The sequence below is a fragment of the Nostoc sp. LPT genome, from assembly GCF_017115165.1.
GTDB lineage: Bacteria > Cyanobacteriota > Cyanobacteriia > Cyanobacteriales > Nostocaceae > Nostoc.
On sequence record NZ_JABXKF010000176.1, the window covers coordinates 1 to 49,571 of the forward strand.

Below are 49,571 nucleotides of genomic sequence, written 5' to 3' on the forward strand. Positions count from 1 at the left end.
TTCTCGCTGTGCTTGAGTCTCAAGCTCTTAAATACTAATTAGATAGTCAGGGGGTTTAAGCCATTATCGGCGTTTAGCGAAGGAATGCCGCTATCCGGTTTTAGCAGAACTTTTTTCCAGTTTTTTACAATCTGAATCCCGTCATCACGCCACAGGAACCACCTTGTTTAATGAAATTCCAGTTTCAGCATTCAGTCAAACAACAATTCTCGATGTATTGGCACAGTTTTTGTTTATGGTACAAGTGGGGCCGCAAAGCGTATTAGCAGCAGTGGAACAAGTGAAAGGACATCTGACGCGATCGCAAAAAATCCAAATTTTAGAAGAACTAGATACAGAGACTCATAGCGGAATGCGATTACAAATATTGCGATCGCTCATGGGGATAAAATCAGCCCAGTCTATCCTGCAAACCTTAGAAGAACGCGGAGCCTTTAAACCACTCCCCGCCCATCAATGTGTGTAAGAAATATCAATCTTATCTCTGCGTGAAATAAAAACGAATATGGAAAAAACTATTCATCGCAAATTACAAATTAACCACACCCGCAACAAACAGCAAGACCATACTGCTTTAATGGATGAAGCAGTTAGCAATTTTCGCTATGAAGATTGTCAAAGCGAGTATTGGAACCCAGAGGAATTTTCCCTACTATATGGTACACCTTTATGGGAACAGTCCAGCCAACATCAGCGTATAATTTTGAACCAACTTTACTGGGTAGCTTACTACTCACAAATTGTTTCTGCTGAAATTGCAACTATCTTTTTCAATCAAACCAGTGCAGCCGGACTTTACGCTCAAGAGGATTTTCGCTTAATCTGCGATACATTAGATTTGGAATTTTCTCAAGAGCGATCGCACATTAACGCCTTTCGCACAATTGCCAAACAGGTTGAGCAAGCGTTGTTTGGGGAACTTATCTTTACTTACCCCATGCGCGGCCCGTTTACGGAAACAATGGTTTATGCTGACACCAATGCCTTAAAAAGTTGGTGGAAAAAAATTCAACTTCAATACTTTGGGCTGATTTCTGCGAATAATACTTTTTTAGCTTGTCAGTATTTCACAGTCCGGGGAGTGCGAACACTAAATGGCAAGTTAGTACAGCACAAACTCAGCAATTATTATCAAAAACATCCCCATCCTGAAGTTGCTCCCATTCCTGCTAAAGTCTCTTATTATCACTTTTTGGATGAAAGTTTTCACTTCAACAGTTCGACAATTATATCTCACGATGTTGTCACTTGCCTTAAGCCACCGACTGCTTTTGAGCGACTGGTTGCTAATTTAGGATTGCTGGGATGTCAGCACGATCATTTTCATTTTTCTGCTGCCATAAACGGTATTTTCTGGTACGATCCGGCGCTGTATGGCAAGATTTATCGGGTGTTGCGATCGCCTATTTTTGAGATGAGTGATAGAGATGCTAAAGAAATGATGCGGCGTTGTTTTACGGAGGAGTCGGAAGGATTGCAGTGCAGTTTTTTAACTCATCAAGAGGCGATGAAATCTTATCAAGTGTATGTTGAGAAACTCGATTATCTTTGGCAACGTAATCGGGATATGTCACTGATGGCTACTAATTCAATTTCTCGATATTTGGCGACTCAACAAAGGGGTTTTCAAGGTTTTGAACAGCGAGATGATTTGTTTTTAGCTCACGCAGAGACGCAGAGGCGCAAAGAAGAATGGGAGAGTGTTGTTTAGGTAAAATTGTTGTGGATTATGGCTGACTACTGTAAAATATCGTTTCCGGGAAGTGATTTTGTTACTATCACTCTGGAATGTCATCAAAATTTGTCTGAACATCTCACGATTCAGAATTCACCTGTTTTGTTTGGTTGTCGGACTGGTATTTGTGGCACTTGTTTAGTTGAGGTTATTGGTGATATTCCTCCTCCTCAACCTGATGAACAGGAAATGCTGGAGACATTAGCAGCTAATCATCCTCATGCGCGGTTAGCTTGTCAGGTTGATGTTACAGAGAATGTTGAAATTCGTAAGAGAAGTAAAGGGTAAGATTGAGTTATTCACCGAAAGAGAGCCATGTAATTCGTGTGAGTATGTCATTAAGCAGTTTAGGCAAACTTTCCTGAATATTCAGTTAAATATATATCACGGAAACATTGCGTAAAGGAATCGGTATAAATGTCAATTCGCAATTTACCCGAACCACTTCAGCTTATTTTTAACGAGAATCAGCTTTCACCATGTTCAGATTTGGAAATAATTCAATTTGAACGACAAAAGCGTATGTTTCATTTTGTTAAAAGTCATGATACGTTTAGTGACTTTCTAGCAGTGGAAATAGACCTTTATTTCAAGTCTTCAATGTCTCTATTCAGTTAGATATTTACAGTATCAAATTAACAATCAGCTTTTCTCCTACCCAATATCGCACTTGTCAGTTTTATGAAATTTTGGCTTTAGTAGAATTAAACTAACCTAATTCCTACGATATGATTGTTATCAGACTTGCTCATCAGCTTGTGGATCAATGTTTGTAATCTTAATTCTACTTCTATCTTCTGAACAAATTTCAGGTTGTTGTTGACAAACCGTTTTCACTAAATCAAAATAGTCCTCAGAACAAAAGACAAATCGATTACTGTTGTATATTTGTAATCTATTGTAATGTTCAACATCTTCTAGAGTAAGTGGTAAAAGTTTGTTGTCTTGATTAGTGAATTTATGAAAGTGTTGTTTTTCCCGCATAATCAAAACAGCTTTATTATTGATAGGAAAAGCAATTTCAATCCCCTGAGAAGCAATACCACTAGAAGATAGATAAGGATGTCGAACAACTGGATGATCTGAGGTAAATAAAGGTTGTCCTGTGTCATTTACTCCGATTATCCAAATGTGGCTGTTGAAGATTTGTGCAGCTTGTTTATAATAATCAAGGATAAACTTGGCATGTATGACAGCCAAGCCGTCATCGTACATTGAAGATACAATAGATGTACATTCATCAAAAAGAAGAGATTCTATTCTAGAAACTAATTCTTTATCAAGATCAACGGAAGCTAATTCCTCAAACTGTTTAATTTGCTCAAGAATTGTGTCTTCTAAAATATGGTTTGTCAGAGGCTCTGTTACTTGACGCATCTCGACTATAAATTTGCGAAACTCTTTTGTTCTGAGAAATTGAATAGCAACTACGCAAGCTAAGTCTTGCCTTTGATCTTCCGTTAAAACGTTTATTGAGTAAATTATTGTTGACTGATTAGGAGTGAGTCTTAAGCGATAAATTCCATCTATCTTTTTTTGAAGATGTTGGAATAATCTACTTTGTTTCGTTTCCAAGCCTGAAAATATTTCCTCAATAATCTGTATATTTTTTGGTTGCGTTGCACTTTGAGAAAAATCGTAGAAGGCTCGTTCACTTGCAATGTTTTTTACATGGGTTGGAAAACTGCGTTGATTAGGCTTGTCGAAGACAAAAATTTGAGACCTATCAGGGCTAAAGTTTTTCAGATATGACTGAGGGACGTAGTGCTGATTGATAACTTTCGGCATTTTATTCATAAAAAATAGATTTGAGTACAATTGCAGCTACATCACTATAATTAATGAAAACTTTTTCCGCTATATGCTTCCCTCGAAACTCCCCACCATGCAATTTGCAGATTTCTGGTATATTGTCGCACTCAGCGAACAGTTACAACCTAATAAGGTATTACCACGAACCGTTTTAGGAGAATGGTTAGCGATATTTCGTGGTGAAGATGGACAACCCGTAGCTTTGCGCGATCGCTGTTTACACCGCAATAGCCGTCTATCAGTAGGTAAAGTTTGTGACGGTGCTTTACAATGTCCCTATCATGGTTGGGTATATGACGGGGTTGGGAATGTTATTGCTGTTCCAGCTGAAGGAAATGACTTCAAACCTTCCTCACAGCGTCGAGCCAAGTGTTACGCTACCAAAGAACAAGATGGCTATGTTTATGTGCGGTTAGCTGATACCCCAAGTGTTGATCTTGAACCCTTTTCTATGCCTCACTACGGACAAACAGGATGGGAGACGGTGCGGGTAATTAACCGTTTTGCTAACAATGTTACTAATTGTGCGGAGAACTTTATTGATATTCCCCATACGGCTTTTGTTCATCCTGGTGTTTTCCGTACTTCCCGTCAACAAAAGTTAGAGATGACTGTTGAACGCTGGAATGGTTCGGTTTTGGTGGAGTATCGCAACGAAAACAGTAATTTAGGATGGTACAGCCGTTTTCTCAATTTGCAGGGTGCAGAGATTAAACATAGCGATCACTTTTATATGCCAAATATTACCTCTGTGGAATATAAAATGGCACGAAACCGCCATTTGTTCATTACCAGTCAATCTATTCCAGAAACTGATAATTCCACTCTGGTTTACACCGACGTCACCTACAACTATGGTATCTGGAATAAATTAGCACGTCCTTTTGTGCGGTGGACTGCTCAACACATTATCCGCCAAGACGTGGAAATTTTGGGTATTCAGGGGGAAGCGATCGCTAAATACGGGACACAATTTTATAATACGCCTGCGGACACAATTCATATATTTGTAGAGTCAATTATGACAGCTATATCTCGTGGAGAAGATCCGCGTTTATTGCCAAATCAATCAGTAAAAGTTACATTTTGGGTTTAAGAATAATTCGTAATTAATCAACAATATCATGTCCTGATAATTAGTTATGATTCCCACAGTCATTGCACGCCACCCCTTCAGACGGTTCAGTTAAGGAAATTTATCTGTTAAGGCAGGCAGGAGGGGCAGGGGGAGAGTTAACAATTCAAAATTCAAAATTCAAAATTCAAACATTTTAGACATTTTCAGACGGAGATTTAACGACTGAAACTGATACTACGTATAGACGTAGGGGTCTTAAACCCTTTAATTTACGATAAAAAGCTTAACTGAACGGTATTGCCCCTTAATATCATGTCCGCATAATTTAGTTATGATTCCCACAGTCTTGCACCCCACCGCTTAATCCCCTCCCCGCTTGCGGGGCTACGGTGTACACACAAGAGAAAAACCCTCCAGATGATTGAAATATCCAAAAATCTGAAGAGTTGGTGTTTGATTTTCGCAATTTTGGTAAATTTTATTCTTTCCAAGCGAAACTAACTACTTGTTTCCAATTTGAAAATATTCGCTGTCACTCCCAGACTTTCTTCAAAAAGTGACTCGCGACCCCAGCGTTGTACTTGCTGACTCAGCAATGCTTCCGCCTTTTGTTCTGAAAGTGAAGTCACCTGTTGAAACAGACCAGCAGATTGAGCGCCGCCGTGAGTTTCCATGCGCATACAACCACCAGTTTCCGAGCAAATTACTGTACCACAGTCTGCCTTCGGATTGGTCGAACTCAGGCGCAAAGCAATCAAGTCACCAGCAATTTCACCCACATCAGCAAGAGGAACACCCGCTAATTCAGCTTCTACTTGCCGTTGGTCTTGGGCAATAAAGTTAATACGAGTGATATCATAATCTCCGGTTTCCTTTTGATAGGAAACTGGCTGCCATGCTAGACGACTTGCCAGCCAACCCAAAAATAATAATGCTTGTGCAGGGTTGCCTTTTTCGTAATCAATAGTTACTCGGTCAACTTCCCTAAGGGCAGCCCGACGGTGAGGTGAGTCGTACGCTTCAGCTGTCAACTCCTGCCATGATGCAAGGCGACGCCAGTTTAAATCAGCTAGGGGAACACCACTTTCCACCAATTCTTGTAGACGGAGTAAGTCACTTTCTGGCTCGTTAAAGCGGCAAGAATCCACAATAACATTGTTAGATACTGCTGCCAGCCGCTTGAATAGATTGTTATTGGGGTCTGGTGTTGCTTTCCACCAAAGAAACTTTGGTAAGCCGCCAATCAACAATGCTGGAATCATGCCCCCTATGCGTTCCAAGGCAGCAGCAGTTCCACTGAGAGTTATATACTCGCAGCAAATTAGTGTTCTTGACGATTGCTTTTGGATGGGGCAATAGGCAGAAACTTGAGCCTTGACCCCTTTATCTTCGCCAGTAATGGGAAACAGTGCAATAATGCGGCAGGGGTTGCGGAGGGCGATTTCATCGGCAATTCTGGGGCTTGGAGCATTTAAACTGGGAAGATCAACAGAACCATTATCCCCCGCAGCTCCGTTTCCTTGACGTTTGATGAATTCTTCTCTCAAGATAGCCAGGGTTTCAGGTGTTGCTATTCCAGTCTCTGGCAGTGCATATTTTATTTGCACTTGCCGCAGTGCAGCTTTCATCTGAGGCCCTAAAATCCCGTCAAGCGGACCGTTGTAAAATCCCAAAGTGGCCAAAAGATACTGGGTTTCTTCCGGTTCGTAAACCACTAAGGTAAATGTAGTGGCCCGAGTAGCAGCAGGAAGGCCACCGTTTTCGCCAGTAATGCCGTAGCTTTGCCAAATTTGATTCAGTTCCGCATCTAATTCGTCAAGTGAAATATCTTTTGGTGCCTGAAGTGAAAAAATTGTAGAAGCTTGGGGAGCCATAGGAAATTTTGGATTTTGGATTTTGGATTTTGGATTTTGTCATTTGTCATTTGTCATTTGTTTTTACTAGTGACTAATGAACGCCACTTGCTTCAACGGGGGGAACCCCCGCAACGCAGTGGCTCCTAATGACAAATGACTAATATTTACAGTCTGCGCCAGCGACGGCCATCCTGGTTAATTAAGAATTCTGCTTCTGCTGGTTCCCAAGTACCGGCTTCGTACTGGGGAATAGTAGTTGGGTCGGCGGGTGCATCCCAAACAGAAAGGGCTGGTGTTACTACTTGCCAAGCTGCTTCTACTTCGTCCGCCCTTGTGAACAATGTTTGATCGCCCATCATACAATCAAGAAATAGGCGATCGTAGGCATCGGATGTTGCTTGGATGCCAAAGGAACCATAACTAAAGTCCATGTCAACGGAACGGGTACGAAATTCTGCCCCCGGCATTTTGACATCAAAACGCACGGAAATTCCTTCATTTGGCTGAATCCGCATCGTCAAAATGTTGGCGTTTGTCTGTTGGGCGGCAGATTGAAACATCCGAGACGGAACTTCGCGGAAGTGGATGGAAATCTCACTGACTTTTTTCGGCATCCGCTTACCAGTACGCAGGTAGAAGGGAACACCTTGCCAGCGCCAATTGTCTACCAAAAACTTCATCGCTACATAGGTGGGCGTTGTCGAGTTGGTATTAACGCCTGGTTCTGCCCGATACCCTGGCACTGCTTGACCCTTCATCCAGCCAGCACTGTACTGACCACGCACTGCTGAACGTGATAGATTCTGCACATCCGCTAAACGAGTAGCTTGGAGTGCCTTCACTTTTTCTGTGCGGATGCTGTCGGCATCCATAGCGTTGGGTGCTTCCATAGCCGTTAGGCAGTAAAGTTGCATTAAGTGGTTTTGCAACATATCCCTTAATGCGCCGACGCTTTCATAGTAACCAGCCCGGTCTTCCACGCCTACGGTTTCTGCCACGGTAATTTGCACGTGGTCAACAAATTGACGATTCCACAACGGCTCAAAAATCGCATTGGCAAAGCGAAACACCAGCAAATTCTGGACTGTTTCTTTACCCAAGTAGTGGTCAATGCGGTAAACTTGGTTTTCTTTACAAAATTTCTGTACCACTTGGTTAAGACTCTGGGCAGAAGCCAAGTCGCGACCAAAGGGTTTTTCAATTACTAGACGATGTTTGTAGGGATCTTCTAGCATCCCGGCGCTTCCTAGCTGCTTAATCGCTTCAGGAAAGAATGAGGGGGCAACCGAGAGGTAAAACATTCGATTCCCTCGTGTGCCCCGTTTTTCGTCTAATTCACTCAATAAGTTTTTTAGTTTCTGGTAGCCTTCGGGGTTGTCTATATCCCCAGGACTGTAGAACAGACCTTGAGAGAAGTCTTGCCAGAGTTCTCCTAAATCGACATCAGCATGTGCTTCTTCCATGCCCTTTTGCATTTGTTCACGGAAGTACTCGTGGCTCCATTCTCTACGTGCTACACCGACAATGGTTGTTTCTGGTGGAATACGCCGTTCTCGCCGCAATTTGTAAAGTGCTGGCACTAGTTTGCGCCAAGTGAGATCGCCAGAAGCGCCAAAAATGACTATAATCTGGGGTTCGGGCATCCCTTGTTGTTGCAGACCAACGCGCAAGGGATTTTCTAGCAGACTAACCATAACAATTTTGGATTTTAGATTTTGGATTTTGGATTTTGAGATTGGGTATGGGGGATGGGGGATGGGGCATGAGTTATTTTCCTTGTCCCCCTTGTCCCCTTATCCCCAATACCCAGTCCCTACACTGGTGACAATACCTTGATCTTTTCTTCTAAAGAGTTCATCAAGGACTGGAAGGGCTGGATAAACTTGTCAATACCATCGGCTAACAGTTCATCCATTACGGTATCGAGATCGATGTTGATGTCGGGATCTTTGAGGTTTTCGATCAGCGTGTAAGCATTTTCTACATCCGTTTCTAAGCGATCGCCTACGTTACAATGATCGGCACAAGCTTTAATCGTCGCTGGTGGTACGGTGTTGACGGTATCACGGCCAACCAACTCTTCGATATACATTACGTCTCTGTAGTTGGGGTCTTTGGTGCTAGTGCTGGCCCAAAGTAGCCGCTGTACTGTGGCCCCTTTTTCTACCAAGGCTTTCCAACGATCGCTCTCGATAATTTTCTTGTATTCTTGGTACGCAATCTTAGCGTTAGCGATCGCTACTTTCCCTTTAACAGCCAAGAGCTTTGCTTCTACAGCAATATCATCGACGCCTTTTTTCAACTTAGCATCAATCTTGCCGTCAATGTTGCTATCAATCCGGCTGAGGAAGAAGCTAGCGACTGAAGCAATTTTACTGATGTCCTTACCTTCAGCTACCCGTTTTTCTAAGCCCCGAATATAAGCCCAAGCTGTGTTGATGTAGCTTTCTACACAAAACAGCAGCGTAACATTAACATTTATCCCTTCGGCTATTACCTGCTCCACTGCTGGCAAACCAGGTTCTGTACCAGGAATTTTAATCATCAAATTTTCCCGACCAACTTCTTGGAAATAGCGTCGGGCTTCGCTTATTGTTGCTTCAGTATCATGGGCAATGGTTGGTGGTACTTCAATACTCACATAACCATCTAGTCTATTCGAGGCTTCATAAACAGGGCGTAAAATATCACAAGCATTACGGATATCTGCAAAAACCAGGGATTCGTAAATTTTGTATATCGGTAGGCCAGCCCGAACTCCGGCTTCGATATCACCATCATAAATAGCGTTACCTGCGATCGCTTTTTCAAAGATGGCTGGGTTAGAAGTAATCCCAGAGATCCCTTGATTTTCCACCTGGTCTTTGAGTTCACCTGATTGAATAATGTCACGGGTCAAATTATCCATCCAGATACTTTGACCGTATTGGTTAATTTCTAGTAGATGATTGGTAGACATAGCTCTAATTTGTTTCACTCCTGTATAGTGATGTTTCTAAATAAGTTGGCAAAATCCATCAAAATTTGATGCTTACTTTGAATTGTGGCGTTGCCAATCACTTATTGCATCGGCCAGCTGAGATAATCTTTAATACATCTTCAAGAAGTGCTATTCTGCATTCCCAATCCTAAATCACCATGATTAACTTTTAATTAATGCCAGATGCTAGACGCATCCTCGATCCTTTTATTACCGTCTTCTAGTGCAGCATGGCAAAAATAACTATCCAGATGAAAAAGTTTAAAAAGCTTTATTTTGCTCCTGCATTGTGCCTTTTTACACTCATAAAGGTCAGCAGAAATAAACTTACCATTTCATTACAGCCAGAAAGCCGAAAATTAAAGCATGAGTGACTTTTGAACGCCAGTTGCTTCAAGTCGGGGAACCCGCCCAACGCACTGGCTCCTTTTGACTTTTGCCTTGCGGCACTAGTGTCCGTTTTGAATAAAAGACTCCACCTTTGCGACATCCTCTTTGCTACCAATAATTAAAGGCGTACGCTGATGCAATTTTTTTGGCACCACATCCAAGATATTTACCAGTCCTGTAGTAGCACGTCCACCAGCTTGCTCAATTAAAAAGGCCAGAGGAGCCGTTTCATAAAGTAAGCGCAATTTTCCTTCTGGGTTTTGAATTGTACCTGGGTAAAGAAACACGCCGCCTTGAACTAAAATTCTATGGATGTCGCTTACCATTGCGCCGCTATAACGAGCGCTGTAGCCTTCTGTGCGATGAACGTAACGAATGTATTCTCGAATCGATTCTTCCCACTGCCAGAAGTTACCCTCGTTCACGCTGTAAACAGAACCGTGCTTAGGAATGCGGATATTCTCTTCTGTGAGAATAAACTCTCCTAAGCTGGGATCAAGGACAAAGGAATGAACGCCCTTACCTATAGTATAAACCAACATTGTGCAGGGCCCATACAGGATGTATCCGGCAGCGAGTTGCTTGCGTCCGTTGGTGAGCAGGTCAGTTGCCTTACCATCGCTATCAGTTCCTTCTTGCTGGCGAATGGCGAAAATGGAACCTAAGCTGAGATTATTATCAGTGTTGGATGAGCCATCAATTGGGTCATACAGTAGGGTATAGCGGCCAATCGGGCAATTTTCCGGGATGTAGTAGGGATTTTCCATTTCCTCAGACGCGAGGCGACAGACTAAGCCGCTTTGCTTAAACACGGAGATAAATACATCATTGGCATAAACATCCATCTTTTTGACAGATTCGCCTTGGACATTCACTTCCCCAGTAAATCCCAGAACGCCTTCCATTAAACCAGCGCGACTCATGCGACGAGCAACCAGTTTCCCAGCCAGGGCGATGCGATTCATTAGCGCACTTAAATCCTGTGCATCTGGCGAAAAACTCTGAAGTTGTTGGAGGACATGACGGGATAAGGTTGTACAGTCACGATCTAAAGCTCTGTCTGTAACATCGTAGGTAGATAAGTCTAAAGATTCTGGCGCTTTAGCCATTTTTATGTTCTCCGCAGCCACTAGCTGTTAATTGGGTTTTAGTCATCTATAGCAACTTATAGTTGCTGCTTCTATCTTAGAAAGGTAATTTGATAACTTAGATGCGACTTTAGATAAACTAAAGAAATGAATCTTTTGTGACCCCTGCAACCAGAGCCTAGTACCGCAAGGCGGAAGTCAAAAGGAGCCAGTGCGCCCTTGCGGTTAAGAGACTTGTACCCCTTCTCCTTCGGAGACGCTAGCGCGAACGGGGAAGCAAGCTACGCGCAGCGTCTCTCCTGGGGAGAAGCAACTGGCTCTCAAAAATCAAAAGTTAAAAAGCTTTCATTTTGGGCTTTCTGCCTGTAATGAAATCGTAGGTTTATTTCTGCCGCGTTGTACTAGTTACTTTGACTTAACACGACTTTCTCAAGAGGACGGGTATGCCTACACATCCTATCAACAAACTAAAATCCCCACATTTGCGGCAGGGACTATAGGTTTACTCTGAAACATTAATACGAAACTACTATCAGATTTGCTTAAGGCAATCAATCTCCGTGGCTAACTAAGTACAATTTTGCGTAAAAGCGTAGCGTTTTTAATGCAAGGTAATGCATTAACATTGTATCGGGATGCAATGGCATTGCAGAGGGACGTATTGGCATTGCAGAGGGACGCATTAACATTGTATTGGGATGCAATGGCATTGCAGGGGCACGCATTGGCATTGCAGAGGGACGCATTAACATTGTATTGGGATGCAATGGCATTGCAGGGGCACGCATTGGCATTGCAGAGGGACGCATTAACATTGTATTGGGATGCAATGGCATTGCAGGGGCACGCATTGGCATTGCAAGGTATTGCCAAATTTAATTCGTTACAAATTAATGAAATGCTGTACTAAGATACTTTTGGTTGCTGCCATAGAATGAGTTTTAATTCAGAGCAGTAGTAAGCTTGATCGCTAATTTGGTGTTCGTGGTCAGCTATCCAATCATAAATTTGTGTAGCTTTTGCTAATGCCACTTTTTCTGAACGATAAAGCTGAGGAGTAGGACAGTAGGCTTGGCCATTGATGTGTATAGCTGCAATCTGCCAATAATCGCTCTCTGGGACAACTTCTAAAAACCCGTTACTGTAAGGCTGGATTATTCCTATATTCATCTACAACCATCAAACTTTCTAAGATTGGTCACAATAAAGCCGATCCAACCAATTCTTCTGAGTCAAAGCTGGAATCACCAGGGAATGCAGTCGCAACCCCTGCTAATGATTTTGGGTTCGTAGTCAATGGAAATCTGAATTATTGGTCACTTTTTTGGCTTGATTCCGTTATTGGCAGCAACAATAGCATAAGGGACTGGTCGGCGCGGGTGCATTGTGATTGCCCAAACTCAGAGTGTAGCTGCATAGATAATAATCTGTAGAGCGAATTGTTAACTCTCAGTACTCACTCGAAATAACTGAACAAAAGGAGTAAATTTATCATGTCCCGTCTGCTAAGAGTGTTCCGGCAGCGATTCTTGCGGAGTATCGCTTTTACAATACTCTTAACTTTGATTAGTAGTTTAATACTTCCTGGGGCTACTTGGGCGGCTTCTAGCTTGGGAGTTGATAATGGTCATCTTAGTTCTTGCCTGGCTTCAAACAACTGTGTTGTCAGTCAAAACGCAGATGAAAAACACGCCATCGACCCGATTCGTTATCATGTAGACCGCAATGCAGCTAGAGAAATCTTACTAAAAGTTCTCAGCGTTGTTCCCCGTACAGAAATTGTAGAACAAACAGATAATTACATCCACGCTCTTTCTAAAAGCCGCATCTTCAAATTTGTTGATGATGTAGAATTTTATTTACCTGCTAATGAGTCAGTAATTCATCTGCGATCGGCATCTCGCGTGGGAGAGTCGGATCTCGGTGTCAACCGCAGGCGAAGCGAGCAAATTCGTCTGGCTCTACGCGATTTAAACATCTGATGCCGCTACTTGTTCTCATTTAACTGATAGAGATGCGATGGTAATACCATTTAAAAATTTATACTTAGTGGAAAAATGTCAGACTATCTGCAATGATTGTGCTTTCCATACCTTAGTAGAAGAAGCGATAATGTGCATTCACCCTGACGAATCTGGGGTTAATTGTTCTACCGTCATTTTCTGCAATTCATTTGAGCCAGCACTCATAATTGACAGTCCTTGCGTGACATACGGCAATGATGAAAAATAACGTCAAAAGTGTAGGCGCAACAACTAAGCCTTTGGTATTTCAGCTTACGTTTTACGTTGCTATTTAATAAGTTAGGGACTTCCAAGAAATAAATTATCCAAATAACAATGGCAACATACCCTATTCTTAAATTTCTATATCAAAGAGCCATAACATGACTGTACAAAGGTTCACTCCGTTCATGCTGCCGTTGCTGTTCTGCAGAAAGTGATCGCAACTCAAAAAGACGGACAATCGCCGTTTCCAATCCTTCATTTACCTGACTCTACATTCACAAGGAACAAATCATGACAAATTCTGATGCTAAAGTTTGGTTGATTACAGGTAGCTCTAGTGGCTTTGGTCGATCGCTAGTTGAGGCTGTTCTCAAAGGAGGCGATCGCGTCGTCGCCACGGCTCGAAAACCCGAACAACTGGATGATCTCGCTCAACAATACCCAAAGACAATTCATCCGGTTCGTCTAGATGTGACGAATCTACAAGACGTTCAAGCTGCGGTCGAGTCGGCATTGGATCAGTACGATCGCATTGATGTCCTAGTTAACAATGCAGGTTATCCTGCAATGGGCGCAATTGAAGAATTGAGCGACGACGACATTAGACGGCAATTTGAAACGAATTTCTTTGGTGCATTGAGCATGATTCGTGCCGTGCTACCGACCATGCGGGAGCAACGCAGTGGTCACATTCTCAATATTTCCTCTTTTGCTGGTGTGGCTTCTTTGAGTGGACTTGGGATCTATAGTGCAACCAAGTTTGCGCTCGAAGGAGCTTCGGAAGCGTTGGCACAGGAAGTCAAGCCCTTAGGCATCAAAGTGACGCTGATCGAACCGGGAGCATTTCGGACGAATGGTGCTGGTTCATCAATGGTCACGCCAAAGCATCCGATCACAGACTATGCCGAGACCAGCGGCAAGATGATCGATGTCATGCGGTCATCGCATGGCAACCAACCCGGCGATCCAGCAAAAGCTGCTGCCGCGATGATTCAAGTGGTTGAAAGCGACGATCCACCCATGCGATTGGCGCTTGGCGAAGATTCAGCGAATGGGATTGTGCAAAAGCTCGACGCGATGAAAGCTGAACTCGAAGCTTGGAAACCCCTTTCGATTAGCACTGCATTTGAATGAAACAGTAGCCGCAACTTAAAGCTTGAGAGAATCGCTGTGCGAAGCTGCTCATAGACTGATCATCGCGTTGCACCCGATTCCGTTACTGATACCACACCTGAGAAGCACCCAAATGGGTAAGAGGAAAGCTCGATCATGCTTCGTATGATTGAACCAAGACGCACTTCACGATTCCCAGTCAAGGTCTGAAGTCGCTTCTGTGTTTCTGCTCTCGCTCTTGAACCTCTATCCTCTCCCCAGTTGATCCTCCTGTCAAAATTTGAATTTGGAATTGCTGCAGTTTTGGGACATTTTTTTATTTGGAAGTCCCTTATGGTAATATAAAAGGTCTTGGGCGATTAGCACAGGGGTAGCGCACATCCTTCACACGGATGGGGTCACTGGTTCAAATCCAGTATCGCCCACTTATACACAGTAAAGTTTTCAGCTAACTAGCTTCAGTTTATTAAATACGCTTCCCACAGTAAGATGCGCTTATAGGGGAAAAAGAATGGACGCTGCAATGTCGCACTAGAAACTAGCAGATTCGTAATTTATAAAGCCCTATTTTCTGATGTAAACAACAAAAAACGATATCGTCAGAAATTGCGGGTTGAAATTTGCTTAAGATACGCCATGAGGTGCGTAAGCATAGCCCGTTGTAGAAATCTTACCAATTCCCAATGCCCTATGACCAACTACTTTCGCTCCAATGTTGATGTAATGGCTAGCTATGTTCCTGGTGAGCAGCCTCAACGCGGTACACAAATTATTAAACTTAATAGTAATGAAAACCCCTATCCTCCTTCTCCTGCGGCATTAGCTGTGCTACAGAATATTGATGGTGAATGGTTGCGGCGGTATCCAGAACCTTTCGGGGGGGAGTTTCGGCAAGCTGCAAGTAAAGTTTTAGAAGTTCCTAGTGATTGGATAATTGTCGGAAATGGCAGTGACGAATTGTTGAGTGTGGTGATTCGAGCCTGTGCTGAACCTGGGAAGAAGGTAGTTTATCCAATGCCTACTTATGTGCTATATCGCACATTAACAGAAATGCAAGCGGCGGAAATTATTGAGATTCCCTACAGCAAAGATTACAGTTTACCTTTGGAAGAATTAGTTGCTGCCAATGGGGCTGTGACATTTATCGCGTCGCCCAATAGTCCATCGGGGCATCTGGTAGCAACAAATGATTTACGAAAATTAGCCAGCCAGTTATCTGGAGTTTTAGCGATCGATGAAGCATACATAGATTTTACCGAAGAGAATGCATTAGCTTTGGTTAAAGAATACGAAAACGTCATTGTGATTCGGACACTATCTAAGGGGTATTCGTTGGCAGGATTACGATTGGGCTTTGGGGTGGCGAATCCCAAACTGTTGCAGGGATTATTTAAGGTTAAAGATAGCTATAACATTGATGCGATCGCTTGTGCAATTGGCACGGCTGCTATCACTGACCAAGCTTATAAAAATGCTTGTGTAGCCAAGATTAAAGCATCACGGACTAAGTTAGCTACAGAATTGAAACAATTAGGTTTTCATATCTGGGATTCTCAAGCTAACTTTTTGCTGGCACAGCCAAGAGAAGGAAACGCAGAATATCTCTATCAAAAACTGAAGGAACGGGGAATTTTAATCCGCTATTTCAAGCAGCCCGGACTAGATGATAAATTACGGATCACTGTTGGGACTGATGAGCAAAATCAGACTTTAATAGAGGCACTAACTACAAACCTTTAATTATTCATACCCACCAAAACAGTGCTGAGTGCTGAGTAACGAGTGCTGAGTAAAAAGTAAAATTAATTGCACTCAGTATATAGGATAGTCGCGCCCCTCTCTTTGAAAGTTCTGTTCGCTAGTTTTAACTATAAGGTTATACTCAGCACTCAGCACTCAGCACTCAGCACTCAGCACTACTGAATTAACTTACAGCACTTGAAAACTAAAGTTAAGACTTGCCCAATTATTCACATCCAAGCTATGTGAATCGGCTGCTGTGCCGTTCATATCTGTTTTGAAGGCACTAGCGTTATGTAAATCTTGTAGCAAGGCTTGTACAACATCTAAGGAGTTCAACAATGGGCCAATTGGGCCTTCTTCGGCTGTGGAATACTTGGCAGCGTTCAAGGCGGCGAGAGTTCCGTTAAAAGGGGCAGTACTAAAAATCAGTTGGTGTTCGCACTCAGAAGCTGGCCCTGAAATCACCCATTCGGAAGCAGTATTAGTTTGGGGTAGGGTGAGGGTTTCACCTGGAGAGATGACGATTTGTTTAAGGACAGGCTTGATGTCCGCAGTGTTTGGTTCTTGGGGGGTTTCCCAAGAATAGAAGGCGATCGCTGTATGATTATTGTTTAATCCCAGCAAGATTAAATATACTGGGCGATCGCTCTGGTTTTCTACCCGATATTGCATCTGACTACCGATAGGGACAATCGGAGTAGGGAGTGATTTTTGAATCGAAGTTTCTGTTTTGAAAGTTCGTACTGTTTCGCGCTGCATGATCACGCGAGGCGATATGTTGTTAATTATTTCTAAGGTTGTCTTGAGAGCCAAGCGGGAAGAACCTTGATTTTCTGTCAGTCGCCATAACTTGGCTGCTAACAAGGTTGATAATTTTGGTGCTAACTTTTGCACTGTTAATTTTACTGCTTCTCCTGCTTCCCCCGTGGCATTGGAAATTAGTTCGCCACTAAGAGAAAATAGACCATAGCGACTAGGTGTTTGCTGTAGTTTGGCAAATAAATAATCAGCTGGTTTTTCTCCTACAACTACGGTGGAGACATGGGGAAATGCAGCAAAGGCACTTGTAGCGTCTACGCGCTCAATTCTTTCCAATCCAGTATCTAAAGCAATTATTAAATGAATCTTTCGGGCTAAAACCCGGACTGCTTCTTGGACAAGTTGCCCAATTTGTAGGGATACACCTTCAATTTGGGAAATTTGCGCTTTTGCTGTTAACCCAGTCCGCGAGCGCAATACTAATTCTTCTGTTGTTGTTGCTAAGGTGAATCGAGAATTAACTTCGTAGTATAGCAGCACTTGTGGCGGTAATCCTGCTAACCACAGATGGACTGTTTTGCCGTCTTCTTCAATTGCTGTCACTGCGCCTTCTGCACCAATAATACCGTCTGGCGGTAGAGACGTTAGATGTTGATTTTTCTGACTACTTAATAACACTGGTTGCTGTTTACTACCCAATTTGGATAGAGAATTTTCCATATAGGAGAGGGCGACTTGAATTCTGGTAGTTGGCGTGAATTCCCACAAATACTGCGTCAAGGCGTAGGTAAATAACCCGGCACTAAAACCAGCAAAGAGTTCTTCCCTCGCCGACTGCTTGGGATTTGAGGTAGCTGCTAAGACAATCGGCGTGCTGGGTAACTTCTGAGTTTTAAGTTGTTGGAGAAAGTCAAGTTCTTCTGCTGCTAGCTTTGCCTCTACTGATTCTGGAAGGGCGCGACTTTTTAATCCTAATACTGGGGTTGGCGCATAATAGCTAGTATCTAATACTGCTGTGACTCGATCTGTAGGCAGCGATCGCAATAATAGCAGTAGAGTTTCTTCTAATATATAGTTGACTATTTTCTCTTCTTGTGAAATTAGACTGGCATTAGCTGACACCAGAGCATTTTGCATTGTTTCTGGAGATGTCTCCAATTTGACACGGCTGCCATAACCGCTAAAGTGAAACACGACCAGATCATCGGGTTTAGCTTGCTTACCTAAGCGATCCACAAAAGCCGCCTCAATGAATTCCCTACTAGCTTCTTCCTCAGTTAAAGTTAAGATATCTGACCCTTGGAAACCAAAGCGATGAATCAAAAGTTCTCTTTGTAGTTCCACATCCGTGAGACAACCACTGAGGGCTGGAATTTTTGGGTATTGGTTAATACCTATTAACAATGCCAACTTGCGCGGACTGGGTTGTGCCAAAGCCTGATAATAGCGATTTCCTAAAGACAACCACTCAGCTTCAGTTATCCCCAATACCGCGAGTATTGAGCCAATTCTCTCTAAAAACGTGCGACGTTTCATAATTAGCTATCAGCCCTCAGCTATCAGTTAGCAGCTTACAGGGCTGAACTCTGTATTGTAAAGTTACACAAGTGTGGGGAGCAGGGAGCAGGGGGCAGGGAGATAGGGGGACAAGGGGACAAGAAGGTAAACAAAACTCTTAACTCTTAACTCCTAACTCATTGGTACTCCCTCGTCTACACCCAAGCAAGAGGCTTAACTCTTAACTCTTAACTCCTAACTCTTCACTCAGCACTCAGCACTCTTAATGCCCAATCCCCTAAGCCGTTACTTCTATCCGCATTGCCCGCGCCAACTCTGCTGCTACCTCTGGACGAGAAAATTCTGGTGGAGGTAACTCACCCCGCCGCAGCATTTCCCTAACTTTTGTCCCTGATAGGTGAATGCGTTCTTCTGGCCTGCTGGGACTGGTTTTAGATGTTGCCATCTGCTTAGTGCGCGTGCAGTAAAAAGCGTGTTCAAATTTCATCGGCACAATGCCTAATTCACTTGGCGCAAATTCATCAAAGATATACTGAGCATCGTAAGTGCCGTAATAGTCACCTACACCAGCATGATCTCGTCCGACGATAAAGTGAGTACAGCCGTAGTTTTTGCGGACTAAAGCATGGAATATGGCTTCACGAGGCCCAGCATAGCGCATTGCGGCGGGATTAATTGCCAAAGTTACCCGGTCTAAGGGGTAGTAATGTTCTAGCAAAATTTCATAGCAGCGCATCCGCACGTCAGCAGCAATATCGTCCTCTTTTGTCGCCCCGACTAATGGGTGCAAAAATAGACCATCAACGATTTCTAAGGCGCACTTTTGAATATATTCATGGGCGCGGTGGATGGGGTTGCGAGTTTGAAAGCCGACGATGGTTTTCCAACCTTTGTCTTGAAATAGTTGCCGTGAGGCAGCTGGATCGATTTGGTAACTGGGAAACTGGGGATGAGGTTCGCGTTGCAACAACCAAATATCACCCGCCAGATTTACAGTACCTTGGTTATAGAGTACTTGCACGCCGGGATGATTGACATCATTAGTACGGTAGACTTTTATTGCTTCGCGGATTTTGTCGTAGTGATATTTTTGCGTAAGTTGCAAAACTCCGACAAATTCGCCTTTGGAGTTATCCAGACGGATTAAGCCGCCTTCTGGCAATGGTGAAGCTACTTCTTCGCTTACCGATAGTGTAATCGGGATTGACCACACAAGACCGTTAGCTAATCGCATTTCTGTGACAGTGCGATTGTAGTCTTCTTGGTTCATAAAACCCGTCAGTGGACTAAAAGCACCGATCGCAATCATTTCTAGATCGGAAACGGCGCGATCGTCAAGTTGCACTCGCGGCAAAAAGTCAGCTTTTGAGAGAAACTCTGCTCTTTGTTCCGGTGTGGCGATGCGGTTAACCAACTGTCCACCGTGGGGGGCTATGGCATCTGGATTCTGACTCAACGTAATCCCCTCTTTGCTTTTACTGTTATTGTTTCAGATTATGTACTAACTTATCAAATGCTGGTACGTAGAGAAAAATAGTTTAGGGATATAGGGGTCTAGGAACTGGGTTCTGGGTTCTGAAATTGGTCTCAGCGCTCCAAGAGATTGGGGGTATACCCTAACAAAAGACTCCCCTCAAGTGAATGAAGAGAGTCTAGAGAGTTAGTGAAGAGTTATTGCATTTCTAACAGTCCTATCACTTGTTCCAGTTTCATCTTAGCCATGTGCAAAGCTAGCAGTTTCTCTTGATCATATCTGTCTGGATAGTTCATTCTCCTTCCCTCAAGAGTGATTTTGATGAGTGCTGACTGTTCATCAGTAGGTGAACCCATTTCATCAATTGCAGTGCTTATTATCTGGATAGTGTTAAAGTCAGGAGTCTTCAATCCCCTTCCTTGTCTCATCTGCTGTAGCGCTAGTTGGGGAAATGCCATTAGAGATACGATGAAGCTCGTCTTGTAACCTGGGTTTCCTGTAGGCTTAATCCCGTACCTATGACACAAATCATGTAATTCAAGAGTAGTTTTGATTTCGAGTTCTGACCTTGTGAACATAAAATAGAATTGTCTATTTGCTAAAAGTGGACATTGGCGGGTATTAACTTCTCTAGGGGAAATACTCGCCAATTTTAAGCATACAATGTGTTGCCCAATTGATCGTACTTTACATTCACAATACTTAAAAAATGCCTAACCCTGAAGGCAACCCAGACATTAAAAAATATGGATTTAAAACTGATAGAGATGAGCCTTTAACAGAACGGATTGCTATTCGAGTTACTAAGTCAATGGCTGAAAAAATTAAAGCTATTGACAATTATCCAGAGTTTTGTCGTCAAGCTCTGAGCGAAGCATTAGATAAGCTCGATCAATGAGTTAGTTAGTATATGTTCCTATAAATCAGTGCGAGAGTAACGACAATAAGTGTAGAAGTAACTTTTGATAGAGAGTAGGTAGTCGTAGCCCGCCGTAGGTATCGCTTTTCAGGATTCACTTTTGCTAATTGAGCCTAATATGGCAATAAATGGCATAAACTGCTATAAAATAATATTATGAAGGAAAAATTAGGGAAGCAGTACCAGTGAAAAGTATAAATATATCTCTCCCTGACGCGATGCGGACTTATATAGAAGAGAAAGTGGCGACTGGTGGTTACAGCAGTGTCAGTGAATATTTCCGTGAGTTAGTGCGCCAAGACCAAAAGCGTCAAGCGGCTGAACGTTTGGAAACGATGCTTTTAGAAGGTTTAAATTCTGGGAATGCAACTGAGATGACTCCTGACGATTGGGAAGATATACGCCAAGCTGTGCGGGAAAGAATCACCAAGCATAAAGGGTCAAACCAAGGTTAATGAGCGACGTAAGCAAACGACCGCAAGTCATCCGCGATTTGATAGAATTAGCGACTTATATTGCAGAAGATAACTTGGAAGCTTCAGATAGGTTTCTTGCAGCAGCAGAAACAACTTTCAAACAACTGGGTAAAATGCCAGGAATGGGAAAATTTTGTCAATTTTCTCATCCTAATTTAACTGGTGTTCGACAGCAAGCAATAAAAGGATTTAAAAAGTATCTTGTTTTTTATCTTCCTTCGGATTCCGGTGTAGAGATTCTTAGAGTCATTTATGGCGGACGAGATATTGAAACAATCTTGGATGAAGATTTAGCAGAGAATGACTTGGAATAATAATTACGAGTATTTTACGCATCACTTTTAGGATAAGTGATCGCTGTTCCAGAACTATGGATTTATGATAGTAAAAAGCTGAGGATTTATTTACTCAGGGATGGACATTACATCGAATCTGATAACAGTCCTAACTTTCCAAATATCCCTCTAATTCAAATTATTGCCGCTACAGTTGAACGAGCTTGGCAAGTAGGAACTGTACAAGCTTTGAAAGAGTTTGAAGGAACTATTGATAGAAATAATTTTTGATTTTATTCGGTGATTTTAGGGTTTAAAGCTATTAATCTATATTCCAAAACTATTTTGTATGCATCTAAGAAGTGTTTTTCAAGATGTCTATCAGATTTTTTATGCTCGTCGATTATTGGTTGCAAGTCACTATCACTCAAATAGTTGATAAATATCAACCAAGCTAGTAAATGAGGTATGGTCTGTACCATTTTACTATTCATGCTCTTAGCAGCTTCTATTCTAGCTCCTTTATCGTCTGTGAGAAAAGCTTGACGGGTTTTCTTTGCAAAAGCAATAGATGCAAGTTCCCCTTTATCTTTTTTCTTTCTTACCTGAAGAACTTCTACATCTTGAAGGTCTTCAATAGTTAAATGATAATATTTGAATTTTCCATTTTCGTATTCCTGACGAAAACGATTTTGCAATTCTATTTCTGCCTGCTTCGGATTTGTACGTGGCTTGTATAGGCACTCATAATAAACAAAATATGTACAACAGAATAAGCATCCAGCATTGTTAGCTGTTGTATAGAGAAGTTGAGAGGAAAGAAGATTCCAAATAGCACAAGTATCTATAACGTTATATTTATGAAAGTTTGATGGATCAATCCCCATACCTAATAGTTCTCCCGTAGATACTTGCTATTTCTGTTAATTCATATTTGCTAACTAGAAGCCTTTCTGCTACTCGACCTGCTGAAATAAAACCCTGATCATACACGTCAAAGCAAAGTCCAACATAGAAATTTGACAAACCTCTTTTTAGTAGCTCCTCCCGACGTTGGCGAGAACCGAATGAGAGGCTTTCAGGCAGTTCTCGATCAACTTTCAAATCTCTTGGTACTCTCACGGCTTTTATTTGTATTTCTACATTTTCAGATATGAAATTGGCACTTTTTAAGGCATTAGCTAATGCTTCTGTACTGACTTTAAATTTATTTGCCCATTCAATAGCTTTTTCAGGAGTCCAAGTTTGATAATCTGGAATTTTCTGTAAAAATTCTGGTGGCATTAAATAATCGGATGCAAAGTTGTTAGCTCTTACTTCAACTAAATTCTTTTTGTCTGTTTTCAAAGAAATAACAAATTCCTGATCATCATCCAAAATCCCATGAGCCGATTCATGAGCAGCAGTAAATCTTTGCCTATAAATATCTTCGCTGTAGTTCACTAATATGCACTTGCCTGCTATGGGATGTTTGATGAATAAACCAGAGATGTTTGAGTTACCCAACTGGCGACGAAAAATATGAAACCCCAAAGAACGAAAATCTTCATAAACATCCATGCGAACTGCATTAGAGGCATACCCTAAATGTTTTCTGAGTGCCTTTGCCGCCTCTTTTCCATGTCCTATGTAATAGTTACCTCTCTTAATAAAGCTAAAAGACTTATAAATATGTGTTGGAACTAGTTTTAACAGAAAATCTTCACACTCACATAAGAATAAAAATTCTTGTACTGCCCATCGGTCTTCTTTTGAAAATTCCTCTCCATATCTTCGGAACAAAGTTTCTGTTTGATCAAACGAAGCTACTCGCTCGTTAGAAATAAAAAACTGGTAATCACACAGGTAATAATCAGCAAATATCAAAACTTCATCACCTGTTGGTTGCCTTTCCCCATTTTCCAGAGCAGTCAGAATGTTTTCTGGAATGCCTGTAGCTGTTGTGACTTCTACAAGAGACTTTTCAAATTGCTCCCGGCATCTTCTGAGTTTGGAGCTAAACAATACAAGGTCAAAAGACATAGCACAGACAGCCTTTGATCTTTAAGATGTAACATTCTTTACTGGATTTGTGCACGGAATAGTGCGGTAAATCATAGCACGACTATCGTAAGAGATACAAAGTAAAAGGTCAATTTCTACTCAGTATTAACAATAAAATACCCCTCCTCGCTGATGAGAAGGGGTGGTTTTGGCAGAAGCCAAAATGAGGGTAAGATTCAACTAAACTGTTCAATAATTCCGCCACCTAACACTTTTTCTCCGTTGTACCACACCGCAGCTTGTCCGGGAGTAATGCTGATTTGGGGTTCATCAAACACCAAACGCACACGGGAGTTTTCCAACGGAATCACCGTCACAGGTGTAGCCGTTGAACGATAGCGAATTTGTGCTTCGGCATGAATTGGGGTAGATGGTTCAGCAATAGAAACCCAATTTACCCGATTTACAGTGCATTCTGGCTGAGTTACTTTTGTGCGATCGCCTACTACTACCTTATTATTTTCTGCATCTAATTCAATCACATACAACGGTTCGGCAGCAGCAATCCCCAAGCCTTTGCGCTGGCCAATGGTGTAATGATGGACACCATCATGCTGTCCCAAAACTTTGCCTGTAACATCGACAATATCGCCTGTTTTGGGGGCTAAATATTTATCCAAAAATGCCCGCATGGAACCGTTACTTTCCACTAAGCATAAGTCTTGACTTTCTGGTTTATCAGCAGTTTTCAGTCCGTATTCAGTCGCAATCCGGCGGGTGTCAGTTTTTTCTAGTTCGCCTAGAGGAAATATGGTTGCTCTTAGTAAATCTTGAGACAAATCATAGAGAAAGTATGACTGGTCTTTGTTGCGGTCAATAGCCCTTAATAACTGGTAACGTCCAGTTGCTTTGTCATAGTTAATTCGGGCATAATGACCGGTGGCAATGCGATCGCATCCCAATTCTTCACGAGCATATTGCACCATTGGCCCAAACTTCACCGTTTTATTGCACTGGGAGCAAGGCAAAGGTGTGATCCCAGCACTGTAACCAGTCACCAAGTAATCAACAATATGCGTCTGAAAGACATCCCGAATATCCACAATCTGATGGGGAACGCCCAATTGTTCACAGATATCAGCCGCGTCGATCATACCTTCAGAGCAACATTGACCTTTGCCTTTCATTAGCCAAAGAGTCAAACCAATCACTTCATAGCCCTGATGGTGCAGGATAGCTGCGGCGGTGGAACTGTCAACGCCACCAGAAAGACCAACGACGACTTTTTTCATACAAAGCACGACACAATAGCTGCGTGGTTGTCCAATTGTAGCACACACTCTTGAAAGCCTTGCTACTAAAGCACTTCAGTTTTAAAGTCACTGAATTAGCGTCGGTATAGCCCATCCTAGACATCGCTATTCACTCTTTCATCTAAGATTAATTACAGATGTATTTTTTGCCAAGCAGATGAGCTAACTTTACGTTAACGCTGTATAGTTGCTACAACGGTGAACTAACTAGTTCCTGATGGAAATTACCTAAAAATACTGTGACTACTTTCTAACTACTATGTCGAGAGGAATATCAAGTCAATTTATCCCATTTCCGATGCTGCGCCGAAGTTCTCAGGGTTGGAAGCCCACTCTCAGACTTCTCTTTTTGTTAATGGGAGGATGCTTAGTACTGATTTCCGACTCTACCGTAGCACAAGCACAAATTTCCAACAGCAACGTGCTACTGGCTCAAGAAAATGGGGAGATTTTACCACCACCGCCAATTCCTTTTGGTCAACAGCCATCACCGCAGTTACAACAAAGTCAAGCAGAGGACTTCAATCAATCTGAAGTTAACTTTCAGCCTACCCAGCCAGTACAAGACAATCAATTTGAACAGAATTTTCAGCCCTCTCAACCATTACCGAACAATCAATTTGAGCAAAATTTTCAGCCCTCTCAACCTTCACAGTTTAGTCAATATAACCAGAACTTTGAGCGCTATTTAGTTTATGTTGATGGTAGTGATTTTCAGACACTACAAGCAATACGTCAGATTGAACCCAGTGCTTACATTCGCCAGTTCCAAGGCCGGAATGTAATTCAGTCAGGAGTTTTTAACAGAGTAGGCAACGCCCAACAACGGGTGAATGAGCTACAGTCACGAGGCATATATAACGCCCGAATTATTAGCTTTGGTAACGGACAGGAAATAAATGCAGACAATGGCAACTATAACTATAGAGACGATCGCAATAATATAAATGCTAATAGACGAGTCTCTAGATATTATGTCGCCATTCCCACTACTTCCGAACAGTTAAGAGCGATCGCAGCACAAGTTAGGCAGAATTTAGGTCGATTTACCCAAGATTTAGGACGATCTGGCGGAGTCCTCGAAAGGACGCAACCACGAGGCCCGCATGTAGCAGTAGGGCCTTTCCAAAATCGATTCCAAGCTGAGGAATGGAACAAGTATATCCGAAATATCGGATACGGTAATGCCAGAGTTTACTACGGAAAGTGAATAAGTGGGGAGTTAGGAGTGAGGGAAGTACACCAACGGCAAGCGCTCCAATGTAAGTATCATAGAATTTTAGGCAAATCAGTTGTAAATCATCCTACAGCTATCAGCCAAAATTTTTATAGAGACTCACACAACTACAGTCAAAATGGATATAAAGAATGGCTTCGTTGGCGCTGTTGGCAATACCCCTTTAATTCGCTTAAACAGTTTTAGCGAAGAAACAGGATGTGAAATCCTTGCCAAAGCAGAATTTCTCAATCCTGGGGGTTCCGTCAAAGACCGCGCCGCACTTTACATCATCGAAGATGCAGAAAAGAAAGGTCTACTCAAACCGGGTGGTACTGTTGTAGAAGGAACCGCTGGTAATACTGGCATTGGACTAGCACATATTTGCAACGCCAAAGGCTACAAATGCCTAATTATTATTCCCGATACCCAGTCACAAGAAAAGATAGATGCATTGACAGCACTAGGAGCAGAAGTTCGTCCCATCCCTGCCGTACCCTACAAAGATCCGAACAACTACGTCAAGCTATCAGGTAGAGTCGCTGCTGAGTTGGAAAATGCCATTTGGGCAAATCAGTTTGATAATTTAGCCAACCGTCTCGTCCACTACGAAACCACAGGGCCGGAAATTTGGACGCAGACAGATGGTAAAATAGATGCATGGACAACTGCAACTGGTACTGGTGGTACTTATGCTGGTGTAGCATTGTACTTAAAAGAAAAAAATCCAGAAATTAAATGTGTTGTAGCTGATCCGCTGGGTAGTGGACTTTATAGCTATGTCAAAACTGGTGAAATCAAGATAGAGGGAAATTCCATCACTGAAGGTATCGGTAACGGTCGTGTTACAGCCAATATGGAAGGTGCACCTGCTGATGATGCCATCCAAATCGATGACCAGGAAGCTTTGCGAGTAGTTTACCAACTGCTGAGGAAAGATGGATTGTTAATGGGCGGCTCAACAGGTATTAATGTTGGGGCAGCTGTTGCCCTAGCGAAGCAATTGGGGCCAGGACATACCATTGTCACCATCTTGTGTGATAGTGGTTCCCGGTATCAATCGCGGATATTCAACCCTGAATGGCTAGCCTCAAAAGGACTTTCAATAGATTAGTCATTAGTCATTAGTCATTAGTCACTTGTACTTAGCGTAGTCGTTGGCGCAGCCTCTCCAAGAGTTTATTGGTCATTAGCTTCCGACTTTTGACAAATGACAAATGACAAATGACAAAGGACAAATGACAAATGACCAACATCACTCAACCATCAGACTTCCCAAAAATAGATCAAGACTCTTCTCCTAAATGTGTGCGGGTTTGTCAAAATCGTACTTGTAAAAAGCAAGGTGCAGTCAAGGTTTTAGCAGCTTTTACAGCTTTGCCAATCCCTGATGTAACTGTAACGGCTAGCAGCTGTTTAGGACAATGTGGCAATGGCCCAATGGTGCTGATATTACCCGATATGGTCTGGTATAGCGGCGTTCAACCTGATGAAGTATCTCTACTGATAGAAAATCATTTGCTAGGTGGTCAAAGAGTCAAACAGATGCTCTATTATCGGTTTCATCCCCAGAAAGAAAGCTAAATTTTCAATATTAAGCTCTGCAATCTTTTTGACTGAAGTGAGGCATCCAATGAATATCCAGCAGCTGCGTCAATCCTTAAAACAAAAGTGGCTTGTTTACTACAAGCAAAATATTTCCTGGCTAGTCAAAATGCGAGTTTGGACCACTTATGATGGTTTGCGCCGTCCTTTGTCCGGTTTTATTTTGGCAACTCTGTCTGTTTTGGAACCCCAGTTTGATGAAATACTTTCTTTTATGGTGGAGCTGAATAACGATCCAGATAAAATAGTCGCTGCTTTAGGTCTTAACTTCAATCCCGATCAAGAGTTACGTTTAATAAAATCAGACCATTTTATAGCTACCACCCAAGTTGAAAACGAGTCGCCAGATGAGAAGTCTTCTAAAGATAAACATCTGTCATCGGTTGTAACTGCTACCGAGATTGTGCCTCATTCTCTTGCCAAAACTTCAGACTCCAACTTGCCACGCGCCGAGAAACTTGTGCCATCATTTACAGCTACTACTGAGGTAATTCCTACACGCAAACCTGAGTTAGTAGTTGCATTTGCTACTAAAATTGCTCCAGATACTCCAGCAAAAACGCCAGCCTCCGGTTTTGTAAGCGAATATCAATCACTACAATCGCCCCTTGAACGCCTCTCTTCAGGAAACTCGCTGACAATGACTGCTGAGGTTAACACCAAAGCCAAAACTATGCCATATGCGGCGTTAGCTACTGAGATTAAAAGCAACGCGCCATCTAACCTAATCCCTGTGGGCGCATTCCTGGCAATTACCACTGAGATTGACAGTAATGGTAAACCAGTGCGATCGCTAGCAATTACTACTAAGGTTAAAAGCAACGATAAACAACCGAATATTCAACCACAAGAGTTTAAAAGCAAAGTAAATTTACCAACCACAAATGCCCGTAGTCTAGCTTCTTGGGTAGATGAATTTTGTTACGGTGCTAGGGATAAAGAGAAAGATATTTTGATTTGAATTAGGGGTACTCGTGAGAAACAAACGGGATTTCTACTATTTCACCCTCAGTTTCTCCTACTTGGACTTTTAAACCTACACCACCAGCTTTGGTGCGAATGTAACCTAGTCCAAAGTAACCATCAGCTGTTTGGGTGTAACTAGTAAGTTTGCCGACCTTTTCATCTCCAACTGCGATCGCACTTCCAACTTCCACAGGGGCACTGAGCCGAACACCAAGCAAGTGTTGTTTTACACCTTTATATGTATTTAACCGAGCAATGGTTTCTTGCCCAATATAGCAACCTTTAGTAAAAGAAATTGTTTGCCACAAGCCAACTTCCAAAGGATTGTAATCATCTGTAAGTTCTGCGTCTGGGGCGGGGCGGCCTTGTAAGATTCGTAAGGTATCCCAGGCGCGATCGCTCATCTCTACCGCCCCAGCTTCTAACAGTTTGTTCCACACTGTTTCTTTGTCAGTATAGGGGAAAGTGAAGGTGTATCCGGGCGCAGCTAACCCGCTCCCCACAGCAATCCGCACGCCCTCAGCCGGAGCGATCGTGTATACTTGGTGACTACCATAAGGTTGGCCGATGAGTTCGCCAATACCCAACTTTTCTAAAACAGTGTCGCTTCCTGGGCCAATCAGGCTGAAGGTGTTGGTGTATTGGGTAATATCAGATAATTCCACCTTATCTGCATAGAAAATATATTTATCCAGCCATTCCATCAAAAACTGGCGACGGTTAGGTGAAACCAGCAAGATTACCGCATCTTCTCTAACGTAGGCGGTTACTAAATCAATTGTTCTAGCTGTAGAAGTGACAAAAACCGTATCACAACCTTGTCCTGGCTTGAGTATTTGGAAATTGTTAGTACTTTGGTTGTGTAAGAAGTTGAGGCGATCGTCGCCAGCTACTTTGATCCGTCCCCAGGCGGTGCGATCGCAGATTGCAACCCCAACCCTGGCGGCTTGGATAGCGGCTGCGTCTTTATCGTCAAGTGTAGATGTTGGCATAGCGATCAGAAATTGCCCTGTTTGAATGTTGTCGCACTGGAAATCTTAGCAAATAAGCGTTTGCGGCTTCAATAGCGTAGAGGTGAAAGGAATGAGGCGATGCCTACGGCGGGCTGCGCCTACGCTCTTTTTCAAGATTAGATTATTTAATGATGAAATTAGCGATCGCTATAATGGTATCGTGCCTGAATAAACTCGATTCGGTTATCACTTACTACGTAAACAATCCGGTCAGTTTAAGTGATTCGGCGCGACCATACATTTGCATCATAGTATCTCAATCTTTCAGGATTGCCTGTACCTTCAAAGGGATTCCGCCTAATCTCTTCAACTAAAGATAAGACGCGGAGTGCAGTTTTTCTATTTGTCTCTACCCAGTAGGTAAGGTCTTCTAGAAATCTCCGGTCAAAAACGAGGTTACGTTCTAAATTATCTTCTTGAGAAACTTCAGATTGGGGAAGTGCATCTGGTTGTAAGTTATCCGACATTGAATTTATTTACTCTTCTTCGTAAAGCGAGAACTCCTTACGCAACTCGTCTATAGTTTGGGGCATATTAGTCTTAGCTTTAACACGTTGTAAAGCATCTTAAAGACGTACTGCATTCTCAGGTGATTGGAACAAATATGCTGTCTCTATGATGCTGTTAAGTTCTGCAGTAGGTATGACAGATACGCTTTCTGCACCTTCACGATTAATAACTACAGGTTCACGAGTGCTAATTGCCTCTTCGTAAATTTTTTCAAAATTATTGCAAGCTTCGGTGTAGTTTGTTTTTTTAGACATTTTTTGTTCTTTAATTTATCTGTTACTCTTTGCTGGCAGATAGCTAAAAAGTTGCTTCAGCTTGATTTCTTGAATGATGGTTAAAATTTCCTCTTTCGATTCTATGTGCCTTGCTAGAATTTGAGCGGTTTATTCCAGTACTTACTCAGATCATAACTTGGCTAAATCTTGCCGCAAACTCTGCCCAATATAAAACTTGAGTAATGCATCAAGTGTCACTACTGCGTTCTAGATAAACTACGAGCAATAAGCGTTGAGAAAGTAGGGATTGAACATTTTGTGTTTTGTTCCTGCTTATATTTTAATCTTCTTTGACTACTAGCTGATAAATTATTAAAGAAAGATGCTCTGCTATTAACCGCTATCAGCAATGCTCTGGAGGCGATGTCTATTATTAAATAGTCAGTCTGGCAGCATATTAAGTAAAGTCTCTAGTCCTCGCTTAATAATTATTTTGTCTTTTTCATTACGAGTTACTTTGTCATCATCCAGAATTTCTTTTGCAAAGCTTTGAATTTCTTCTTTAGAGAATCCTTTCACTAAAATATTTCTTTCAAACATTATTTCTATAATGTCTGCGCGAGTAACTTCTCTTGCCTCAGCAATTTCACCCATTTTGTTCCATGTGGAATCAGTTAGCCTTAAACTTCTTACCTCTCTTGGCTCATTGGATTTTTGAGTGAACTGTCCATGTTTATCTCTTTTTCTCATCATACTGCTTTAAACTTTTACCATGTAATACATGGTAAAAGTTTAAAACAACAAGTTTGCTGATGTTTACATATCTTTATAAATTTCTTTCCTGTCTCCAACTGCCAACACGAGTATCAACAATATGGAATCTTGAATTTTATATAGAACTCTATAGTCTCCTGATCTAATTCTATATTGATCTGTGCTGCCCTTTAATTTTTTGACCCCAGACGGTCTAGGGTCAAAAGCTAAATTTGTGATTATTGGATTGATCTGAATCTGGATTTCGGGTGGTAGTTTTAAAAACTGCTTTCTAGCAGAATTCTTAAATTCTATTTTGTAGATCGCCTCATTCTGATCAGGGCAGGTTGAGTTCTCTTTTAATTTCGTCCCAGGAGATTGTGTCTGTTTCTTTCTCGGCGGCACGCGCGACCTCCAAATCTATAGCATCTTCTTTGTCTCGCTCTACTGCTTCGGATATCGCATACCCTAAGTTCATAGCTGCTTTTTTATAAACACTTAGTAAGTTTTCACCATTACTTGAGCGTTTAAATAGCAATAATATACTATTTCTTAAGCCCCATGTTAACTCGTATTTTGATTTTTCAGTATCTTTTTGTAAATCTTTGAGAGCTTCAATGGCCGTTGGAGGGAAATAGTCCCAGTCACTTTTTACTAAATCAGTAAAAGCGTTATAGATATCTATTAAATATTTGGCTTGCTCTACACTTTTTGAGGATAACTTGCATTTGTCTATCAAACTTTTAATGTCTGACGCTTTTTTACCAATACAGGTAAGTCTTTCAATAATTGTTTTTAGTGGTATACCTTCTGTTTCAGAGAGGTTCTTGTAAAATTCTATTAGCTCCAATGTTTCTTTTGCTTGCCCTTGCTGAGTCAAGCAGTTTTCCAAGTATTCTTTTGTTTGTTCTATTTTTTCAAGCTCGTTGAGACTAGCCGTAATTGTGATAGTCATGTCTACCACCTTAACACTGTTGACACTTCCGGTTAGCATAACTGTACCTTATTTTTCCATGTATTACTGGAGGTTTACAAGAAAAAAACATAAAATTCATGCTTTTACCATGTATTACTTGGAATTTTAGAGCTATCGGGAATATATTGGGTAATTCTTATCTTTGTATACATATAAACAAAGTAAAAATACTGATTTTAATGGGTTACAAGATTTTAGCTAAAGATAAGAAGTATGAGTGAACCAATGGAAAATGATTCTAAATTTGTTCAATTAGAAATACCAGGAATGGAAGAATTTATCGTCAAATTGAAAACACAGTCAGAATCTAACAACTCAATTGACTACAGCCGCATGAGTGAAGATTTTGCTGCTTGAAGAAAAAGCGTAGGCGCAGCCCGCCGTAGGCATCGCCTTATATCACAAGCCCATTTGCGTGGGCTTTGTTCGTGTATTCTATTTTCTAGGGCTTTAACCCTCTGGCAATTTAGCAAACGCCTCCTCAACCAACTCCTTTGACTTAGCATCCAAACGCAGCCAATCCACTTCACCGAATTCATCGATTAAACTAGTATCAATATCAGCAGCTTCCTTCTCTGAGCTGTATTCAAGAAAACACACTTGATAACACAACTCCCACAAATCGATACTCGCTTCTTGCTGTTGACGCTGCAAACGTAAATGATATCCTGGATGGGGCATCGGCAGACGAGCCAGAGTTCCTCTGATTTCATCGGCTTCTTGGGGTGTTGCAGTTTCCATTGCTTGCAACAGCTCACTCACCAATGCTTTGATTTCATCAGTGGTGTTAGGCGGCCAAATCAGGACATCATGGTAAGTTCCCGTCCAGGAAGATTCATCAAGCTGCTTGCGGATATTGTCGATAACGCGAATGAAAGCAGGTTGCATGAGGATTTCAGCCTGCTGCCATGCAACTGGATTTGTTATTTTAGGTGGCATTGGTAATAAACAGGGGCACTAAAAGAAAAATAAACAGTCTGCGTATATTAAAAAGCTGCGTTTTTAATCTAAATCTTTTCTCAAGATAGCGGATTTCATTGAAGAAAATTTGGAGATATTTATTACCAGCTGGAAAATTAGGTAATAACTCTGGGGAGGGAATATGATAGGCAAGCTACTAGACCATCGTTACCAAGTAATTCGAGTCCTCGCGATGGGAGGATTTGGTCAAACCTACATTGCCCAAGATACTAGGCGACCCGGCAATCCCATTTGCGTTGTCAAGCACCTCAAACCCGGAACTGACCCCAGAGTTTTTGATACTGCTAAACGCCTGTTCAGCAGTGAAGCCGAAACCTTAGAAAAACTGGGCAATCATGACCAGATACCCAGGCTGCTGGCATACTTTGACGAAAACCAAGAATTTTATCTAGTACAAGAATATATTCAAGGACATACCCTAGCTGAGGAACTTATACCTGGTAAGCGCTGGAGTGAAAGCCAGGTAGTTCAACTGTTGCAGGAAGTTCTGGAAATTCTCGAATTTGTCCATCGCCAAGGCGTGATTCACCGCGATATCAAACCGGATAATATCATCCGCCGTGCTTCAGATAATAAGTTAGTTTTAGTTGATTTTGGAGCAGTGAAGCAACTGCGTACACAACTGATAACAGTGGGCGGACAACCCTCTGCCACAGTGGTTATCGGTACTCCTGGCTATATGCCCACAGAACAAGGGCAAGGTAAACCTCGTCCCAACAGCGATATCTATTCCCTTGGCATTATTGCCATTCAAGCACTAACAGGATTACAGCCAACAGAATTGCAAGAAGACCCGGAAACGGGGGAAATTATCTGGCGGCATTCAGTAACCGTAAATCATCGACTGGCGGCAGTATTGTCCAAGATGGTGCGCTATCACTTCAAAGACCGCTATCAAAATGCTACGGAAGCACTGCAAGCGTGTAAAGACGCCATTAATCCAGTACCTGCACTTTCCACACCTCAAGAAGCCACCAACAATTCCAGTTACCAAGCAGCCAAATCTCAGCCTCAAGTATCTCGGCTGCAAACTGTTGCAGTCGCACCAGCCAATCCTGTCAAACCTGCGCGTAAAGACTCTGGTAAATCCGACCCCTGGCCGATATTAATTGGCATATTACTGGCGGGTGGTGCGGCTGCCTTGGTAGCAAATGTATATCCAAATGTGAAAAATTTAGCTTTAAATCTTACAGGTAAGGATACCGCCTTAGCAAATAAATGCTCGGCTGTTGTTGTTGGAAATTCTAATATCCGTTCTGAACCTAGTTCGATAAATTCTGATAATATTGTGCAAACTGTTGCTAATAACACCAATTTCGAGGTGACTGGCAAGCGGACAAAAGCAGGTTGGATAGAAGTTAAACTTAAATCTGGTCGTTTGGCTTGGGCACACCCGACCGTGATAACCAATAATCAGGAATGGGGTTCTTGCCTGCGTGAAAAGGGCATTGCAACTAAGATTGTAGATGATAGTAGCTTGATTGCGACTCGAACAATTCCCCAGCCAAAACCAAAATCTAGGGATATAGTAAGTCCATTACCAGAAAAGCTGAAGGGGTCAACTGACGACGCTGGGAAAACAGAACGATCGCAGCCTAATGATAACAGTGCCAATATTATCGAACAAGCAAAAAATAAGTATGATTCAGGGGATATAATTGGAGCGATCGCACTTTTAAGATCGGTTCCGGCAAATGCTGCTTCTGGTATTCAAGAAACAGGCAAAATGATTGCCCAGTGGCAGGAAGATTGGGCTAAGGCAGAGGCGTTATCTAATGAGATCAACAAAGCAATAGATGATGGTAAATGGGATAAAGTTTTAGATTATAGAAACCATCCAGAAAAGTTGCCTAATACTCAATATTGGCGAAATAGAATAGAACCTTTATTTAAACAAGCAGCCGAAAATCTGGCAAAAAAGGCACTAAATGAGCTAGAAAATCAAGGTAATCAAAAAAATACCCAACAGAAACTTCCCGATACTAAGCAACCTGCCACAAAAGAAAGTCCTAATGCTACAGAAACTCCTGAAGGCGGTTTGTGAAATCAAAGTTTGCTAATTATAATGTTTCTGGATCTATTGGTAATAAGTAATAGATAATCTTATTACCTTTACCTATCGATGTTGAACTAATTTATCTTTTAGTGATGTATATTTTCTGCAATTTGAAGTGCTTGTGCTAATAATTGTTCGCTTTTATCTTTTTGTTTTAATTGTGCGTACCCAATAGCGATCGCAGTTATTACCTTAACTTTATCATCACGGCTTTTAATAGTTTGAGCAACTTCAAGTGCTTGTGATAATACCTGCTCTGCTTTAGCAGATGGTTTTGATTGAGTAGCTTGCTCAACAATTTTAGGCAAAGCTAAGGCTTTGATAGATTGAGACTTTAACAAAAACCTTGCTTTGATAGAGTCAGACTCTGACGAAAGCAAGGCTTTGTTATAGTCAGACTCAAGATTCTCTTTAAGTACTTGAAAAGCTTGCTTGTATTGACTCTTTTTTGCATACTCAACAGCAACTACACCTAACGCTTCGCTTTTATTGTCAGAAAACTTTATTTCCTGGATCGCTTTAAAGGCTTGCTCATATCGCCCTGCTGCTGTACACTTCTCAGCAATTTCAACAAACACATCTGGTAAATTAAGGCCAATAATTAAACCATCATGAGTGATATAAGCGTCTTTAAATTCTCTATAATCAGGGTAGTCCTTTATAGATTTGGCAATCTCAATAGCTTGGTTGCATTGCCCCAGTTTTGCATAACTAATAGCAATATAGCCCAAATCCAAATTTTTGATTTTACTATCTTTTTCCTTTTTAACACTTTGAAGGGCTTGGGCTAACAACTGCTCTCCCTTAGCCTGTTGTCCAACTTGTACATACTTGAAAGCCACTTTATCAATATTGTTTGGATATTGTGCATTTTGTGAAGCTTGCGCTAGCACTTGCAATGCCTTTGCTTTTTGTCCAACTTGTGCATATTTGAGTGCAATTTCAGCCATCTCATCAGTGGTATTAGCTTTTTGCAGTGCTTGTATTAATATCTGTTCTGCTTGAGCCTTTTGCCCAGTTTGTGCATACTTGAGTGCAACTTCAGCCATTTCATCACTGGTTTTAGCTTTTTGAAGTGCTTGTACTAATATCTGTTCTGCTTGAACCTTTTGTCCTGCTTGTGCATACTTAAGTGCAACTTCAGACATTGCTGTAGATTGAGAAGCAATGCTAGTAGATTGAGAAGCAATGCTAGTAGATTGAGATAAAAAGCTAACGTTTTCAAAGATATATCTATTACCATCTATTGATATTAATTTAGCAATTTGAAGGGCTTTTTCGTATTGCCCTACTTGTGTTAGGTGAGTAGTAATATGTTTCAATCCAATATCACTGTATGTTGGCTCGTATACTTGAAGAGATTTTGCTACTTGAAGTGCTTTATCGTATTGTCCCATTTCTACATAAACAATTCCCAACTGCTCTAATAATTTGAGTCTAATGTAAATAGACTCACTTGTTTTGATAGACTCATTTATTTTGGCAGTTTGAATAGCTGGGGCTAATAACTTCGAGGCTTTATCCTGTTGTCCTAATTTTGCATATCCGACAGCTATTTTAGCTAAAAGTTCTGCCTGGAGTGGTTGCTTACCATTATTTTTCTCGTAAATAGCAACCTTATCCACAGGTTGACAAGCTACACCAAATATGGTCAGTAATACTGCGTGAGCACAGGTCGTCGTACTTCTACGGAGAAGCAAGCTACGCGTAGCGTCTCGCAGAGAAGACATCACCAGTTTTTTGAGTTTCATCCGCTTTTTGAGCTTGATTAATCACTCATGTACAAAAAAAGCAGCTAGGCAGTATTTTAACAGTGTTACCCTGTATGTCTCTTACCTAGATGCTTTGTCCGATATTTTATTGTTGTTACTGCATTTCGTCGTATTCTGGGGCTTCAACTCGTCTTGCTTCCATCCGCGAAGCAGGCAGAAACTCAGCCCGACGAACTGGAACCAAGGGCGGCGTATTTCCTTGGTAAGGGTGAATTACTTGTACAGTACGGGCTGGACGCTGCCGTGGTGAGAATAAAGCCAAGACCCCAGCGACAACAACACCACCACCAATAGTGAGAGTTGCGCCTCCCACAGCCCAAAGCACGGGTGAAGACCACCAAGTATTTTGCGGCTGGAATGTTGCTGCTGTTTTTGGTTGGTTATTCTGCTGGGCTAATTGCCACTGCTGCTGAGTATTGAAATTTTGGACTTGGCCCTGGAGTTGTTGATTTTGCAACTTTAGCTGTTCATTGTCGTTTTTTAAACGCTCCAGTTGCATCTGCGTGTTCAACTTCTCCATCTCTAGGCGCTGGTCAGTATTAGTACCAGTCGGTGGCTGAACCTGATTGGGATACATTGGTTGCCCATAAGGCCCGTAAGGATACATTTGTGGCTGCATTCCTTGGGGGGCTACTACACCTGGGATTTGTGGAGCAACAGCAAAGTTAGGTTGTAGGGGGGTATTTGTTCCTTTGAGCAATACGAGAGCCGCCAGCCCAGCTACGGCAACCCCGCCGATAAATGCCATACTCTCACTCATCGCCTTTGCTCCTCGATCGCGACGTAACTATAATCATTTTTGACTGACTCACTCTCACACTCATAAATTATGCCTACTTGATTTCACATAATACTCAAACTATAAGCGACTCTATCAGCTAGTTTTTTTACACAATCATATCTGATGTTAATATTCAAGACCATAATGGTCAAATTGTCTATCAAATAAGGATAGAAAAACTACACTGTTATCTTTTTTAATCTACTTTCTTTGTCTAATCAAGAGGAGTATTTGTGCTGGTGTTGGTGGTCTTGATGGCTGCCTTGAGACTTTGGCAAAATTGAGCGATCGCCGATAGTCCCTGCTCTGGTGTTCCTTGGGCTAACCGTTTGACAACAGCGCTACCCACGATCGCACCATCTGCGCCCCATTCCCTTACCTGACGGGCTTGGGCAACTTCAGATATCCCAAAGCCGACTGCGATGGGTTTATCAGTAACACTACGAATTTGTTTGAGTAAATCGGACACGCGGATTTCCAGTTGCGATCGCACCCCTGTTACCCCTGTGACGCTGACTAAATAAATAAATCCTTGGGAAGAACGAGCGATCGCTTCGATCCGTTCAGCAGAACTGGTGGGAGCTACCAACAAGATTACGTCAATTCCCATCTCACTAGCTGCTTGCAGCAAGCCTGCTGCTTCCTCTAAAGGTAAGTCAGGTATTACCAATCCCGCGACCCCAGCAGCAGCAATTTGCCCAAGAAATTTTTCAATTCCTCGGTGCAAAATTGAGTTGTAATAGATTAACAGAATAATCGGCGATCGCAATTTGGGAGTAATCCCTTGCAGCATTTCTAGCACCTGCTCTAACTTCGTACCTCTTTGCAAGGCGCGGGTAGCAGCAGCTTGAATGACTGGCCCATCAGCCAGAGGATCGGAATAGGGTATACCCACTTCTATAATGTCGGCTCCACTACGATCTAGAACCTGCAAGGCTTTTGCTGTTGTTTCTAAATCTGGATCGCCAGCAGTAATAAACGGAATCAGAGCGCACTCACGATTGTGCCCAAGGGTTTCAAAGCAATCAGAAATTGCAGTCATTTGTCATTGGTCATTGATTATTGGTCATTGGTCATTGGTCATTGGTCATTGGTCATTAGTAAAGGACAAATGACTAATGACAAAGGACAAATGAGACAACTGACCAATGATAACTTTACACCTGAGATTGCTCTTCTTGTTCTATTTCGGCTTGAATTCGTGCTAGTTCTTCGGGAGTAAGCTCGTCTAGCCGCTTTTGCAGAAAGTCTTGCTCATACTGTTCCCGCTGTTGGTGGTAGGTCATTTTTTGTCCCACCGCACGGAAAAAATAGGTGGCTAACCAGCCAACTAACCCACTGACTAGTAAGACTTGGCTCCATATACCAGCTTTCTGATTATCCAAACCAACTAGCTGCAATCCCAAGTATGCCAAGCCGCCGGCAATAAAAACACCCAAGCCAATTCCAATAGCATCAATCCGTCGCATGAGAGTTATGACCTACCAATCTCGTTAAACTTGAACTTGTCGCCGTTGGGGTCGGAAATTTGCAAACGGCGATAGAACCAACAAACCTGGAAAGAAGAAAAACACCAAAAAGTACATAAAGACACGCTCAATGGAGCTAGCTACATACCAACGTTGCTTTAGGTACAGTAAGACAGCAATGGGGATTACTAGAAGGTAAGCTCCAGCCAAAATCAGATATAGCAGGGCGACAATCATAACTTTCAAGTCTTAAGCATCTGTTTTCCATCATAGGCTGAAGAGACAGACTCAGAGAAGTATAGTCATAATGCTTTCAAGATAACTGCGCCAGAATTCCTCGAAACCGCTAACAAAGATGCCAAAGCCCAGCTTTGGCGGGCTGGAGTACTTTTACTGTGGGCGATTCAACGGATTTCATGACAAAAGCTAATATCATGCTATTATGTGAATCCACTAGCAAACAAATGCTCTAGTCAAACAAGATTGAAAACTCATTCAGATTGATTACGAGAAAAGCCAGAAGACTTCCAAATCTCTGAAGCGATCGCACAATTTGGAAGAAATATTTTCAATCTAGTTGGACAAAAGACACAATTGATGGTGGAATAGATAAGGAGGTATTTGCTACCTCTAAAAAATAACTAGTTACACTAGTTGCCAAACACCTTTGGGGGTGTGGCGGAATGGTAGACGCTACGGACTTAAATAATTGAGCCTTGAAGGAGAAATCCCTCAAGTGGAAGCTCTCAAACTCAGGGAAACCTAAATCTGGTGACAGACATGGCAATCCTGAGCCAAGCCGAAAAAAGTCCTGAGTCATGAGTGTTGGGTGCTGAGTAAATTTAAAACTCATAACTCCTAACTCCTAACTCATCAACTGTTCGGAAGGTGCAGAGACCCGACGGGAGCTACCCTAACGTTAAGTCGAGGGTAAAGGGAGAGTCCAATTCTCAAAATCTGAGTTGGCTATTGTCATCAGGTAGCAGTGAAAACTGCAGGAGAATGAAAATCCGTTGACCGTAAAAGGTCGTGTGGGTTCAAGTCCCTCCACCCCCACTAAAAATTTAAAATACTGAAAAGCTTCGATAGAAGGTATGGGCGGGTTGTATCTAATTTAGAGATAAACTCGCCCATATCCTATCCATATACAGCAAATTTCAAGTTGGTGAGGTACAAAAATACCTCACCCGCCCTGTCGCGCACCCTGCCCGATGCCTTGGGGAGGGTTGGGGAGGGGTGTACTTCATTTACTTGCAAAGTGCTGTATGTATGGTCTTTTTGGGTTATAAATAAGTAATTTCACTGAACTATTTGATGAAGGATTAAACAATTTGTCTTTAATACTTTATTTAGAGTCCTAGTTAATCAAATTTGTGTAAAAAGATGACTGAATTTCGGAAGAATAGATTGATGCTCCTGTTTACCAAGGTTAAGCTGGTAATAATATGAACAGGAAGTCTTTTTGTCCTGATAACTGAAATGACCACTAATCGTTTATCAATTAGTCAGGAAAATCCCCATTGTGTTACGTCTAACTCTAGACAATTAGATGTGCAAACTGCCCAAGAGGAGGTTTATAGTTTCTTTGTGGAAATTGTCAATAAATTGCCACCAGAGGATGTTTTACGCGAATTCAAAGGTTTATTTATAGACGGTCTTGATTCCGAATATTCTGATTATATACCTGGAATATATAGGATTTTTGTAAATGATAATGAACAGGAATTATATAATACACTTAAGCGGTGCTGCTACATTATCGTCAATAATTGGAAAACTAATAGAAAAGACAAATATATTCAAGACTTAATTAATTTATTTTTTAATGAAAATTTGAAAGTTAAGGATAATAATTCTCCAGTAGTAAAAAATTGTAAAATTTTGCTAGAGAAGTTTGTCAAAAGCAAAGATTACAAGGATCTGAAATTATTTGCTACTAAATATGAAGAATCATCTAAAGGTCATTGGGCTAATCGCTACACTTCCTATTTATTGATCGATCAATCTGTTAATAATAATAACCCTAAAGAGCAACAAGAGGCTGCTCGAAGGCTTTCTAAACAGATAAAAGACAAATTTAAGTTTGAACTAGCAATGTATATTGCTCGTTCTCAATCTGGCGTTTCAAGCACAACACGCTATAAAAATCCCAGTATTTTGGGAGACCAAGCTCTGCGCTTGATAAAAACAATTGTCTTAAAAAAAGGTGTATTTAGTCATGATAATATTGCCCATATATTTCTTAAGCAAACTGAAAATCAAACTCTGAAGGAATTTAAAATCAATCTGGAAAAATATCTATTTTTTTCTGTAGAAAAGCAAGAATTAGTCGAGACTTGGCGGCTGCAGTTTGCAAATAGTTTATCTTTATGGAAGACGGACTATAATCAAGAAGTTATCACTAAAGAATTGTTTTTGAGAACCTGTAATCGAGTAATTGATTACTTTACAACAAAAAATGCTAAAGAGCCTTCGCAATTATTTATCTTATTAATTAACCAAGGTCATGCTCTCACCTTGGTAATTATACTATTAAAAATGATTTTAATTTGTAAAAATTCCCGGAGACATTTAGAAACTCGGATTGCTCATTTGATTCGTTTTTACGAAAAATATTCGGAAGAGGAATGCAAAGGAGTCATAAATTTTATCGAGATTTTTAATATCACATTCGCCATTTATGCAGAAAATGTAGAATATAACTTGATTAAGATAGAAGAAGAAAAACAAAGCAGTAATCAGCAATTAAATCTGGATAGTTATCGGGTGTTTTCACAGATGAAGGTAGATAGACAAAAATAAATAAGTTTTGCCTGATTTATGATTTAGCAACGCGTTCGTCTAACCAAGCTAGGGCAGCACCAGCAGTTTCAGCTAGAATACTAATGAGGCGATATAGAGCGATCGCACTAAATACTAAGGCAGCTGGAAAGTGGTGTCGTAAAAGTTCATACGCAGTCGCTTCAAACACCCCTAACCCACCAGGCGCACCCGGTATAACAAACCCCAACAACCAAGCGCAACTAAAAGCCCCGAATAACAAAGGAATTTGATTCGCATTCAACGAACTCAGAGCGAACATAGTTAGTATAAACCCAGTGGCACGTAGTCCCATAAAGCCCACTTCTCCTAACAAAGGGCGTAAAGGGTAGCTTTTAAGACTGAAGGGAATAGTTGGTTGAGTGGTAGCAGCAGACTTTTTTGCTTTTAATTTGTACAAAAAACGAATAACGGGGTTCAAAAACCACGGATGAATCGCACCAAGGACTACAGCTAAACTCAGAAATTGTAGTATTTGGATAACAAGGGTAGTATTCGCTGCTGCAAATTGGCTACTGCATAAGACAATAACGATTAAAGCAGCCGCTAGCATGAGTAACGGTTCTAGCAAAACGCTCAAAGTGGCTGCACCTGTAGGAATATTGGCATTTTTGGCGGCGACAATTCGCCCGTAGTGATGCCAGATATTACCTGGTAAATACTTTGCGATGTTCGTTTTTAGGTAAACTTGGATGAATTGGGGAGATGATACAGGTTGATTTAACTCTTGCAAAATCCAAGTCCAGATCCAGCCTGCACAAGTATGTGCTAGTAATGTTACCCCTGTAGCGATCGCCATAATTGCCCATCCTACATCATCAATGTGGATAGCAGTTACCTCAATCCAATTATCCTTTAAAGCTTTCCCTAAAAAAAACAGCGTCCCTCCCAAAATTATCCAGCGTAAAAATTGCTTCATTAATTTAGTAATTTAACGGTTAGAGCAACAAGGGCTGAATGCCTCAACTATTACAGTACATCAGCTACCTATCCAAAGCTTTTGAAGTATTAAACAGGTTTATGTAGTTTTTTTTTGAATAGGATATTATTTTATTTTATATCTCTCTACAGTTAGATAAAAATATTCTATTATTAATAATAAAAATGTGGCCTGCGCTAGAGGTACAGTTAATTTTATTATTCATATCCTTAATAGAGGTTATCAAAAGTCAGGGAAGCAACACAAGCACAATAACTTGCTGGCTAATTCAATAATTCAGCAAACTATTAGCTTATTAATATTTTGGTAAGGAGAACTACGTGAACGCGGTGAGAGTATTCTTGAAAAAAATAAAATTGCGCCAGATATTAACTATCTTTTTAGCTGGACTAATGTTGATAGTTAGCACTGCTTGTACTGGAGCAAATGCTCAAGGTGCAAATCCACAAAATCCTGCTGTACAAGCTGGCGGAGCAAACAATCCTTATAAGAATGGTGGAGACAATTATACCAACAACAATATGTCCACCGATCCGAAAATAACAAACCCAAAAGCCAATCAGGGACGCGACCAAGCTAGCTTACAACCAAGTTCGCAATTGTTGATTGCTACAAATGGAGAATCCGAGATACTTTATCCTGGTGGCGAGACACCAGCAGATCGAGTCCAGAAAGAAGCAGAACTGCCAATCATCACAGATAAAAACTTCCGCCAGCCTGAACCCGGTGGTTTGATTCAGAATGAAGCAAATGTAGGAGATCGGGTCAAAGATCGTCTTGAGACTGTAAAAGAAGCTGTTGGAGAAGCTTCCGGCTTTTTGAAGAGCAACGCAGATGAAGCGGGTGCTAGACCGGAATTACAAAAAAATCCGGCATTAGGCAGATAGAAGCCTTATTTTGTTTCAATGCTTGAGATTTGAAATACTTGAGATTTGAAATAGATTGCAAATGCTATCTTGGTTGAAGTTTAACTTAGTCACAAAAATGCAAGGAGTTAGAAGTATGAAAAAAGCAATGAATTGGCTGAAAAACATTCGTCCCTTGAAAGTTTTGACTGTTTTTTTAGCAGGAATATTCTTATTTCTGACACAAGCCTGTGGTGCTCCAGGAGTAGCAACACAACCACCACAGCCTGACACTCAATCACCTTATTCCAAACGATACGATCCCACAAAAGATTATCCTCTCTCTTCTCCTGCTGGTGGAATAAATAACTTTAGTGATGTAGAACCCAGAGGCAGATTAGATGAAAAGGCAGCTAATGATAGATCTGATGCGCTGGTAAAAAATGCTCAAAAAAATATTGAGCAGAAAGGAGCTGACAGCCCAGGGCAATATGGTGAAAATTACAAACAAGGTACACCCCTTGGTGAAAGAGTGAAGAACTTTGGTGAAGGTATCGGTAGTTCAGCTGAAGAAGTTCGCAAAGGTGTTGTTAAGGGGACTCAGCGAGGAATTGAAAATATTAAGGGAAATACCCAAAATGCTGCCGACGACGTGACGACAAATGTTCAGCGTGGAGCTGAGGATGCTGGTAAAAATGTTAAGCGCACAGCTGAAGATGCAGGCAACACAGTGAAGAAGACAGTTAGAGACGTTGATTGAAATTAGTTATTCAATCTATTGAAAAAATCTGAAAGCGCCTACAGACCTTGAGTTTGGGGCTACCTAAACAAAGCCTGCCTACGCAGGCTTTGTTTAGTTTTAGGTGGGTAAGACTTACGCAGTGGTAATTACTCCTTCCTGTTAGAAGAATACCGATGTAAAAAACCGCCAAGACGAGGCAGTGCGTTGGGCGGTGGCGACTTGAAGCAACTGCCGTGCTAAGAACGCCAAGAAAGTCAAGAAAATAGGTAATCTTACACTGGGAAGGGAGTAGTCATTGCAAGCGAAGCATTCGGGAACGCTAAGGGCGAACGCAATGACAGTAAATATTTTGTACTCCTTGACAACGTTACCGGTTTCTGGAGTTGTCATCAATAGTCGGAGATTGGAAACGAAGACTTGAACTCCGTTAATGAGTATTTGAGCTTCATTAATGAGTCTTTGAACTCCATTAATGAGTATTTGAGCTTCATTAATGAGTCTTTGAACTCCATTAATGAGTATTTGAGCTTCATTAATGAGTCTTTGAACTCCATTAATGAGTATTTGAGCTTCATTAATGAGTGTTTGAACTCCATTAATGAGTGTTTGAGCTTCATTAATGAGTGTTTGAACTCCATTAATGAGTCTTTGAACTCCGTGAGCAATTTTTTTGTGCTGTCGGTAATTGCCTGCAACTGCGCTGTAGTAGAGTGTAACTAATTAATTGCGCTGTGAATAAAATCTTAATTTGTTCAGCTAATCCTCAAAATAGGGAAACACTGCCCTTGGATGACGAAGCACAGAATTACCCAACTTTTGTACAAAATTGACTCGCAACTAGATAAGCTTTTCCACTTAAAAAGCTGAAGGAAGACAAGGTTAATAGTAATGTTAAACTCACAGGCTAAACGCATCTTCATCAGCTACAAGCGTAATGCTAGCCCCGATGAACCGGTGGCGGTGCAAGTCTTCCAGGCGCTATCGCAGCAGCACAAAGTTTTTATCGACCAAACCATGTCTGTTGGTACACGCTGGGCTGAACGTATTGAAGCAGAAATCCGCCAAGCTGATTTTCTGATTACTTTCCTTTCAGCCTTGTCAACCAGCAGCGAGATGGTGGTGGCAGAAATAGAGACAGCACACCACTTGGCAAAATCACAAGAAGGACGCCCGATAATTCTCCCAGTGCGTCTGGCGTATCAAGAACCGTTTCTATATCCCTTGAGTGCTTACTTAAATGGGATTAATTGGGCGTTCTGGAAAGATGCAGAAGATACGCCGCACCTGATTGCAGAGTTGTTGCAAGCTGTCTCTGGCGGTGCATTGGCTATCAGTGGAGAAAAATCGAAAGCAGATTTACTTCAGATGAGTCAGCCGTCACTCCTACCCCATCCCTTTCCTTCAGCACAGCCCATCTCGCTGGAAATGCCGGAAGGGACAATGGAATCGCAATCTGCTTTTTACGTGGAACGCTCATCTGATGCACTTACTTTGCAGACTATTGAGCGGCAGGGTGTGACAATTACAATTAAAGGCCCTCGGCAAATGGGCAAAAGTTCCCTGTTAATCCGCACAATTAATACTGCTGTGAATGCAGGGAAGCGGGTTGCTTTGCTGGATTTCCAATTGTTTGATAAAGCCGCTTTAACTAATGCTGACCTTTTCTTTCGCCAGTTCTGTACTTGGTTAACTGATGAACTGGAAATGACTGACAAAGTTGATGAGTATTGGAATATGCCCTTGGGCAATAGTCAGCGTTGTACTCGTTATGTTGGACGCTATTTGCTCAAAGAGTTCGGCAATCCCATTGTCTTAGCGATGGATGAGGTGGAAAGGGTCTTTGATACTGAGTTTCGCTCTGATTTCTTTGGAATGCTGCGAAGCTGGCACAATAGCCGCGCCACTACTCCCATCTGGAAGCAACTGGATTTAGCGCTGGTTACTTCCACCGAACCATACCAGCTAATTGATAATCTCAACCAATCCCCCTTTAATGTTGGGCTAGTAATTGATTTAGAAGACTTTACAGCAGCACAGGTTACTGAACTCAACCGCCGTCATGGTTCACCCCTCAACGCTAGCGAAGAAAAGCAATTAATCGCGTTGCTAGGTGGACATCCTTATTTAGTACGCCTTGCACTCTACTCAGTTGCTAGCGATCGCCTCCATCCTACCGAATTATTTGCCAATGCGATCGCAGATAATGGCCCTTTTGGCAATCATCTGCGTAACCACCTCTTCCGGCTGCATAACAAACGGGAGTTAGTTCAGGGTATGTTCCAAGTAATTCGCCAGAACATCTGTGAAGATGAGCGCATCTTTTTCCGCTTGCGGGGTGCAGGTTTAGTGCGCCGGGAAGGGCGTGTAGTGTTTCCCCGTTGTCAACTTTACACTGATTATTTCCGGGAGCATCTGCGTGGCTAATCCAAGCATTTACACTGTAGGCGGGACGGTGCAGGCTGGCGGTGGCATTTATATCCCCCGTCAAGCCGATGAAGAATTGCTCGGTTTATGTCAGTCGGCAATATTTGTCTATGTCCTCACACCTCGCCAAATGGGTAAATCTAGCCTGATGGTACGCACGGCGGAAACATTAAGGGAGGAGGGGATTAGCTCAGTAATTGTTGACCTTCAAGAATTGGGGGCAAATGTCACAGCCGAACAGTGGTATTTTGGCTTTTTGGTTAAGCTAGATGACCAACTGATGTTTAATACAGATGTGGTGAGTTGGTGGCAAGAACACCAGCATCTGGGAGTATCGCAACGGCTAACACAGTTTTTTGAGAGAGTTTTGCTGGCTGAGGTTGATGGGCAAGTTGTGATTTTTGTCGATGAAATTGACTCTACCCTCAGCCTGGATTTTACCGATGATTTTTTTATCGCAATTCGTTATCTCTATGTTGCCCGTGCTACTAATCCTGAGTTTCACCGTCTTTCTTTTGTCTTAATGGGCGTAGCGACTCCCGGCGATTTAATCAACGATGCCAAGCGCACACCATTTAATATTGGACAGCGTGTAGATTTAACTGATTTTACCTTAGAAGAAGCCTTACCCCTGGCTGAGGGATTGAGTTTACCCAGCGATGAGGCCAACCAGATATTACGCTGGGTGTTGAAATGGACGGGGGGACATCCTTATTTAACACAGCGTCTTTGTGGTGCTTTGGTAGCAGAAGGAAATAGTGAGTTAGTAGAGACGCGATTCATCGCGTCTTTAGAGAGTAGGGATGTAGACAGAATAGTTAGCAGCACATTTTTTGGCGCGATGAGCGAGCAAGATAATAACTTGCAATTTGTCCGCGATATGCTGACTAAACGCTCACCAGACCCGGAGGTTTTGGCTATTTACCGCCAGATTCGCTGGGGTAAACGGGCGATTGTGGATGAGGAGCAGTCTTTAGCTAAATCTCACTTAAAGCTATCAGGGGTAGTGCGGCGAGAGAATAATGTTTTACGGGTGCGGAATCAAATCTATCGGCAAGTCTTTGATTACAAGTGGATTAATAAACATTTGCCGTTTAACTTGCGGGATAGGTGGGAACAGCTTAAACCAGCACTGCCTTATGTCGCGGTACTGGTAGTATTTTCGGTTTTAATGACGGGAGTGGCTGTGTATGTCAATGACCAACGTCTGATTGTCCAAGATGCCCGCGATAGAGAAGAACAACAGCGTTTAGAAGCAGAAAATCAACGCAATGAAGCAAAGCGTCAGGCTAGAAATGCGCGAACACAGCAGAAAAAAGCAGAAGAACAAAGCCGGGAGGCAGAAAAGCAAAAGCGCATCGCCAATGAGGAGAGTGAAAGAGCTAAAAAAGGAGAGGAGCAAGCAAAGTTGGCACAACAATTAGCTGAAGAAAGCGGAAAAAAGTTAGCAATTGCACTTGGTAAAACCAAAGCGGCTGAACAAGTAGCCAAGGACAGACAAGCAGAAGCCGAAAGACAGCGAAACATTGCCCAAAAACAAGAACAGCAAGCAACTGTCGCCAAAGCAGATGCAGATAAACGCCGAATAAATGCTGAAATTCTTGCCGATAGCTTAAAGTCACAGAAACTGATGGCATCAAATTTAGAACTTGATGCTTTAGTAGCAGGCTTGAAGGTAGGAAAACGACTTAAAACACCAAATAAAAATGTAGAACCAGATACCGGCATTTTGGCAGTAGCCACACTCCAGCAGGTAATTTATGGAATTAAGGAACGTAACCGGCTAGAAGGTCATAGCAATTCGGTTAATAGTGTGGCATTTAGCCCCGACGGTCAAACCATTGCCTCTGCCAGTGATGACAACACGGTGAAGCTGTGGAATCGCAACGGGCAACTCTTACAAACTCTCCAAGGTCATAGCGATTCGGTTTGGGGCGTGGCATTTAGCCCCGACGGTCAAACCATTGCCTCTGCCAGTGATGACAACACGGTGAAGCTGTGGAATCGCAACGGGCAACTCTTACAAACTCTCCAAGGTCATAGGGATTTTGTTTTAGGCGTGGCATTTAGCCCCGACGGTCAAACTATTGCCTCTGCCAGTGATGACAACACGGTGAAGCTGTGGAATCGCAACGGGCAACTCTTACAAACTCTCCAAGGTCATAGCGATTCGGTTAATAGTGTGATATTTAGCCCCGACAGTCAAACCATTGCCTCTGCCAGTGGTGACAACACGGTGAAGCTGTGGAATCGCAACGGGCAACTCTTACAAATTCTCCAAGGTCATAGCGATTCGGTTAATAGTGTAATATTTAGCCTCGACGGTCAAACTATTGCCTCTGCAAGTTATGACAACACGGTGAAGCTGTGGAATCGCAACGGGAAACTCTTACAAACTCTCCAAGGTCATAGCTATTTGGTTAATAGCGTGGCATTTAGCCCCGACGGTCAAACCATTGCCTCTGCCAGTTATGACAACACGGTGAAGCTGTGGAATCGCAACGGGCAACTCTTACAAACTCTCCAAGGTCATAGCGATTCGGTTTTGGGCGTGGCATTTAGCCCCGACGGTCAAACCATTGCCTCTGCCAGTTATGACAACACGGTGAAGCTGTGGAATCGCAACGGGCAACTCTTACAAACTCTCCAAGGTCATAGCGATTCGGTTTGGGGCGTGGCATTTAGCCCCGATGGTCAAACCATTGCCTCTGCCAGTTATGACAACACGGTGAAGCTGTGGAATCGCA

At 42.1% G+C, this 49,571-nt stretch carries 51 protein-coding genes and 1 tRNA gene; 25 read left to right on the forward strand and 27 right to left on the reverse strand.

The window, feature by feature from the left end; genetic code table 11:
• The first annotated feature begins 163 nt into the window (after positions 1–163).
• The 4 genes from HWQ58_RS34355 to HWQ58_RS38655 are packed head-to-tail and all read left to right on the forward strand — an operon-like array spanning position 164 to position 2,138.
• Positions 164–466: a hypothetical protein gene (locus HWQ58_RS34355; protein WP_292872745.1), complete on the forward strand. Its 303-nt coding sequence runs from the start codon at positions 164–166 to the stop codon at positions 464–466.
• Between the two features lie 39 nt (positions 467–505).
• Positions 506–1,711, forward strand: coding sequence for a P-aminobenzoate N-oxygenase AurF (locus HWQ58_RS34360; RefSeq protein WP_292872747.1), 1,206 nt, complete (start codon positions 506–508; stop codon positions 1,709–1,711).
• Between the two features lie 18 nt (positions 1,712–1,729).
• A complete protein-coding gene (locus tag HWQ58_RS34365; RefSeq protein ID WP_292872749.1) occupies positions 1,730–2,023 on the forward strand; it encodes a 2Fe-2S iron-sulfur cluster-binding protein in 294 nt (97 codons plus the stop codon).
• Positions 1,992–2,138, forward strand: a complete 147-nt coding sequence (locus HWQ58_RS38655) for a deaminase domain-containing protein (RefSeq protein ID WP_366839146.1) — start codon at positions 1,992–1,994, stop codon at positions 2,136–2,138. Before HWQ58_RS34365 ends, HWQ58_RS38655 begins: the two co-directional genes overlap by 32 nt.
• Positions 2,139–2,473: 335 nt before the next feature.
• On the opposite strand, the gene HWQ58_RS34370 is transcribed toward HWQ58_RS38655, so the two are convergent.
• A complete protein-coding gene (locus HWQ58_RS34370; protein WP_292872751.1) occupies positions 2,474–3,532 on the reverse strand; it encodes a DUF4238 domain-containing protein in 1,059 nt (352 codons plus the stop codon).
• A gap of 88 nt (positions 3,533–3,620) precedes the next feature.
• Between HWQ58_RS34370 and HWQ58_RS34375 the strand changes: the two genes are divergently transcribed.
• Positions 3,621–4,643, forward strand: coding sequence for an aromatic ring-hydroxylating dioxygenase subunit alpha (locus tag HWQ58_RS34375; RefSeq protein WP_292872753.1), 1,023 nt, complete (start codon positions 3,621–3,623; stop codon positions 4,641–4,643).
• Positions 4,644–5,122: 479 nt separating this feature from the next.
• On the opposite strand, the gene opcA is transcribed toward HWQ58_RS34375, so the two are convergent.
• From opcA to fbp, 4 genes are all read right to left on the reverse strand, one after another.
• Complete coding sequence (opcA, locus tag HWQ58_RS34380) at positions 5,123–6,499, reverse strand: glucose-6-phosphate dehydrogenase assembly protein OpcA (protein ID WP_292872755.1); 1,377 nt, start codon at positions 6,497–6,499, stop codon at positions 5,123–5,125.
• 146 nt (positions 6,500–6,645) lie between these two features.
• Positions 6,646–8,175 (reverse strand): glucose-6-phosphate dehydrogenase, encoded by a 1,530-nt coding sequence (zwf, locus tag HWQ58_RS34385; RefSeq protein WP_292872757.1) that lies wholly within the window; start codon positions 8,173–8,175, stop codon positions 6,646–6,648.
• A 119-nt stretch (positions 8,176–8,294) separates the two neighbouring features.
• The gene (tal, locus tag HWQ58_RS34390; RefSeq protein WP_292872832.1) at positions 8,295–9,440 is read right to left on the reverse strand and encodes a transaldolase; all 1,146 of its coding nucleotides are present in this window, start codon (positions 9,438–9,440) and stop codon (positions 8,295–8,297) included.
• Positions 9,441–9,910: 470 nt separating this feature from the next.
• A complete protein-coding gene (fbp, locus tag HWQ58_RS34395) occupies positions 9,911–10,960 on the reverse strand; it encodes a class 1 fructose-bisphosphatase (RefSeq protein WP_292872759.1) in 1,050 nt (349 codons plus the stop codon).
• 559 nt (positions 10,961–11,519) lie between these two features.
• Between fbp and HWQ58_RS34400 the strand changes: the two genes are divergently transcribed.
• Positions 11,520–11,849: a hypothetical protein gene (locus HWQ58_RS34400; RefSeq protein WP_292872761.1), complete on the forward strand. Its 330-nt coding sequence runs from the start codon at positions 11,520–11,522 to the stop codon at positions 11,847–11,849.
• Here HWQ58_RS34400 and HWQ58_RS34405 read toward each other — a convergent pair.
• A complete protein-coding gene (locus HWQ58_RS34405) occupies positions 11,846–12,109 on the reverse strand; it encodes a hypothetical protein (protein ID WP_292872763.1) in 264 nt (87 codons plus the stop codon). The genes HWQ58_RS34400 and HWQ58_RS34405 overlap by 4 nt on opposite strands.
• A gap of 323 nt (positions 12,110–12,432) precedes the next feature.
• Between HWQ58_RS34405 and HWQ58_RS34410 the strand changes: the two genes are divergently transcribed.
• From HWQ58_RS34410 to hisC, 4 genes are all read left to right on the forward strand, one after another.
• Positions 12,433–12,921 carry a DUF1499 domain-containing protein gene (locus tag HWQ58_RS34410; protein ID WP_292872765.1) on the forward strand — a complete coding sequence of 163 codons (489 nt, stop codon included), beginning with the start codon at positions 12,433–12,435 and terminating at the stop codon, positions 12,919–12,921.
• 537 nt (positions 12,922–13,458) lie between these two features.
• A complete protein-coding gene (locus tag HWQ58_RS34420) occupies positions 13,459–14,301 on the forward strand; it encodes an oxidoreductase (protein WP_292872769.1) in 843 nt (280 codons plus the stop codon).
• A 332-nt stretch (positions 14,302–14,633) separates the two neighbouring features.
• Positions 14,634–14,705 (forward strand) — tRNA-Val (locus HWQ58_RS34425).
• 265 nt (positions 14,706–14,970) lie between these two features.
• Complete coding sequence (gene hisC / locus HWQ58_RS34430) at positions 14,971–16,020, forward strand: histidinol-phosphate transaminase (protein WP_292872771.1); 1,050 nt, start codon at positions 14,971–14,973, stop codon at positions 16,018–16,020.
• Between the two features lie 189 nt (positions 16,021–16,209).
• Here hisC and HWQ58_RS34435 read toward each other — a convergent pair whose 3' ends face one another.
• From HWQ58_RS34435 to HWQ58_RS34445, 3 genes are all read right to left on the reverse strand, one after another.
• The gene (locus HWQ58_RS34435) at positions 16,210–18,318 is read right to left on the reverse strand and encodes a caspase family protein (RefSeq protein ID WP_292872773.1); all 2,109 of its coding nucleotides are present in this window, start codon (positions 18,316–18,318) and stop codon (positions 16,210–16,212) included.
• A 259-nt stretch (positions 18,319–18,577) separates the two neighbouring features.
• Entirely contained in the window at positions 18,578–19,756 is a 1,179-nt protein-coding gene (gene sat, locus HWQ58_RS34440) for a sulfate adenylyltransferase (protein WP_292872775.1), read from the reverse strand.
• Between the two features lie 215 nt (positions 19,757–19,971).
• The gene (locus tag HWQ58_RS34445) at positions 19,972–20,352 is read right to left on the reverse strand and encodes a hypothetical protein (protein WP_292872777.1); all 381 of its coding nucleotides are present in this window, start codon (positions 20,350–20,352) and stop codon (positions 19,972–19,974) included.
• A 131-nt stretch (positions 20,353–20,483) separates the two neighbouring features.
• Here HWQ58_RS34445 and HWQ58_RS34450 point away from each other — a divergent pair, with 131 nt between their 5' ends.
• The 4 genes from HWQ58_RS34450 (at position 20,484) to HWQ58_RS34465 (ending at position 21,735) form a co-directional block, all read left to right on the forward strand.
• Complete coding sequence (locus tag HWQ58_RS34450) at positions 20,484–20,672, forward strand: hypothetical protein (protein WP_292872779.1); 189 nt, start codon at positions 20,484–20,486, stop codon at positions 20,670–20,672.
• Between the two features lie 206 nt (positions 20,673–20,878).
• Positions 20,879–21,148 carry a type II toxin-antitoxin system ParD family antitoxin gene (locus HWQ58_RS34455; protein WP_190936344.1) on the forward strand — a complete coding sequence of 90 codons (270 nt, stop codon included), beginning with the start codon at positions 20,879–20,881 and terminating at the stop codon, positions 21,146–21,148.
• Positions 21,148–21,483, forward strand: a complete 336-nt coding sequence (locus tag HWQ58_RS34460; RefSeq protein ID WP_292872781.1) for a type II toxin-antitoxin system RelE/ParE family toxin — start codon at positions 21,148–21,150, stop codon at positions 21,481–21,483. Before HWQ58_RS34455 ends, HWQ58_RS34460 begins: the two co-directional genes overlap by 1 nt.
• A gap of 36 nt (positions 21,484–21,519) precedes the next feature.
• A complete protein-coding gene (locus HWQ58_RS34465; RefSeq protein ID WP_292872783.1) occupies positions 21,520–21,735 on the forward strand; it encodes a hypothetical protein in 216 nt (71 codons plus the stop codon).
• A gap of 2 nt (positions 21,736–21,737) precedes the next feature.
• On the opposite strand, the gene HWQ58_RS34470 is transcribed toward HWQ58_RS34465, so the two are convergent.
• The 3 genes from HWQ58_RS34470 to mnmA all read right to left on the reverse strand — a co-directional run bounded on the left by HWQ58_RS34470 (position 21,738) and on the right by mnmA (position 24,719).
• Positions 21,738–22,331, reverse strand: a complete 594-nt coding sequence (locus HWQ58_RS34470) for a hypothetical protein (RefSeq protein ID WP_292872785.1) — start codon at positions 22,329–22,331, stop codon at positions 21,738–21,740.
• A complete protein-coding gene (locus HWQ58_RS34475; RefSeq protein WP_292872787.1) occupies positions 22,321–23,466 on the reverse strand; it encodes an ImmA/IrrE family metallo-endopeptidase in 1,146 nt (381 codons plus the stop codon). The genes HWQ58_RS34470 and HWQ58_RS34475 overlap by 11 nt, the downstream gene beginning before the upstream one ends.
• A gap of 197 nt (positions 23,467–23,663) precedes the next feature.
• Positions 23,664–24,719, reverse strand: a complete 1,056-nt coding sequence (gene mnmA, locus HWQ58_RS34480) for a tRNA 2-thiouridine(34) synthase MnmA (RefSeq protein WP_292872789.1) — start codon at positions 24,717–24,719, stop codon at positions 23,664–23,666.
• Between the two features lie 280 nt (positions 24,720–24,999).
• Here mnmA and HWQ58_RS34485 point away from each other — a divergent pair, with 280 nt between their 5' ends.
• The 4 genes from HWQ58_RS34485 to HWQ58_RS34500 all read left to right on the forward strand — a co-directional run bounded on the left by HWQ58_RS34485 (position 25,000) and on the right by HWQ58_RS34500 (position 28,522).
• The gene (locus HWQ58_RS34485; RefSeq protein WP_292872790.1) at positions 25,000–25,950 is read left to right on the forward strand and encodes a hypothetical protein; all 951 of its coding nucleotides are present in this window, start codon (positions 25,000–25,002) and stop codon (positions 25,948–25,950) included.
• A gap of 145 nt (positions 25,951–26,095) precedes the next feature.
• Positions 26,096–27,070 (forward strand): cysteine synthase A, encoded by a 975-nt coding sequence (locus tag HWQ58_RS34490; protein WP_292872791.1) that lies wholly within the window; start codon positions 26,096–26,098, stop codon positions 27,068–27,070.
• Between the two features lie 131 nt (positions 27,071–27,201).
• Positions 27,202–27,540, forward strand: a complete 339-nt coding sequence (locus tag HWQ58_RS34495; protein ID WP_292872792.1) for a (2Fe-2S) ferredoxin domain-containing protein — start codon at positions 27,202–27,204, stop codon at positions 27,538–27,540.
• A gap of 49 nt (positions 27,541–27,589) precedes the next feature.
• Positions 27,590–28,522 (forward strand): DUF5331 domain-containing protein, encoded by a 933-nt coding sequence (locus tag HWQ58_RS34500; RefSeq protein WP_292872793.1) that lies wholly within the window; start codon positions 27,590–27,592, stop codon positions 28,520–28,522.
• Position 28,523: 1 nt separating this feature from the next.
• On the opposite strand, the gene HWQ58_RS34505 is transcribed toward HWQ58_RS34500, so the two are convergent.
• From HWQ58_RS34505 to HWQ58_RS34530, 6 genes are all read right to left on the reverse strand, one after another.
• Positions 28,524–29,519, reverse strand: a complete 996-nt coding sequence (locus tag HWQ58_RS34505) for a folate-binding protein (RefSeq protein WP_292872794.1) — start codon at positions 29,517–29,519, stop codon at positions 28,524–28,526.
• A gap of 236 nt (positions 29,520–29,755) precedes the next feature.
• A complete protein-coding gene (locus HWQ58_RS34510) occupies positions 29,756–30,007 on the reverse strand; it encodes a Txe/YoeB family addiction module toxin (RefSeq protein WP_366839155.1) in 252 nt (83 codons plus the stop codon).
• Positions 30,008–30,106: 99 nt separating this feature from the next.
• Positions 30,107–30,304 carry a type II toxin-antitoxin system prevent-host-death family antitoxin gene (locus tag HWQ58_RS34515; protein WP_292872796.1) on the reverse strand — a complete coding sequence of 66 codons (198 nt, stop codon included), beginning with the start codon at positions 30,302–30,304 and terminating at the stop codon, positions 30,107–30,109.
• 402 nt (positions 30,305–30,706) lie between these two features.
• The gene (locus HWQ58_RS34520; RefSeq protein WP_292872798.1) at positions 30,707–31,018 is read right to left on the reverse strand and encodes a hypothetical protein; all 312 of its coding nucleotides are present in this window, start codon (positions 31,016–31,018) and stop codon (positions 30,707–30,709) included.
• A gap of 63 nt (positions 31,019–31,081) precedes the next feature.
• Positions 31,082–31,423, reverse strand: coding sequence for a type II toxin-antitoxin system RelE/ParE family toxin (locus HWQ58_RS34525; protein ID WP_292872800.1), 342 nt, complete (start codon positions 31,421–31,423; stop codon positions 31,082–31,084).
• The gene (locus tag HWQ58_RS34530) at positions 31,356–31,973 is read right to left on the reverse strand and encodes a hypothetical protein (RefSeq protein WP_292872802.1); all 618 of its coding nucleotides are present in this window, start codon (positions 31,971–31,973) and stop codon (positions 31,356–31,358) included. The genes HWQ58_RS34525 and HWQ58_RS34530 overlap by 68 nt, the downstream gene beginning before the upstream one ends.
• Positions 31,974–32,207: 234 nt before the next feature.
• On the opposite strand from HWQ58_RS34530, the gene HWQ58_RS34535 reads away from it, so the two are divergent.
• Positions 32,208–32,351 (forward strand): hypothetical protein, encoded by a 144-nt coding sequence (locus HWQ58_RS34535; RefSeq protein WP_292872804.1) that lies wholly within the window; start codon positions 32,208–32,210, stop codon positions 32,349–32,351.
• 93 nt (positions 32,352–32,444) lie between these two features.
• Here HWQ58_RS34535 and HWQ58_RS34540 read toward each other — a convergent pair whose 3' ends face one another.
• On the reverse strand, positions 32,445–32,933 hold the full coding sequence (locus HWQ58_RS34540; RefSeq protein WP_292872806.1) for a hypothetical protein: 489 nt from the start codon (positions 32,931–32,933) through the stop codon (positions 32,445–32,447).
• A gap of 163 nt (positions 32,934–33,096) precedes the next feature.
• Between HWQ58_RS34540 and HWQ58_RS34545 the strand changes: the two genes are divergently transcribed.
• The gene (locus HWQ58_RS34545; protein ID WP_292872808.1) at positions 33,097–35,019 is read left to right on the forward strand and encodes a serine/threonine protein kinase; all 1,923 of its coding nucleotides are present in this window, start codon (positions 33,097–33,099) and stop codon (positions 35,017–35,019) included.
• A gap of 98 nt (positions 35,020–35,117) precedes the next feature.
• Here the strand turns inward: HWQ58_RS34545 and HWQ58_RS34550 are convergent, their stop codons facing one another.
• The 6 genes from HWQ58_RS34550 to HWQ58_RS34575 all read right to left on the reverse strand — a co-directional run bounded on the left by HWQ58_RS34550 (position 35,118) and on the right by HWQ58_RS34575 (position 39,906).
• A complete protein-coding gene (locus HWQ58_RS34550) occupies positions 35,118–36,782 on the reverse strand; it encodes a hypothetical protein (RefSeq protein WP_292872810.1) in 1,665 nt (554 codons plus the stop codon).
• Between the two features lie 115 nt (positions 36,783–36,897).
• A complete protein-coding gene (locus HWQ58_RS34555) occupies positions 36,898–37,563 on the reverse strand; it encodes a heterocyst differentiation related protein (RefSeq protein ID WP_292872812.1) in 666 nt (221 codons plus the stop codon).
• Positions 37,564–37,798: 235 nt separating this feature from the next.
• The gene (gene trpA / locus HWQ58_RS34560; protein ID WP_292872814.1) at positions 37,799–38,626 is read right to left on the reverse strand and encodes a tryptophan synthase subunit alpha; all 828 of its coding nucleotides are present in this window, start codon (positions 38,624–38,626) and stop codon (positions 37,799–37,801) included.
• A 115-nt stretch (positions 38,627–38,741) separates the two neighbouring features.
• Positions 38,742–39,053, reverse strand: a complete 312-nt coding sequence (locus HWQ58_RS34565) for a DUF3007 family protein (RefSeq protein ID WP_292779821.1) — start codon at positions 39,051–39,053, stop codon at positions 38,742–38,744.
• A 24-nt stretch (positions 39,054–39,077) separates the two neighbouring features.
• Positions 39,078–39,290 (reverse strand): NAD(P)H-quinone oxidoreductase subunit L, encoded by a 213-nt coding sequence (gene ndhL, locus HWQ58_RS34570; protein ID WP_094347179.1) that lies wholly within the window; start codon positions 39,288–39,290, stop codon positions 39,078–39,080.
• Positions 39,291–39,621: 331 nt separating this feature from the next.
• Positions 39,622–39,906 carry a hypothetical protein gene (locus HWQ58_RS34575; protein ID WP_292872816.1) on the reverse strand — a complete coding sequence of 95 codons (285 nt, stop codon included), beginning with the start codon at positions 39,904–39,906 and terminating at the stop codon, positions 39,622–39,624.
• A 626-nt stretch (positions 39,907–40,532) separates the two neighbouring features.
• On the opposite strand from HWQ58_RS34575, the gene HWQ58_RS34580 reads away from it, so the two are divergent.
• Positions 40,533–41,855, forward strand: a complete 1,323-nt coding sequence (locus HWQ58_RS34580) for a hypothetical protein (protein WP_292872818.1) — start codon at positions 40,533–40,535, stop codon at positions 41,853–41,855.
• 16 nt (positions 41,856–41,871) lie between these two features.
• On the opposite strand, the gene HWQ58_RS34585 is transcribed toward HWQ58_RS34580, so the two are convergent.
• A complete protein-coding gene (locus HWQ58_RS34585) occupies positions 41,872–42,792 on the reverse strand; it encodes a lysylphosphatidylglycerol synthase domain-containing protein (protein WP_292872820.1) in 921 nt (306 codons plus the stop codon).
• 341 nt (positions 42,793–43,133) lie between these two features.
• On the opposite strand from HWQ58_RS34585, the gene HWQ58_RS34590 reads away from it, so the two are divergent.
• Positions 43,134–43,700 (forward strand): DUF6658 family protein, encoded by a 567-nt coding sequence (locus HWQ58_RS34590; RefSeq protein WP_292872822.1) that lies wholly within the window; start codon positions 43,134–43,136, stop codon positions 43,698–43,700.
• Between the two features lie 115 nt (positions 43,701–43,815).
• Positions 43,816–44,418 (forward strand): hypothetical protein, encoded by a 603-nt coding sequence (locus tag HWQ58_RS34595; RefSeq protein ID WP_292872824.1) that lies wholly within the window; start codon positions 43,816–43,818, stop codon positions 44,416–44,418.
• A gap of 141 nt (positions 44,419–44,559) precedes the next feature.
• Here HWQ58_RS34595 and HWQ58_RS34600 read toward each other — a convergent pair whose 3' ends face one another.
• Entirely contained in the window at positions 44,560–44,790 is a 231-nt protein-coding gene (locus HWQ58_RS34600) for a hypothetical protein (protein WP_292872826.1), read from the reverse strand.
• A 498-nt stretch (positions 44,791–45,288) separates the two neighbouring features.
• On the opposite strand from HWQ58_RS34600, the gene HWQ58_RS34605 reads away from it, so the two are divergent.
• Positions 45,289–46,824 carry an AAA-like domain-containing protein gene (locus tag HWQ58_RS34605; protein WP_292872828.1) on the forward strand — a complete coding sequence of 512 codons (1,536 nt, stop codon included), beginning with the start codon at positions 45,289–45,291 and terminating at the stop codon, positions 46,822–46,824.
• On the forward strand, positions 46,817–49,571 hold a 2,755-nt coding region (locus HWQ58_RS34610), incomplete at its 3' end, for an AAA-like domain-containing protein (protein ID WP_292872830.1). The genes HWQ58_RS34605 and HWQ58_RS34610, both read left to right, overlap by 8 nt.

Bases quoted from the DNA above. Each gene is read 5' to 3' on its own strand.
- HWQ58_RS34360 (WP_292872747.1), top strand. From the start codon at position 506: ATGGAAAAAACTATTCATCGCAAATTACAAATTAACCACACCCGCAAC.
- HWQ58_RS34365 (WP_292872749.1), top strand. From the start codon at position 1,730: ATGGCTGACTACTGTAAAATATCGTTTCCGGGAAGTGATTTTGTTACT.
- HWQ58_RS38655 (WP_366839146.1), top strand. From the start codon at position 1,992: ATGTTGAAATTCGTAAGAGAAGTAAAGGGTAAGATTGAGTTATTCACC.
- HWQ58_RS34370 (WP_292872751.1), bottom strand. From the start codon at position 3,532: ATGAATAAAATGCCGAAAGTTATCAATCAGCACTACGTCCCTCAGTCA.
- HWQ58_RS34375 (WP_292872753.1), top strand. From the start codon at position 3,621: ATGCAATTTGCAGATTTCTGGTATATTGTCGCACTCAGCGAACAGTTA.
- opcA (WP_292872755.1), bottom strand. From the start codon at position 6,499: ATGGCTCCCCAAGCTTCTACAATTTTTTCACTTCAGGCACCAAAAGAT.
- zwf (WP_292872757.1), bottom strand. From the start codon at position 8,175: ATGGTTAGTCTGCTAGAAAATCCCTTGCGCGTTGGTCTGCAACAACAA.
- tal (WP_292872832.1), bottom strand. From the start codon at position 9,440: ATGTCTACCAATCATCTACTAGAAATTAACCAATACGGTCAAAGTATC.
- fbp (WP_292872759.1), bottom strand. From the start codon at position 10,960: ATGGCTAAAGCGCCAGAATCTTTAGACTTATCTACCTACGATGTTACA.
- HWQ58_RS34405 (WP_292872763.1), bottom strand. From the start codon at position 12,109: ATGAATATAGGAATAATCCAGCCTTACAGTAACGGGTTTTTAGAAGTT.
- HWQ58_RS34410 (WP_292872765.1), top strand. From the start codon at position 12,433: ATGTCCCGTCTGCTAAGAGTGTTCCGGCAGCGATTCTTGCGGAGTATC.
- HWQ58_RS34420 (WP_292872769.1), top strand. From the start codon at position 13,459: ATGACAAATTCTGATGCTAAAGTTTGGTTGATTACAGGTAGCTCTAGT.
- hisC (WP_292872771.1), top strand. From the start codon at position 14,971: ATGACCAACTACTTTCGCTCCAATGTTGATGTAATGGCTAGCTATGTT.
- HWQ58_RS34435 (WP_292872773.1), bottom strand. From the start codon at position 18,318: ATGAAACGTCGCACGTTTTTAGAGAGAATTGGCTCAATACTCGCGGTA.
- HWQ58_RS34445 (WP_292872777.1), bottom strand. From the start codon at position 20,352: ATGTTCACAAGGTCAGAACTCGAAATCAAAACTACTCTTGAATTACAT.
- HWQ58_RS34450 (WP_292872779.1), top strand. From the start codon at position 20,484: ATGCCTAACCCTGAAGGCAACCCAGACATTAAAAAATATGGATTTAAA.
- HWQ58_RS34460 (WP_292872781.1), top strand. From the start codon at position 21,148: ATGAGCGACGTAAGCAAACGACCGCAAGTCATCCGCGATTTGATAGAA.
- HWQ58_RS34470 (WP_292872785.1), bottom strand. From the start codon at position 22,331: ATGGGGATTGATCCATCAAACTTTCATAAATATAACGTTATAGATACT.
- HWQ58_RS34475 (WP_292872787.1), bottom strand. From the start codon at position 23,466: ATGTCTTTTGACCTTGTATTGTTTAGCTCCAAACTCAGAAGATGCCGG.
- mnmA (WP_292872789.1), bottom strand. From the start codon at position 24,719: ATGAAAAAAGTCGTCGTTGGTCTTTCTGGTGGCGTTGACAGTTCCACC.
- HWQ58_RS34485 (WP_292872790.1), top strand. From the start codon at position 25,000: ATGTCGAGAGGAATATCAAGTCAATTTATCCCATTTCCGATGCTGCGC.
- HWQ58_RS34490 (WP_292872791.1), top strand. From the start codon at position 26,096: ATGGATATAAAGAATGGCTTCGTTGGCGCTGTTGGCAATACCCCTTTA.
- HWQ58_RS34495 (WP_292872792.1), top strand. From the start codon at position 27,202: ATGACCAACATCACTCAACCATCAGACTTCCCAAAAATAGATCAAGAC.
- HWQ58_RS34500 (WP_292872793.1), top strand. From the start codon at position 27,590: ATGAATATCCAGCAGCTGCGTCAATCCTTAAAACAAAAGTGGCTTGTT.
- HWQ58_RS34505 (WP_292872794.1), bottom strand. From the start codon at position 29,519: ATGCCAACATCTACACTTGACGATAAAGACGCAGCCGCTATCCAAGCC.
- HWQ58_RS34510 (WP_366839155.1), bottom strand. From the start codon at position 30,007: ATGTCGGATAACTTACAACCAGATGCACTTCCCCAATCTGAAGTTTCT.
- HWQ58_RS34515 (WP_292872796.1), bottom strand. From the start codon at position 30,304: ATGTCTAAAAAAACAAACTACACCGAAGCTTGCAATAATTTTGAAAAA.
- HWQ58_RS34520 (WP_292872798.1), bottom strand. From the start codon at position 31,018: ATGATGAGAAAAAGAGATAAACATGGACAGTTCACTCAAAAATCCAAT.
- HWQ58_RS34530 (WP_292872802.1), bottom strand. From the start codon at position 31,973: ATGACTATCACAATTACGGCTAGTCTCAACGAGCTTGAAAAAATAGAA.
- HWQ58_RS34535 (WP_292872804.1), top strand. From the start codon at position 32,208: ATGAGTGAACCAATGGAAAATGATTCTAAATTTGTTCAATTAGAAATA.
- HWQ58_RS34540 (WP_292872806.1), bottom strand. From the start codon at position 32,933: ATGCCACCTAAAATAACAAATCCAGTTGCATGGCAGCAGGCTGAAATC.
- HWQ58_RS34545 (WP_292872808.1), top strand. From the start codon at position 33,097: ATGATAGGCAAGCTACTAGACCATCGTTACCAAGTAATTCGAGTCCTC.
- HWQ58_RS34550 (WP_292872810.1), bottom strand. From the start codon at position 36,782: ATGAAACTCAAAAAACTGGTGATGTCTTCTCTGCGAGACGCTACGCGT.
- HWQ58_RS34555 (WP_292872812.1), bottom strand. From the start codon at position 37,563: ATGAGTGAGAGTATGGCATTTATCGGCGGGGTTGCCGTAGCTGGGCTG.
- trpA (WP_292872814.1), bottom strand. From the start codon at position 38,626: ATGACTGCAATTTCTGATTGCTTTGAAACCCTTGGGCACAATCGTGAG.
- HWQ58_RS34565 (WP_292779821.1), bottom strand. From the start codon at position 39,053: ATGCGACGGATTGATGCTATTGGAATTGGCTTGGGTGTTTTTATTGCC.
- ndhL (WP_094347179.1), bottom strand. From the start codon at position 39,290: ATGATTGTCGCCCTGCTATATCTGATTTTGGCTGGAGCTTACCTTCTA.
- HWQ58_RS34575 (WP_292872816.1), bottom strand. From the start codon at position 39,906: ATGAGTTTTAAATTTACTCAGCACCCAACACTCATGACTCAGGACTTT.
- HWQ58_RS34580 (WP_292872818.1), top strand. From the start codon at position 40,533: ATGACCACTAATCGTTTATCAATTAGTCAGGAAAATCCCCATTGTGTT.
- HWQ58_RS34585 (WP_292872820.1), bottom strand. From the start codon at position 42,792: ATGAAGCAATTTTTACGCTGGATAATTTTGGGAGGGACGCTGTTTTTT.
- HWQ58_RS34595 (WP_292872824.1), top strand. From the start codon at position 43,816: ATGAAAAAAGCAATGAATTGGCTGAAAAACATTCGTCCCTTGAAAGTT.
- HWQ58_RS34600 (WP_292872826.1), bottom strand. From the start codon at position 44,790: ATGACAACTCCAGAAACCGGTAACGTTGTCAAGGAGTACAAAATATTT.
- HWQ58_RS34605 (WP_292872828.1), top strand. From the start codon at position 45,289: ATGTTAAACTCACAGGCTAAACGCATCTTCATCAGCTACAAGCGTAAT.